Consider the following 56,886-nt stretch of genomic DNA (forward strand, 5'->3'; position numbering starts at 1 on the left):
CTCCCTCGCTTCCTTCCTCCCTTCCCTCCCCCCGCCATCCCCCGAGGAGTGTCGTGGTGCCCACCCCGCCCGAACCCCAGCCCTCCGCCTCGCCCGCGCCCGGACGCCCCACCCGCCGCGCCGGCCGCCGCCCCGCCCCCGTTCCGCTGCGCCTCGCCACCCCCGGCGCCGTCCCCACCGACGTGCCGACGGGCCGGACCCTGATGATCCAGCCGCCGTACGTGCACGACAACTACCTCGCCGAGGACACCGCGTTCGTCACCGACCGGCAGCCCTTCCTCCCCGTCGCGCCGCTGTACGCCGCCGAGCTGCTCCAGTCCCGGGGCGCGGCCGAGCCCGAGCTGTTCGACTGCCAGCTGCACGACCTGCGCGAGGTCCCCGACCTCGACGCGTACGACTCCTTCGGCATCAGCGTGATGGGCGCGCAGAACATCACCCCCGCCGTCCACGTCTTCCGCCACCTCGCCCGGCACGTCGACCCCGCCCGCGTCCACGTCGGCGGGCAGGGCGTCGAGCGCCTCTTACCCGAGGAGTTCCAACGCCTCTTCCCCGCTGCCCGCAAGACCGAGCGCCAAGCCCTGGCCGGCCTGCCCGGCGCCATGGACGCCACCCTCGACCGGCAGGTCGACCGCCTCACGGACGACGACCTGCGCGTCTACCTCAGCAACGAGCTGACCCTCCCCTTCAGCCAGGGCTGCCTCTTCGGATGCAGCTTCTGCGGCGCCCAGATCCAGCGCCGCGAGACGTTCTTCAACACCCGCGCCGTCCTCGACCTGTACTGCCGGCACGCGGTCCGGCTGGGCATCAGCTCCCTGGAGCTGTACTGCACCTCCCTCGACTTCTTCCAGCAGGCGCTGCCCGGCGGCGACCTCGCCCTCCTGACCCGCCACCTGGCCGACGTCGCCGACGTCTCCCGCGAGCACGGCGTCACCCTCACGCTCCACGCCCTCACCCGCGCCGACTCCTACAACGCCGCCATGGCCTCCGACCACGTGCGCGAGCTCGTCCAGGCCGCGGGCTTCAACCGCTTCGGCTTCGGCGCCGACGGCGCGGCCTCCGTCAGCCTGCTGCGCGCCATGCGCAAGCACGCCGACGGCCTGCGCTCGGACCTGCTGCGCGCGTTCCAGCACATGGAGGAGCACGCCATGGTCCCCGAGATCCTGTACGTCTTCGGCATCCCCGAGGACAACGAGGAGACGCTCGCGGAGACCCGCGAGCTGTGCGGCATGCTGCTGGAGACCTTCCCCCACTCCGAGTACCGGGGCTTCCCCGCGAAGAACGAGATCCCCGGCAACGCCAACTGGAACCGCCCGGGATGGCGCGGCTCGCCGGGTCACACGGCCCTGCTGGAGCGGCCCGACCTCTTCCTGAACCTCGGGTTCGAGACGCTGGCCAACGAGATCTCCCACGCCGACCCCGAACGGCGGAGGATGGTCAACCACTACGCCGTGGACATGAGCCACCACGCCCACCGCCTCGGCCGCGTCCGCAGCTACCTCACCGTCCCGCTGGCCGACGACTCGGCCGCGCTGATGGACGACGTCACCCTGGAGCGCTTCCGCGACATCGTCGGCCACTACGCCCCGCGGCTCGCGCCCGAGCTGCGCAGGGACAACCTCACCGCCTACCGGGCGCGCCTCAACTCCGCGATCCCGAAGGACAGCTGACGGCGCGCCCCGGCGGCGCCGCCGCGTCGGGGCGCCGGACCCGCACCCGGAGAGGTGGGAGCGGTTAGAGTCGTCACCATGCACTTCCTCCAGATCTACGGCTGACGCGGGCGGGGCGGTTCGCCTCGCCGCGTCCCGCACACCCCCCGCCGTGCGCCGCCACGACCGGGCGTTCCCGCCCGGGTGGCCGGCGCACCGGCTCGTCGTGCCCTGTTCGCCGTAGACCTGAAACGAGGGGTCCCCCATGTCCTCCCCCAGCACCTCCCCGTCCCCATCCCCGTCCGCGTCCGGGTCGCCCTCGCGCGCCACCCGCCGCCCCGCCCACGTCGCGATGGTCGGCATCCCCGCCGTCAGCCACGTCCTGCCGAGCCTGGAGGTCATCCGCGAGCTGGTGGCCCGGGGCCACCGGGTCACCTACGCCAACGACCCGGCGGTGGCCGAGCTGGTCGCCTCCACGGGCGCCGAGCTGGTGCCCTGCGCCTCCGGCCTGCCCGTCGCCGACAACGACTGGCCCGAGGACCCCATCGCCGCGATGAGTCTCTTCCTCGACGACGCCGTGCGCGCCCTCCCGCAGCTGCGCGCCGCCTACGACGGCGACCCCGCCGACCTCTACCTCTACGACATCGGCGCCTACGCCGCGCGCGCCCTCGCCGAGCGCCAGGGCCGCCCCGTCCTCCAGCTCTCCCCGACCTACGTGGCGTGGGACGGCTACCAGGAGGTGGCGGAGCAGCTGTGGCGGCTGCCGGGAGCCGACGCGTACCGCGCGACGTTCGCGCGGTGGCTCGCCGGCTGCGGCGCCACCACCACCGACGTCGACGCCTTCTCCGGCCACCCCGCGCGGGCGCTGGCGCTGATCCCCCGCGCCATGCAGCCACACGCCGACCAGGTCGACACCGACGCGGTGACGTTCGTCGGCCCCTGCCGGCCCGCGCCCGCGGACGACCGGGCCTGGACGCGCCCGGCCGACGCCGAACGGGTGCTCCTGGTCTCCCTCGGCTCGGCGTACACGCGCCAGCCGGAGTTCTACCGCCAGTGCGTGGCGGCCTTCGGCACGCTGCCCGGCTGGCACGTCGTGCTCCAGATCGGGAAGTACACCGAGCCGCGGGAGCTCGGCGAGATCCCGCCCTCCGTCGAGGTGCACTCCTGGGTGCCGCAGCTGGAGATCCTGGAGCAGGCCGACGCGTTCGTCACCCACGCGGGCATGGGCGGCTGCTCCGAGGGCCTGCTCACGGGGGTCCCGATGATCGCCGTGCCGCAGGGGGCCGAGCAGTTCGCCAACGCCGACCGGCTCGTCGAGCTGGGCGTGGCCCGCCGCGTCGACACGGCGGAGGCGACGGCGCGGACGCTGCGGGCCGCGCTGGAGGAGCTGCTCGCCGACCCCGAGGTGGCCGGCCGCCTCGCGCGCCTGCGCGCCGACGCCCGAGCCGAGGGCGGGACGCCCCGGGCCGCCGACCTCGTCGAGGCCATGCTGCCCTGACCGCGCGGGGCGGCGGCCGACCACCCGCCCCCGGCGCGCCGTTCCTCCGAGCGGACCGGGGGCGGGAGGGGAAGCCCGCCGTGTCCGGGCCGTCCGGCCGTGTCCCGGACGGTCCGGACGCCTTGCGGGCGGTTCTCGCGCCGCCACATGCTGGGGCAGACCGGACCGAGGGGGGCCGCGGGGCCGCGGGTCCGCGCACACCGGGGGTAGCCATGGTGGTGACCGAGTTCAGCACCGAGAGCGTGCCGGCGTCGGACCGGTTCGCCCTGTTCGAGGAACACGCCCGGCGTCTCCACATGCCGACGCTGCTCCGCAGCGACCAGGAGGACGACTTCCGCGCCGCGATGCGCGTGGCACGACTCGGGGAGATCCAGCTGTCCACCCACACCTTCCCGTGCCTGGACGTCGCGCGGACCCCGCGCCTCGTCAGGGAGTCCGACCCGGAGGTGTACCAGCTCAACCGCGTCCTCGCCGGCGGCGGGCACCTCGCGGTCGACGGCCGCGAGACGGCGTTCCGCGCCGGCGACGCCCTGCTCCTCGACAGCGGCTCGCCGTGGCGTGGACGGTCCGTCGCCGTCGTCGCCGCCGCCCACGGGATCTCCGTGCGCCAGCTGTACCGGCTGTTCGCGACGAGCGGCACGACCCCCGCGGCCTGGATCCGCGAGCGCCGCCTGGAGCACTGCCGCCGCGACCTGACCGACCCGCGCCTGCACGGGCGCTCCGTCCACAGCATCGCCCTGCGGTGGGGCTTCACGGACCCGTCGCGCTTCAGCCGGCTCTTCCGCATCACCTTCGGGATGTCGGCCAGGGACGACCGGCAGCGTGCCCTTCGGACGGGACGCGACGCGCCCGCGCGCGAGACGAGCCGTTCGCGGACCTCGGACGGCCCGCTCGTCAGACGCCCTTCAGAACACGGTCAAGTGCCGCCCGGCCCACGGGCCCCCAGTTCGGCTTGCCGCCGGGAAGGCCCCGGTCTCCGTTCTGCCCCATGAGCATCAGGAAGAGGCTCTTCATGGCGGCCAGCCCGCGGGCGCGCCGGACCGCCGCCTCGTCCGCGTGCGCGTACGTGTCGAAGAACCGTGCGGCCGTGCCCGCGGGCAGCAGCACCCACGCGGCGGCGAGGTCCCACGCCGGGTCGCCGGCGAACATGTCACCGAAGTCGACGACGCCCGAGAGCGTCCCGTCAGAGACGACGACGTTGGCGGGATGGAGGTCGCCGTGCACCCACACGGGTGGGCCCTCCCACGCGTCGGCCGCGACGGCGTCGTCCCAGACGGCCCGGACGTCGGCGGCGACGTCGTCCGCGGCGACGGCCCGGAGGAAGTCCTCGAAGCCGCCCGTGCAGTCCCGGGGATGGGCACCGCGGTCCGTGGCGATCGGCGCGTCGGCGGGCGCCTTCACATGGAGCGCCCGGAGGAAGCCCGCCAGCGTGTCGGCCGCGTGGACGCCGCGGCTGATCGAGCCGTGGTCCAGCGGCTCGCCGGGCACCCACGTCATCACGGTCCAGTGCCTGGGAAAGCGCTCGGACGGCTCGCCGAACCGCACCGGGGTCGGCACGGGGAGCGGCAGCCGCGGGGCCAGCACGGGGAGCCACCGCCGCTCCCTGAGCTGGTGCTCCGGGGTGGGGTCCATGCGCTGCATCCGCACGGCCAACTCGTCTCCGAGGCGCCACATCTGGTTGCCCCAGCCGCCCGCCACCTCGCGGATGGCCAGCCCCGCCAGGTCCGGATGCTGCTCCCGCAGCAGCTCGCGGACCAGGTCTGCGGTGATCTCGATCGCGGTGTCGGTCATGCGACGCCACAGTACCGAGGCGGCAGGCGCAACGGCTCCGGCCGCGAGGTCGTCCGCGTCGTGGCCCGCGCCCACGGCGGGGACGACCACGCCCGGCCACCGCCGGAGAGCGGCCTGGCGGTGACGTCGCCCTCCCCGTCCTGACCCGCCCGTGGTCTCACCCGGCCGACCAGCCCTGATCGGCGGCCACGGCGCGGGCTGTCGCGGCCAGGGCGGCCAGCGGGGAGGGAACCGACGGCGTGGCGGGGCGCTCGGCGGTCTCGGCGAGAACGAGTTCGAGGGTGACGGCCGGCAGGTCGTCGCTCAGGGACAGCACGCTGACCTCGGGCAGCGAGGCGGCGACGGAACGGGGCAGCAGCATGAACCCGCTGTCGTGCACCCCGAAGTCGTTGCGCAGGCCCGGCACCGGGTTCTCCCAGACGGGGAACGACTCCCCCGTGCTGCCGGCGGCCACGAGGACCGCCTCGTAGTAGTCCGGGGCGAGGTCACGGGCGAAGACGCGCAGCGACTCCCCGCGCAGTTCCCGCAGCGCGATCTCGCGGCGGTGGGCGAGCCGGTGCCGGGGGTGGACGGCGGCGACGTAGTCCTCCCGCCGCAGCGGCAGGACGGTGCAGCCGTCCGGTGCGGCGAGGTGGCGGCCGAGCGCCGCGTCCGTCTCGCCCGAGCGGAGGGAGGCGGTGAGCTCGGTGTCCCACAGCTCGCGCGCCTGCACCCGCACCAGCGGGTGGGCGTCGGCCATGGCGGCGATCAGCAGGGGCGTCTCGGTCGACGCCGTGGTGGGGCCGTACCCGAGGCGCACGGTGCCCTCCGCCCGGCGGGCGGCCTGGCGGGTGAGGGCGACGGTGCGTTCGGCCGCCTGGAGCGTCTCCCGGGCCGCCGCCACGAAGACCCGGCCGGCCGGGGTGAGGCGGGTGGGGCGGCGCAGGAACAGCGCGATGCCCAGCTCGCGTTCCAGCGCGGCGATCTGGCGGCTGAGCGGGGGCTGGGCCATGTGGAGCTGGGCGGCGGCGCGTTCGAATCCGCCGGTGTCCGCCACCGCGATCACGTAGCGCATCAGTCTTAAGTCAATCGACATACCTTGAGGATATATCAGCAGACCAGAACGGTGTGTGCATGAGGCGAGTGCCGAAGCTACGCTCACTTTCCGTAAGTGGAGGAAGGGAGAACCAGGTGTTCGACGACGAGCCCGCGACGGCACACGGCGTGACGCGACGACGCGTCCTTCGGGCCGGCGGCGGCCTGGCGGCCGCGGCCGCGGCGACGGCGGCGACGGACGGGAGAGCGACCGCGGCTCCGACGCCGGCTGCGCCTCCGGCCCCGGAGCGCGGGGACCTGATACGCAGACAGGTCCCGAAGACGGGCGAGTGGCTGCCCGCCATCGGCCTGGGCACGTTCATGACCTTCGACACACGCCAGGGCGCCGACACCGCCCACGTCACCGAGGTGGTACGCCGGTTCTGGGAGGAGGGCGGCCGGCTGATCGACACCTCGCCCCTGTACGGCACGTCCGAGGCGAACACCGGGACGGCCGTCGCGGGCCTGGGCATCCAGAACCAGGTCTTCCTCACCAACAAGATCTGGTCCACGGGTGACTACCTCTGGGACGACAGCCACGCCCTCGCCAGCCTCGAACGCTCCCTGGAACGCCTCGCCCGCGACCGGCCCGTCGACGTCCTCCAGTGCCACAACCTGGTCAACGTCGACTGCGTCATACCGCTGCTGCACGCCTGGAAGCAGGAGGGGCTGGTGCGTCACATCGGCCTCACCCACCACGAGCCCGCGTACTACGACATCATGGCCGACTGGGTGGAGCGCGCCGAACTGGACTTCATCCAGGTCCACTACTCCATCCGCACGCGCGAGGCCGAGGCCCGCCTGCTCCCGGCAGCCGCCGACAACGGCGTCGCGGTCATGGTGAACATGCCGCTGGAGAAGGGGCGGCTCCACCACGTCGTCGCGGACCGCGCCCTGCCGGGCCTCGCCGCCGAACTGGGCGTCCACACCTGGTCGCAGTACTTCCTGAAGTGGGTCCTCTCCCACCCCGCGGTGACCTGCGCGCTGCCCGCCACCTCCGACCCCGGGCACCTGCTGGAGAACGTCGCCGCCATGCGCGGCCCGCTGCCCGACGCGCACACCAGGCGCCGGATGGTCCGGCAGCTGACCGACCTGCCGGGCTTCGACGACATCCCCACCACGCCCTGGTACCCGGGCACGTCCTACCCCGGCCTGGTCAGCGACGCGGCCGCGCGACTGCGTCAGCGCAGCCCCTGGTGGCCACCCACGCCACCGACGTGAGCGCCCGGTCCCGCGTCACCGGCTCGCCGCCGTCGCGTTCCTCCCACCCCACGAGCCACCCTGGAGGCGGTTCCTCATGCGTTACCGCACGTTCGGCCCGAGCGGACTGCGGGTGTCCGAACTGATACTCGGCACCATGACCTTCGGCGAGGACTGGGGCTGGGGCGCCCCGGCCGAGGAGTGCCGCAGGCTGTTCACCGCGTACGCCGAGGCCGGCGGCAACATGCTCGACACCGCCAACGCCTACACCAACGGCTCCAGCGAACGCATCGTCGGCGACCTGCTCGCCGCCGACCGGGAAGGCTTCCTGCTCGCCACCAAGTACACCCTCTCGACGGACGGGAGGAACCCCAACGCGGGGGGCAACCACCGCCGCAACCTGGTCCGCTCGGTGGAGGCGAGCCTGAAGCGGCTGCGCACGGACTACATCGACCTGCTCTGGGTGCACATCTGGGACCCCAGCACGCCGCTGGAGGAGACCATGCGCGCCCTGGACGACCTGGTCAGGGCCGGGAAGGTGCTGTACATCGGCATCTCCGACGCCCCCGGCTGGGTGGTCTCCCGTGCCAACACCCTCGCCGCCTGGCGCGGCTGGAGCCCGTTCGTCGCCCTCCAGGTGCCCTACAGCCTGGCGCAGCGCGACATCGAACGCGACCTGCTGCCGATGACCGACGCGCTGGGTATGTCCGTCACCGCCTGGGGCCCGCTGGCCAGCGGGCTGCTGTCCGGAAAGTTCACGCGCGGGGCCGCGTTGCCGGAGGGGACGACGCGGCTCAACACCGCCGAGATCAGCGAGCGCGAGCTGGCGGTCGCCCGCGAGGTGGACGCCGTCGCCGACGAGCTGGGCGTCACCTCCGCCCAGGTGGCGCTGGCCTGGACGATGCACCACCGGGACAGCGTTCACCCCGTCCTCGGTGCCCGCCGTCTCGACCAGCTCACCGACAACCTCGCCGCCCTCGATCTGACGCTGCCCGAGGAGGCCGTGACGCGCCTGGAGGCGGCCACCGGCTTCGAACTCGGCTTCCCGATCGACTTCATCAACCAGGCCCGGGGCTTCGTCTACGGCGAGACGGCCGACCGCACCGAGCTGCGCTGGCCCCAGCGAAACCCGAGGGCGTGAGCACCCGGCCGAGACTCACCCAGGTCCGGGCCCGCGGGGACACCGTCCAGGTCCCGGTGCCGGCGGCGTCGCCCGGGACGAGGAGGCGGTGTGAGCGCCGGGCCGGGACGAACCCGGCGGGTCGGCCATGCGCCGGGAGGTCCGGGCCCGACGCGCGGAAGGATCGCGCGCCCCGGCTCGTGAGTCCGAGCCCAGACGCCAGAACGCCAAATGCCCAGGCCAGAAGATGATCTTCTGACCTGGGCAGTGGTGCGCCGCCAGGGACTCGAACCCCGGACCCGCTGATTAAGAGTCAGCTGCTCTAACCAACTGAGCTAGCGGCGCCTGGTCACGTCGTAGACCTTAGCACCCCGATCTGCCTGCGCAAAAATCGGTTACCGGGACCTCTCCGGACCCGGTCGTCACCCGTCGCCGGCCTCCTCGTCCGTCTCCTGGCGGCGGCGGAGCACGTCCCGTCCGTAGTCGATCATCTTCGTCGCGTAGTCCTCCGTCCAGCCCGCGCGGTCGGCGATCGCGGCGGGTGGGAGGCGGTCGAAACGGCCGGGGTCGGCCAGCTGGGCCGCCGCCACGGCCTGGTACTCCACGGCGCGGTCGGCGGCGGCCTGGAAGGCCACGGCGAGCTCCGTGGCCCGCCCCAGCAGCTCGGCGGGGTCGGTGAGCTTCTCCAGGTCGAAGAAGTGCTCGGGCTCCTCGTCCCGGCGGTCGGCGGGGTCGAAGAAGAGGGGGGCGGGGCGGCGGAAGCGCGGTGAGTCGGCGCGCGGCCGAGGGTCCTGGCCGGAACCGGACATCGTCAGTCAGCCTCCACGGTCGGGATCAGGGGGAGAACGCCACGGCGGCGGCGCCGAAAGCGGAGCGGGCGGGAGCGGGGGAGCGGGGAGGTGGGGACGTCGGCGGGCGCGGCGGCGCGGGGCTCACGTGCGCCGCGCCGCTCCATTGTCCCTCCCGTGCGCCCCCGCCGTCGGACGCCGTGCCCCCGGCACCCTCACCGCCGCCGTCCCCCCGGCCTTCCCGCTCTCCGAGGGGGCCGGCCGGCGGGGCCCGCCGATCGCGACGGGAAGGCTGTCGTGCTCCGTGCCGGGCGCCGGCGTGGCCAGGCCCCAGCGGGTGCGGAAGCGGTGCGACAGGCGCAGCAGCGGCCGGGCGGTCAGCAGGCCGACCGTCATCACCACCACGCCCGCCAGCGCGTCCAGGAAGTAGTGGTTGGCGGTGCCCATCACCACGATCGTGGTCCCCAGCGGGTACGCCAGCGCCACGCCACGGGTCAGCAGCGAGCGGCTGCCGTAGTGCCACAGGGCCACGCCGCACCACACCGACCAGCCCACGTGGAGGCTCGGCATGGCGGCGTACTGGTTGGTGAAGTCCCCCATGCCGCTCGGCGCGCTGGCGTCGTCGGTCCACCAGCCCCAGTGGCTGTACTGCGCCAGGCTGTCGACGAAGCCGTAGCTCGGGTCGAGCAGCCGGGGCGGGCTGGTGGGCATCAGGGTGAACCCGACCAGGCCCAGCAGGGTGGAGGTCAGCAGCCAGGTGCGCATCATCCGGTAGTGCAGGGGGCGGCGGCGGAAGAGCCACACCAGCACGATCGGGGTCACGATGTAGTGCAGCGAGGCGTAGACGAAGGACGAGGGGACGCCCAGCCAGGCCACCTGGGTGAACAGCTCGTTCAAGGGATGTTCGGCGTTCAACCACAGGGAGCGTTCGAAGTGGAGGATGGCGAGGCCGTTGTCTATCGCCGTGTCGACGTTCCCGCGCGCCAGCATCCGTGCGACGGTGTACGCCCCGTACACGACCACGATCAGCAGCAGCTCACTCCACCAGCGCGGCCGGTCTCGGGGCATGTTCTCGCTTCTCCAGGCTCACATCAGCATCTACCGCGGGCTGCGCCCGTCCATCAACCGTAAGGCGACGTCCTCCTTGGGGGACGCCAGGGGCGGTTGGTTCGGTTGCCTCCCTCCCTAGGCGATGATGTGCGATGGGTGCGAGATTGGTGAAGGCGTTTTCTCGGGGAGGCTTCAGATGGCACGGCGGATCCTGCTGGTCAGGCACGGCCAGACCGAGTGGTCCGTGTCCGGCCGCCACACCGGGCGGACGGACGTTCCGCTCGTGGAGGACGGTCGAACCCAGGCGAAGGCGCTGGGGGCGCGGCTGCACCGCTCCCCCTGGCACGGCCTGCGGGACTCCGACGTTCGCACCAGCCCGCTCTCCCGGGCCGCGGAGACCTGCGAGCTGGCGGGCTTCGGGGACCGGGCCACCGCCTGCGACGCGCTGATGGAGTGGGACTACGGCGACGTGGAGGGGATGACCGCCCACGAGGTGGTCGAGCGCCGTGGCGAGGACTGGCGGCTGTGGCGCGACGGCGTCACGGGCGGCGAGACCCTGGCGCAGCTCACCGGGCGCGCCGACGCGATGGTCGCCTGGGCCAACGCGGCGGAGCACGACATGCTGCTCTTCGGCCACGGGCACATCCTGCGCGCGCTGGGCGCGCGCTGGCTCGGGGAGGACGTGAGGTTCGCCGCACATCTCGCCCTGGCCCCGGCGTCGCTGAGCGTCCTCACGTTCGGCTCCTCGGGCGAGCGGGTCGTGGAGCGCTGGAACGACACCTCGCATCTGGAGGACCGCGGCTGAGGGCCGGCGACCGCCGGGGGCGCGGCCCCGTGACGTCACGCTGTGACGTCACGGAGGCGACGTCACGCCGCGGCCTCGCGGAAGGCCGCGACGGCCGGGTCGGAGGCGTGGGGCGACAGACGGTCGGCCGTCGCGGCGAGCAGGGCGCTGACGCGGCTGGAACGCACCCGCGTCAGCAGCTCCAGGGAGTGGTGGGCGACGGTCGCGGCCTCGGCGGGATCGCCGTGGCGGGCGAGGTGGCCGGCGAGTTCCGCGGTGAAGAGCGCGACGTTGCGCGTGAAGCGCGGCTCCTGGAGGTCGACGGCCCGCCGCGCCTGCGCGGAGGCCCTGCCGAACACCCGGAGCGTCGCCCAGCACTGCGCGGTCAGGCTGGCCATCTCCGCCTCACCGAAGAAGGTCATCCACTCGGGGTCCGCCGCCGACGGCCCCTGGCCGTACAGCTCGGCGGCGAGGCCGAGGGCCCGCTCGCAGCTGGCGCGCTCGTCCATGCCCGCCCAGCCGCCGGCCTCGCGCAGCGCGAGGAGCGACCGCAGGCGGGGGGAGCCGAGCCGGCGAGCGGCCCGCGCTCCGGCCTGGGCGGCGCGAACGGCCTCGCGGGGGCGGCCGGCGTCGCGCGCCAGGAAGGCCATGTTGCAGAAGGCGTGCGCCTCCAGGCCGGCGTCGCCGCCCATCCGGGCGGTGGCCAGGGCCTCGGCGTAGTGGGAGCGGGCCGCCGAGAAGCGGCCCGAGTCGTGGGCCAGCCAGCCGACCGAGACGGCCAGCTCGCCCGTGCCCCCGTGGAGCCCGTCGGCGACCGACTGCCGCCGGGTGCCGACGTCGAGCAGGGCGTGGGCGGCTCTGAGGGCCTCCTGGGCGGGCCGGTAGAGGGCGTCGGCGCCGTAGCGGTCGTCGAGCAACCGGATGTCGCGCACCGCCTGCCACACGGCGTCGACCTCCCGCGGTCCCGGCCGGGCCGTGGCGGGGGCGGGGCCCAGGGAGGTCAGTGTCGCGAGGGCGGCGGTGCCCCCGGTCACGAAGGAGCGACGCAGCACTTCGTCCTCCTCGGTATCGGTGAGGTCGGTCGGGTCGGTGGGGCTGGCGGGGCCGGCGAGGCCGGCGAGGTCCGCCGGCGTGGCGCGTCGGGCCGGGCGGCCGGCGTCGGGTGGGTCGCCGGGCGGGCCACACGGTCGTCGGTGGGTGCGGCCACGGACCAGCTGGCGAGGCTCGAAGCCCATGTCGGTCAGGCTGCGCCCAGGGAACATATGGATGAATACCCGCTCGTACGAGTAGTTAGGGCAGCGAATCTCGCCCGCCTCCACCCGTCCGACGTAGCGCGCGTCGCACGCGACGTTCTCGCCGATCTCGCGCGCCGCCCGGCGTACCGCCGCGGCGAACTCCGCGGGCGACAACGGGCCCCGCAGCTCCCGGAAGCGACGGTTGGGGGCGCGGTCGGGGCCACCTCGCCGGGACCGAGGCGCCGCTGGGGAGGTCGCCATGGGCGGACCGTACCGTGCGGCGGGAGTGTCGTTCTCCCGAATATCACAACAAAACGGGTCATCATTCCGGGTATCTGCCATGATCTGCCACCCTTTACGGCGGTCTTCGGCCGTAGCCGTTGACGGCGCTCCCGCGTTGTATCCACGACGTACCCACCTGACCGCGAACCGCGAGGAGGACACCGTCGTGGATGCGACGTCCGTCGACCTGGTCACCGTGCCCGCCCGTGAGGGGCTAGAGGCCGTCGACCTTCTGCGTCTGCGCGAGCGCGTCGGACCCGTGCTGCACGACAGGGAGGGTGACACCGTCGGCTTCGTCGTTCCGCCGGGCACCGCCGCGCGCTGGGACGTGCCCGGCAGCGCCTGCGCGCAGGCCGTCGGGCCCTTCGGCCCGACCCAGCCGCCGGTGTCCGGCAGCTGCTGGCTCGTCGCGCCCGACGGGGCCGTGGCCGAAGCGACGGAGCCGGAGGTGCTGCGCGACGCCCTCCGCGAGGCGGAGAGGCTGCTCGCCGTGGTCGACCGGAGCCGGTGAGCCGCTGCCCCGGAGCCGGCGAGCCGCTGGCTCGGGGCCCGGCCGCGGGGTGGCCGACCCGCCCCCGCGCCCGGCGCGGCCGACACGGCAGACTGGGGACGTGGCGAAGTGGAGAGGCAGGGGCCGTCGGGCCGCGGGGGAGGACCCCGTCGAGCACGGGGAGGCGAACGGCGGCCGCAGGCGGCGGGGACGCGCCGAGCTGAGTGAGGCCGTCGACGGCGGCGTCGCGCGGCTCGTGCCCGACCCGGACCGCGAGGGCGCCTGGGAGCTGCTGATCGGGGGCGCGGCCCAGTCCCACGTCGACCTCGCCGAGCCCCGCCGGCTGGTCTTCGAGTACCAGCGCCGGCTGGGGCACGTCGCCGACCTGCTGGCGCCCGCCGGGCGGCCCGTCACCGTGCTGCACCTGGGCGGCGGGGCCCTCACCATGGCCCGGTACGTCGCCGTCACGCGGCCACGCTCCGAGCAGCAGGTGGCGGAGCCGGACAGCCGGCTCACCGCCTTCGTCCGCCGTGAGCTGCCGCTGCCCCACGGCAGCCGGATACGGGTGAGGGCGCTGGACGCGCGCGTCGTGCTCGACCGGCTGCCCGAGGGGTGGGCGGACCTCGTCATCGTCGACGTCTTCGACGACGCGAGGACCCCGGCGCACTGCACCAGCGGGGAGTTCCTCGACGCGGTGCGGCGCGTGCTGGCGCCCGGCGGCTGGTACGCGGCCAACCTGACCGACGGCCCGCCCCTCGCCCACCTGCGCGGGCAGGTGGCCACGGCGCGCAGCCGCTTCCCGCACGCCTGCCTGATGGCGGAGCCGGCCGTGCTGCGCGGCAGGCGGTTCGGCAACGGGGTGCTGCTGGCCGCGGACCGCGAGCCGCCCGTCGCCGAGCTGACGCGGCGCTGCGCGGGCGATCCGTACCCGGCGCGGCTCCTCGCCGACGCGGAGCTCACGGACTTCGCGGCGGGCGCCGCCGTGGTCACCGACGCCACCGCCCTGCCCTCGCCCCGCCCGCCGGACAGCGTCTTCCGCTGACGGCGCCCGGCGTGGCCCGACGGCCGCATGCCGGAATCGCCACGTGCCGCGCCCCGGGGGTCGACTACCGTACGGGACGCGGGGGTCCGCCCAGGCCGGCCGCGTGTCCCGCCGCGTGCCGTCGTCCCCCGTCGTTCCGATCCCCGTCGTTCCCCCTCGTTTCCGCAGTGGAGCAGTGATGACATCCCCGACCGCCTCCCTCACGGCCGTCCTCGCCGAGGCCACCATCGCGCCCGAGGTCACGGCCCTGCGCCCCGACTACCGCGCGCTGCTCGTCGCCGTCGAGGGGCTCCACCCGGGGCCGAGCGACGCGGCCAGCGAGGAGGTGCTGGCGCGCGCCGAGAAGGAGGCCAGGGAGCGCTTCGCCGAGCAGCCGCCGGGCGAGAACCCCCACGTCCAGCAGTGGCACGAGGCGTTCCGCGCCGCCGGGATGAAGCCCAAGCGCACGCGGCCCAGCGTCGAGGCGCTGCTGCGCCGCGTCGACGCCGGCCTGCCGCGCATCGACCGCATCACCGACGTGTACAACGCGATCTCCGTCGCCCACGTCCTGCCGCTGGGCGGCGAGGACCTCGACCGGTACCAGGGCCCGCCGCGGCTGCTGCGCGCCACGGGCGAGGAGGGCTTCGAGACCACCGCGAACGGCGAGCCGGTGGTGGAGTCTCCCGAGCCGGGCGAGGTGGTGTGGGCCGACGACCTCGGCGTGACCTGCCGGCGTTGGAACTGGCGCCAGTGCACCCGCACCCGCATCACGGGCGAGACCACGCGGGCGGTGTTCGTCATGGACGCCCTCGGTGCCGTGGACGACGAGGAGCTGGGCCGCGCGGGCGAGGAGCTCGTGGCCGGCCTGGCTCGGCTCGGACCCGGCGTCGTGGCCGTGACGCGGCTGGTCACGGGCGCGTGACGGCGACCTGACGGGGTCGGCGGGACGGTTCTGACATGCCGGGGAGAGCGGCGCGGCGGGTGAGCGTGAGGAGGAGGACGCCATGATGATCCACCCGTGGGACGCGGCCGACGAGGCCGGCGAGTGGCGGGCGTGGCTGGCGGCCGGCCGGGACTTCGGGCAGCTCGTCGTGAACGGGCCGCCCGGCGGGCCGCCGTTGGTCCTGCCCACCCACTTCGTGCTCGACGAGAGGGGGGAGGGCGACGGCGAGGCCGGTCTCGCCGAGGTGGTGACGCACTTCGCCCGCCCCAACCCGGTGTGGCGGGCCCTGGCCCTCGCGCCGCGCGTGGCCCTCAGCGTCGTGGACGACTACGCGTACGTGCCCGCCGCCTGGCGCGCCCGCGACGACGAGCCGCCCGACCACGGGGTGCCGACCTCGTACTACGCGGCCGTGGTGCTGACCGGCCTGGCCGAGATCGTCGACGACCCCGAGGAGAAGGCCCGGCTGCTGCGCCGCCAACTCGCCCACCACGAGCCGGCCGGGGGCCACGCCGAGGTCACCGTCGACGGGCCGCCCTACGGCAGGCAGCTGTCCGGCATCCGCGGCCTGCGGATCCGGGTGACCGACGTGGCGGCGAAGTTCAAGTACGACGGCCACCGTCCCGAGGAGCAGCGGCGCGCCGTGGCGGCCCGTCTGGTCGAGCGCGGTGGCCGGCTCGACGCGGGCGCCGCGCGACAGCAGCTGCGCCGGCTCGGCGACGCCTGAGCCGCGGGCTCAGACGGGGACGCGGTCCGGCCGCGGGTCCGGGCCGCACGACGGGGCGGCGCCGGCCCGCGGCCGGAAACGAACAGGGGGTCCCGGTGCCGGTGCTGGGTGACTGGTGGCTGCACCGGCCCGGGACCCCTGGCATGCCCGGCGCGTCGGGCGGTGACGGGGTGCGCCGGGCATGCCCTTCCCCCCCTCACAGTGGTCCTCTTCGCCTACGCGGGCAGCTGCCCCGCGGCGATCACCTCCGAGTACCAGTGCGCGGACGCCTTCGGAGTGCGCTTGAGCGTCTCGAAGTCGACGTGCACCATGCCGAACCGCTTGCTGTAGCCGTAGGCCCACTCGAAGTTGTCCAGCAGCGACCACAGGAAGTAGCCGCGCACGTCCGCGCCCTGCTCGATCGCCGTGTGGACGGCGCCGAGGTGGCCGTGCAGGTACGCGATGCGGTCCGAGTCCTGGACCATGCCCGCCTCGTCGGCCTTGTCCTCGAACGCGCCGCCGTTCTCCGTGATGTAGAGCGGCAGGCCCGGGGCCTCGCGGCTGTAGCGCAGCAGCAGCTCGGTGAGGCCGGTTGGGTCGATGAGCCAGCCCATCTCGGTGCGCTCACCCGGCACGTTGTGGAAGCGGACCAGGTCGTGGGAGCCGACCCACGGCGAGTGCTCCGACTGGCCGTGGCCGTCGGCGCCCTCGGTCGGGTCGCCGTCCTGGGCGGCGGAGACGACGGCCGGGGTGTAGTAGTTGATGCCCACCCAGTCCAGCGGCTGGTGGATGGTGGCCTCGTCGCCGTCCTGGACGAAGGACCAGTCGCTGACCCGCGCGGTGTCCCGCTTGAGGTCCTCCGGGTAGGCGCCGTGCAGCACCGGGTCGGAGAAGATCCGGGTCTGGAGCGCGTCGATGCGACGCGCCGCGTCGGCGTCCTCGGGGCTGTCGGAGTACGGCCGAGCGACGACGGGGTTCCACGTGATGCCGATCTGCGCGCCGCGCGGCAGCACCGTGCGCAGGGCCTTGACGGCCAGGCCGTGGGAGAGGTTCAGGTGGTGGGCGGCCTTGAGTACGGACTCGGGCTCGGTGCGGCCGGGGGCGTGGACGCCCGAGCCGTACCCCAGGAAGGAGGCGCAGAACGGCTCGTTGTGGGTGGCCCACATGCCGACCCGGTCGCCGAGGGCCTCGCCGACGAGGAGCGCGTAGTCGGCGAACCGCTCCGCCGTCTCGCGGGCGGGCCAGCCGCCGGCGTCCTCCAGCTCCTGGGGGAGGTCCCAGTGGAAGAGGGTCAGGCAGGGGGCGATGCCCTTCTCCAGCAGGCCGTCGACGAGCTCGCGGTAGAAGTCCAGGCCGCGCTGGACGGCCGGGCCGCGGCCGGTGGGCTGGACCCGGGACCACGAGACGGAGAAGCGGTACGAGCGCAGGCCGAGCCCGTGCATCAGCTCGATGTCGTCGCGGAAGCGGTGGTAGTGGTCCACCGCGACGTCGCCGGTGTCGCCGCCGAGCACCTTGCCGGGGGTGTGGCTGAAGGTGTCCCAGATGGACGGCGTACGACCGTCCTCGCGGGCCGCTCCCTCGATCTGGTACGAGGAGGTGGCCGCGCCCCACAGGAAGTCCGCAGGAAACACCCGGGGTTGGATTTCAGTCATGGAAGCGCTCCCATTTCACGGTAGGAGAGGAGTGTCGGACCTCGGAGTGGGTGATCAGCCCTTGATCGCTCCGTGCATGATGCCGCCCACGATCTGCCGCCCGAACAACGCCAGTGCGACGAGCAGCGGGAGGGTGGCGAGCACCGCGCCGGCCATGATGGCGCCCTGGTTGGGGACGTAGCCCTGTCCGATGCCGGTCAGGGCGACCTGGACCGTGGGGTTGTTCTGGCTGAGCACGATGAGCGGCCAGAAGAACTCGTTCCACGCCATCACGAAGGTGAGCATGCCCAGCACGGCCATGGCGGGTCGGGCGGCGGGGAAGACCACGTGCCACACGATCCGCAGGCTGTGCGCGCCGTCCACCCGGGCGGCCTCGATCAGTTCGGTGGGCAGCGCCGCCACCAGGTACTGGCGCATGAAGAACACGCCGAAGGCGCTCACCAGCATCGGCAGGATCACTGCCTGGAGGTGGTCGGTCCATCCCAGGTCGGAGATGTACATGAACAGCGGGACCACGGTCAGCTGCGGGGGCACCATCATCGTGCCGATGACCAGCAGCATCAGCAGGTTCCGCGCCCGGAAGCGGAGCTTGGCGAAGGCGAAGCCCGCCAGGGTGCAGAAGAGCACCGTCGCCACCGTGATGGTGGAGGCCACGAACAGGGTGTTGATCATGGCGTGGCCGACGTTGCCGCGTTCCCAGGCCATCTCCCAGTTCTCGCCGAGGTGGCTGCCGAACCAGAACGGCGGGGTGGCCTCGGCCAGCCGCTTGTTGTCGTGGGAGGAGGCGATGAACGCCCAGGCCAGCGGCGCGACGGAACCCAGGGTGAAGATGGCCAGGACCGTGTACGTCAGCCAGCCGCCGTGCAGCTGCCGGCCGGCGCTGCCAGCCCTGCGGGCACGTCCACGGCGGGGCGGCGCGGGGGGTGGGGAGCCGGCGGAGCGCTCCGTGACCGGCAGGGCACCGGCCCGCGTGCTTGTGGTGGTCGCCATCACGCCTCCTCGCCGCTCGTGCCACTGCTGCGACCGATCAGGCGCGTGAGGGCCCAGTAGACCAGCCCGATGAGGATCAGCAGCAGGAACATGACCCAGGCGATGGCGGCTGCCCGGCCCATGTGCAGGTTGTACCAGCCCGTCTCGTACATGTAGAGGCCGAGCGTCTGGTAGTGGCCCTGTGCGCCACCGTCCGGCTGGCCCTCGCCGAAGAGGAGGGGTTCACCGAAGATCTGGGTGGCGCCGATCGTGGAGACCACGATCGTGAAGAGGATCGTCGGCCGGAGCGCGGGGATCGTCACGTGGCGGAACTGCTGCCAGCGGTTGGCGCCGTCCAGCGAGGCCGACTCGTACAGGTCGTTCGGCACGGCCTGCATGGCGGCGAGGTAGATCAGGGTGTTGTACCCGGTCCAGCGCCAGATCACGATCGCCGAGACCGCGAGCTTCGAGGTCCAGTCGCCGGACTCCCAGTCGATGGCGTCGACGCCGACGAAGCCGAGGGCCCAGTTGATCATGCCGTAGTCGCGCCCGAACAGCATGGCGAAGACCAGGGCGGCCGCCGCCACGGAGGTGGCGTACGGGGCGAGCATCGCGATGCGGAAGAACATGCTCCCGCGCAGCTTGTAGTTGAGCAGGTGGGCGAGGCCCAGGGCCATCGCCAGCTGCGGCACCGTCGAGATGATCCCGATGAGGAAGGTGTTCCGCAGCGCGTTCCAGAAGTACTCGTCCTCCCACAGCCGGGTGAAGTTGTCGAAGCCGACCCACTCCATCTCGGTGGGGGTGATCATCGACGACTGGTGGAGGGCGGCCCAGCCCGTGTAGAGCAGCGGGAAGAGGCCGAACGCGGCGAAGAGGAGGAAGAACGGCGCGATGAAGCCGTAGGGGCTGAACTTGATGTCCCAGCGGTAGCGCCGCGACCGCCAGCTGTCGCGTTCCTTGCCGGTCGAGGGGGTGGGGGAGGCCGGTGAGCCGGACGCCTTCGCGGGGGAGTCGGGCGTCACCAGCGTGGTGCCGGGGCGCGGGGCCGCGCCCCCCGGGGATCCGGGAGGCGCGGTCGCGTTGTGATCAGTCGTCATCAGCCTTTCCCGATCACTCCGCCAGGGCGTTCTCGAGCTGGCTCATGGTGTTGTCCCAGGCCTCGTCGGGCGAGACGCCCTGCTGCTCGATCTGGACCAGACCGTCGGTCAGGCCCTCCTGGATGGTCTGGTCACGCGGGCCGATCACGGCCGCGGGGATCTCACCGGCGGCGTCGGAGAAGATCTGGCCGGTCGGCGCGCCGTTGAAGTACTCGCTGGTGACCGAGACGACCTCGGAGTCCGCGGCGGCCTCCGCGGACGACGGGAAGACGTTGGTCCGCGTGAAGAGCTTGACCTGCTGCTCGGGCGCGGTCAGCCAGGCGGCGAGCTCCACGGCCTCGTCCACGTGCTCGGCGGAGGCCGGCACGCCGACGAAGGCGCCACCCCAGTTGGAGGCCTGCGGGGCGGCGGCGACGTCCCAGGTGCCGGCGCCCTCGGGGCCGGCCTTCTCCTCGATGTAGCTCAGCATCCAGGCCGGGCAGGCGATCGTGGCGAAGTCACCGTTGGCGAAGGCGCGGTCCCAGTCCTGGGTGAACTGGTCGAGGCGGGCGGTCATGCCCTCGGTGTTGGCGGCGCGGACGGAGATGTCCCAGGCGTCCTGGACGGCCTGGCTCTCCTCGTAGACCAGCTCGCCGGCGTCGTTGTAGAACCGCTCGTCGTAGCCGTAGACGACGGCGTTGAACACGCTGCCCGCGGAGTCCACGAAGGCCGCGTCGCTGGAGGTGCCGGCGAGGAAGTCGTCACCGACGTCCAGGTAGTTCTCCCAGCTGCCGTCCCACAGCTCGGCGAGCTCCTCGCGGTCCGTGGGGAGCCCGGCCTCCTCGAAGAGGTCGGTGCGGTAGCAGATGGCCATCGGGCCGATGTCGTAGCCGAGGCCGATGACCCGGCCCTCGGGGTCGGTGGCCTGGGCCACCTTCCACTCCTGGAAGTGGCTGAGGTCGACGTCGTACTCGTTGAAGTCGATCCAGCGGGGGCTGAGGTCGCCGGCCATCTCCGCGATGTTGCCGACCTCGATGGCCTGGATGTCCGCGAGACCGCTGTTCTGGGTGAGGCGGTTGCGGAGCTGGGTGATGTAGTCCTGGTTCTCCTGGACGGAGGTCTGCTCGATGTTGATGTTCGGGTGGAGCTCCTCGTACTCGGCGTAGAGCTCGGCTGCCTCGAACTGGATGCTCCCGAACAGACCGACGTTCAGGGTGATCTGCTCGTCGCCGCCGCCACCACCCTCGCCGTCGTCGTCGCTGCTGCAGGACGCGAGCAGGCCGGTGGCGAGGACGGCCGTCAGACCGACCGCGAGTGATCTGTGGACGTGGCGGCGCGGTGGGAACATACGGGTACGGGCATTACTACGCATGACGGGTCGTCCTCCTGGCTCACTGACGTTGCCTTCCCAGCCGGGTGGTGCGACGCGTGGGGGGCGGGGGGCCTGGGCTCGGAACGTACGGGTTCTGTAGGGTTTGGCATATGTAGGAGCGCTCCCAGATGTGATGAGTTGAAGGGTTCCGGAGCCATCGACGCGTGTCAAGACGTCGAGGCTCACGACTCGGTATCCGTGATGTAGTTGGATCCTGGGGCTGAAACTGGAGGATCGATGGCAGAGGCAGGACGCGGCACGGGCCGCGATGGCAGACCAACGCTCGAACAGGTCGCGGCCCGCGCGGGGGTGGGCCGGGGCACCGTGTCCCGCGTGATCAACGGCTCGCCCAGGGTGAGTGATCGCACACGTGCGGCGGTGCAACAGGCGATCGCCGACCTGGGATACGTCCCCCACCGCGCCGCCAGGGCGCTGGCGGCCAACCGCTCGGACGCGATCGCGCTCGTCGTGCCCGAGCCGGAGGAGCGGCTCTTCACCGAGCCCTTCTTCTCGGGCATCATCCGCGGCGTGAGCGCGGAACTCGCGGACACCGACATCCAGCTGCTGCTGACGCTCATCCGCACGCCCAGGGAGCGGGAGCGCTTCACGCAGTACGCGGCGAGCAACCGCCTGGACGGCGTGCTGATGATCTCGGTGCACGGCGACGACCCGCTGCCCGACCAGCTCGCCGACGCGGGCGTCCCCGCCGTGATGACCGGCCGCAGGTCGGCCGAGGAGCGGGTGCCGTACGTGGACTGCGACAACGGCGGTGGCGCCCAGCTGGCCGTGGAGCACCTGCTCGGTCGCGGCAGGAAGCAGGTGGCCACCATCGCGGGCCCCGCCGACATGTACGTCGCCCAGTGCCGCCTGGAGGGGTACCGGGAGGCGTTGAGCGCCGCGGGGCTGCCGGTGGACGAGGAGCTGGTCGCGCGCGGCGACTTCACCGAGGAGAGCGGACACGTCGCCATGCGGGAGCTGGTGCGGCGCCGGCCGGAGCTGGACGCGGTCTTCTGCGCGTCCGACCTGATGGCCGTCGGCGCCCGGCGCGCCCTGCGCGAGGTCGGGCGCTCGGTGCCGGACGACGTGGCCCTGGTGGGCTTCGAGGACTCGGCACTGGCCCGGCACATGGACCCGCCGCTGACCAGCGTCAACCAGCCCACGCAGGCGATGGGGCGGGCCATGACGCGGGCGCTGCTGGAGGAGATCGGGGACGGCGGACCCGAGCTGCCGCGCCTGGTGCTGCCGACGGAGCTCGTGCGACGCGCGTCGTCCTAGCCCTGGCGCCGGCAAGGGCGCCGGCCCTCGTCCGGCCCTTTCCCCCAGCGCCCGTCCCGGTCCCCGCCGCCTCGACCGCCGCGGCCACGGCGGGGGCGGCGACGGCGGCCACGAGGACGGCGGCGACGGCGGCGGTCCGTGGCGCGACCTCCGCCCCGCCCGTTCACACCTCGAACGCGCCGCGGCCGCGGCGGCCGGGACGACGGGGGTGAGGGCGCGGGATCGTGTCATCGACATCAAGCTCACCACAACGTCGGACGAAACAGTCCGAGGCGGCCGGCTTCGCGGCCCGAGGCGCCCGCGGGATCAGCCCCGGCGGGGCCGGACGGACGGCGCGGACGGCGGTGGGCGGGGGCACGGGACGTGGTGGGGGACGGGGTGCGGCGAACCGCTGACGTGTCCGGCGCCGCCCGGCGGACCGGCCCCGCGCACGGCTTCGACCCGGTCCCGGCACGGCTTCCGCACGTTCCGGCGCGTTCCGGCACGTTCCGGCGCGGCCCCGGGGAGTCTCGCGAGCACCCCGGGAGACGCCCGCCGGCGCGGCACGAGGACCCGCCCCCGGCGGGGGTGTGCGATCTCACATGGCCGGGGATCGCCCTCCTCCGTGGCCGGGGGTGCCGACCCCGCGTGTCCGTCGTGGGGCCGATCTCGGCCGCCCCGCGCGGTCCCCGCCCGCCCAACGCGCCCGCCCAACGCACCCGCCCCCGGTGCCTGGAGAACACCGGGGGCGGGGCGTGGGGGGAAGCGCGGCGGTCAGACCGCCGCTGTCAGAAGCCGGTGGTCACGCCGTCCGTCACAGGGGCGGGTAGGCGTTGTCCATCAGCTCCTGGAACTGAGCCTCGAACCAGTGGCCGGAGAGCGGCGCACCGCCCAGGGCACCCGACATGTTGTTCTGGTTGCGCGGGTTGCCCTCGTAGGTCGGGTCGCACATGCGGTCGAAGCCCTTGCCCTCGTCGTTCGGGATCTCCTCGCTGGAGCCGTCCGACTCACCCGGGGGCTTGATCCACACGAAGGCGTCGACACCCGAGACCGGGGAGGCGGTGGGCCGCTCGCCGAGGCCGGCGCCGGCCTGGTTGCACCAGTTGCCGGTGTGGATCCGGCGGTCGATGCGGCCACCGTCGACGTACTCGTCGACGCTGCTCTCCGCGCCCGGGCCGCTGGGACGGTCAGGTCCGCCCCAGCCGTTGCGGGAGGTGTCGATCAGCAGGCCGCCGCCGCCGTCGACCGCCGCGGCGAAGTCCAGACCGAAGTCCAGGTTGTTGGTGTACTGGTTCCAGTCCACCCACGAGGACTGCCGGACCGGGGTGCCCGCGATCGTCTGGTTCAGGTCGAAGTTCGGCTCCTCGATGGAGCCGTAGTTCGCGACGTTCACGGCCACACCGGCGACCTTGTCGGGGCTGGCGGGCGCCGTGTTGATGACCTCGTTGAAGAGGTCGGCGGAGGCGCCGAAGTTGTTCTCCCAGCCGATCCAGCCCCAGTGGCCGCCGTCGATGTAGTTGTAGACGTTCTCGTACTCGCCGAGGGTGCCGACGTTGTAGGAGACGCCCTCCTGGTAGTTGCCGTTGGCGAGCATCTCGTCGCACTCGGGCGTGGCCGTCTCGCGGTCGCCGACGTTGGTGACGAGGTTCGGCAGCGAGTCGATCTCGACGATGTTCACGATGCGGAGGTTGGGGTTGGCCGTGGCGTACTCGCCGACGATCTCCGCGATCGGGTCGATGAACTCGGTCTTGTACCGTTCGATCTCCTCCGGCCCGAGCTCGCCGTTGGAGGCGAGCGCCGAACAGTCACGGCCGGGCAGGTTGTAGGTGACCATCTGGAACACGAGCGGCTCGCCGCCGGCCTGCTCCACCGCGTTCTGGAGGTGCTCCTCCAGGCCGGTGCTGTTACCGGCGGAGCCGCCGGTGATCGCGGCGATCCGGTCCAGCCACACGGCGGTGGGCTGGTCGGCGATGGCCTGGCCGCCACTGGCGCTCGCGTTGGCGGACCAGTCCGGGTTGACGTAGACCTCGGCGCCCTCGTACGGGTTGTCCACCCGCTGGAAGGTCGACGGCTCGTCGGCGGAGGCGAAGCTGAAACCGCCGGCGGCGATGGCCGCGGCGCCCAGCAGTGCTCCGGCGGCGAGAACGGGGCGCCGCCGGCGCAGACGGTGTGTGGGGGAGTGTGGGGGGCTACTGCGGCTCATTACGGTCCTTCCTCCAGAAGGTTTTCTCCGGTGACTCCTGCTGCGGAGGTGACTTCCTGCTGTGTCCCGAAGCCGTTACGGCGTCGGGGGCGACGCGCCAGGTCGCCAGCCGAACGAATCGCTGGGCGCACCCCCCACGCCGCACCGCCTGTCGTTCGCCCGACCGACGGCATGGGTGCACACCGCTGCGGCTGGTGCAGCGGGTGGCCGGGTGGGTGAACGTGTGACGGAGGTGGGGGCGATGTGGGGAAACGTGGGGGGATGCATTCGGAGCGCTCCGTGTGTCATGGCGCGCCGTCCTCGGCGCCTGACAGATGGGACCGCTCCCACTGGTTGAAGGGGACCGTATGGCACAAGACCCCCTCCCGCCAAGGGGGCGTTCGAGAAATTACCGCTGACCTGCCGTTGAGCGGCCCGTTGTGTCAAGGGTCTTGACGCACGCACACGGTGCCCCAATGCTTGGGAGCGCTCCCACTGGTTTCCGTGTGCACGTCATGTCACGACGCGCACTGCCTCGTCCCCCACCGAGCCGCAGGAGGCCCCATGCGGATCCACCGTGGATCAGAAGAAGAGTCATCCACGCAGAGCACCAGCCACCGAAAGACCAACGTGAAGCGCCGGGCCGTCCTCGCGGGCACCGCCGCCGCCGTGTCCCTCCCGGTCACGGCGCGTCTGGCCACGGGCGCGACGGGCGGGTCGGGCTCGTCGTCGCAGGCCCCGCAGCTCCTCCAGGCCGAGCAGGACTTCCTCGCGCTCTACGAGAAGATCAAGGCGGGCCCGTACTTCTCGCCCGAGGGAATTCCGTACCACTCCGTCGAGACGCTGCTGGTGGAGGCGCCCGACCACGGCCACGAGACCACGTCCGAGGCGTACTCCTACCTCATCTGGCTGGAGGCGCTGTACGGGCGGATCACCGGCGAGTGGGGGCCGTTCAACGACGCGTGGGGCGTCATGGAGCAGTACATGATCCCCGCGTCCGACCAGCAGCCCACCAACAGCTTCTACGACCCGTCGTCGCCCGCCACCTACGCGCCCGAGCACGACGACCCCTCCGGCTACCCCTCCCAGCTGGACGGCGACGTGCCCGTCGGCGAGGACCCGCTCGCGGCGGAGCTGTCGTCCACCTACGGCACGGACGACGTCTACGGCATGCACTGGCTCCAGGACGTGGACAACGTCTACGGCTTCGGCGACGGCCCCACGTTCATCAACACCTACCAGCGTGGCCCGCAGGAGTCGGTCTTCGAGACCGTGCCGCACCCGTCGATCGAGGACTTCAGCTACGGCGGCGAGAACGGCTTCCTCGACCTGTTCACCGGTGACGCGTCCTACGCCCAGCAGTGGCGCTACACCAACGCCCCCGACGCGGACGCCCGCGCCATCCAGGCCGCGTACTGGGCCAAGGAGTGGGCCGCCGAGCAGGGCAACGAGTCGGCCGTCGCCGAGACCGTCGCCAAGGCGTCCATGATGGGCGACTACCTGCGCTACGCGATGTACGACAAGTACTTCAAGGTCATCGGCAACTGCACCGACCCCAACTCCTGCTCCCCGGCGCAGGGCAAGGACAGCTGCCACTACCTGCTGTCCTGGTACTACGCCTGGGGCGGCGCCCTGGACACCAGCGCGGGATGGGCCTGGCGCATCGGCTCCAGCCACTGCCACTTCGGCTACCAGAACCCGATGGCCGCCTACGCCCTGTCCGAGGGCGGCATGCCGCCGGAGAGCCCGACCGGCGCCGAGGACTGGGCCACCAGCCTCCAGCGTCAGCTGGAGTTCTACCGCTGGCTCCAGTCCTCCACCGGCGCCATCGCGGGCGGCGCCAGCAACAGCTTCGGCGGCGCCTACGGCGACCCGGGCAACCTGCCGACGTTCAACGGCATGGCCTACGACTGGCAGCCGGTCTACCACGACCCGCCGTCGAACAACTGGTTCGGCTTCCAGGCCTGGTCGATGCAGCGCGTGGCGGAGGTGTACTACGCCTCCGGCCACTACCTCGCCAAGGAGCTCCTCGACAAGTGGGTCCCCTGGGTGCTGAGCGAGATCACCACCGGTCCCGACTTCCAGATCCCCGCGACCCTGGAGTGGTCCGGCGAGCCGGACGAGTGGGACCCGGCCAACCCCGGTGACAACGCGGGCCTGACCTGCTCCGTCGCCAACTACAACCAGGACGTCGGCATCACCGGCTCGCTCGCCAACACCCTGTGCTGGTACGCGGCGGCCAGTGGCAACACCGAGGCCCAGGAGGCGGCGGCCGGCCTGATCGAGGGCATCCTGGCGCACTCCGACGACCTGGGCGTCTCGACGCCCGAGGTGAAGGACGCCTACGACCGCCTGGTCGACGAGGTGTACATCCCGTCCGGCTTCAGCGGGACCATGCCGAACGGCGACGTCATCGAGCCGGGCTCGACCTTCGACTCCATCCGCTCGTTCCTCCGGGACGACCCGGACTGGGGGAAGGTGCAGGCGTACCTCGACGGCGGCGAGGCGCCGACGTTCAACTACCACCGCTTCTGGGCGCAGGTGGACGCCGCGGTCGCGATCGCGACGTACTCCATCCTGTTCGGCGACAGCGCCGCCTGATCGGCGCTGCCTGGTCAGCGCTGCCTGACCGAGGGCGCGGCGCACGTCGCACCCGACCCCGAGGGCCCCGGCCACCGAGCGACAGCCGGGGCCCTCGGCCTGCGCGGGTTCGGGCGCGGCCCGGCGGGGCGGGGCCGCGCCCGGCCGTCGCCGCTCGTCGGTGTGGGCTCAGCCCGCCGAGGAGCCGACGGGCCCACCGAGGAGCCGACGGACGGCGGCGGTGAGGTCCGCGGGCGGACGTCCCGCCCGCGGACCCGCTCCCCCGGGAGCGTCTCGCCGCCGCGCCTGACCCCGGCGCCACCGGTTGGCAGTCCGCCGACGGGCGCCTCGCCAACAGAAGCCTCACCAACAGATGAAGAGGAAGCAGTCCTCGTCCTCTTCCGTCGGACTCGGCGAGGGTTCCTGGGTGGGCTCGCTCGGCGGCGGCTCGCTCGTGGGCGGATCGGGCGTGGTCGGGTCCGTGGTCGGGTCGGACGGGCTGGACTCGCCGGGCGTCGGCTCCGTGATCGAGCCGCCGCCCTCGGTCTCCTCCGGTCCCGAGCTCTCGTCGCCGGGTTCGTCGTCGCGGCCGCCCTCGCCCTCGCGGTCGCTGTCCTCCGACTCCTCGGGGGAGGAGCTGTCCTCCGGCGAGGAGGACGACGGGTCGCCCACGCCGGCTCCCGAGCCGTCGTCGCCGTCCTGGTTCTGGTCGCGGTCCTCGCCGTCGCCGTCGTCGGTGCTCTCGGGGGAGGAGGACAGGTCGCCGTCCGCCTCGGTCTGGCGGTCGGCGCCCGTGGGCTCGCCGCTCGGCATCACGACGTCCCCGACCTCGCCGATCGTGACGGCGACGAGGACGACGCCGAGCAGGCCACCCACGAGGTAGCGGCGGCGCCTCGGCTGACGGGCCGCGCGTCGTCCCCGGGACCTGCCGCCGCCACGGCCGCCACCGCCGCCGCCCGAGCGCGTGTCGGCGGCGGGCAGCGCGGCGGTGTGCGGGCCGTCCGGGTCGCCGTCGCCCTCGACGGTGCCGAGGGTCGGCAGTCCGGCCGCGCCCCCCGACCGACCGTCGGCGACGGCCGGCAGCGTCCGCGTCCCCGCCGCGTCCCCCGCCGGGCCCCGTCGGGTGCCCGGACGCGGCGACGCCGCCGGCGTGAGGTGGGTGGCCGTGGTGTTCGGGGTCTCCCGCTCGTCACGCCACAGCGGCCGGCCGTCGGAGAGCCCCGCGGCGCCGCCCGTCGTGGGGTACGCGTCCGTGCCCGTCGAGGCGGTGGCCCGGGAGGCGCCGCGCGGGCCGCTCGACCGCCTGGCCGACGAGGTGTCGGCCGCGACGTCGGCTGACGCGTCAGCGCGGGCCGCGCTCGTGCCCTCCGACTGGAACCAGTCCCGCTCGCCGCGGTCACGCCGGCCGCCGCGCCCGGCGCCCGCCGCGCCCGCGGTCGTGCCCGTGGCGGCGTCGGGGCGCGGGCCGCCCGCAGCGGTGTCCGTGGTCCGGCCGCTCAACGGGTCCACGGCCGGCGAGGGCCGTGCCCGCCTGCGGCGCGGCATGCCCGAGCCGCTCGCGTCGGGGCCGGTGGCTCCCGCGCCGGTGGCCTCTTGCCTCCCGGGCGTGGTGCCGGTCTCGTGGGCCCGTCGGGCACTGGCGGAGGGCACGCGCAGGCCGCCCATGCCGGGCGGCTCCGGCTCGTCGGGGCGCCAACCGGACACCGTCGGGTCCGGCAGCCGTGCCGCGCCGGGCGTCTCGCCGCGCGGGGTACGGCGCGGCGGGGGCGCCACGGCGTCGCCGCCCGCGCCGGTCGCCGCTGCGGACTCGTCCGCGGTCCATCGCCGGTACCGCTCCGACGCCGCCTCCCCGGTCGCCGCGTCGGCCGGTGTCCCCGACGCGTCAGGCGCCCCCGCCCGTGTCGCCGGGCCGCTCGAACGCGAGCCCGCGCGGCTGGAGCCGGCCGAGGGCCAGTTCGTGATCTCCCCGCAACCCGGGCACAGCAGCGCGCCGTTGAGGTGGCGGCGACAGGTTGTGCAGTAGTCCACGGCTGCCCGCTCTCTGTACGTAAATCATGGGAAGGGGCGTGCGATGGCGAACACCATAGCGTCGCAGACCTGTTCGAGATGACCGCCCGTCACCAGGGCGGCCGCCGCCTATGGGTTGCTTGGCCCTGTTCATTCCGTCCGTTCCGTTGGCCGCCAAGGTGGCGAGAGGTGTTGGTTTGCTCGGGGGAAGGTCGCGCGGAGACGTGAGAAGAGTGGGGGAGATGTGTGGGTGAGGTGTGCGCGGCGGCCGGTGGGGGGCGTGTGAATGGGAGCGCTCCCAAAGCTGTGACCAGCTGGCGCACACGTCAAGGCACTTGCTCGCAGATCATGGAGGGTGAGTGGCGAGGCGGGACGAACAAGGAGATGTCTCCACTGCTCCTTCATGAATTCCTGTACTTCTGCGACGGTTGGTCGCCGGTGCGAAGGCCGCTACGGCCCGTAGTCGGGGTGTCAGTGGGCGGCGGTAGGCTCGCCGGCATGTGCGGACGGTATGCGGCGAGCAGGTCACCCGAGGATCTCGTGGGGCTCTTCGACGTGCGGCACTGGGATCCCGAGGAGCCCCTCGCCGCCGACTGGAACGTGGCCCCCACCAAGGACGTGTACGCGGTCCTGGAGCGGCCGCTGAAGGAGGCGGGGGCCGGGCCCGAGCCGGTGCGCCAGCTGCGGGTGCTGCGCTGGGGCCTGGTGCCCTCCTGGTCCAAGTCCCCCGCGATGGGCGCCAAGATGATCAACGCGAGGGCCGAGACGGTGCACGAGAAGCCCGCGTACCGCCGGCCCTTCGCCGCCCGCCGCTGCCTCCTCCCCGCCGACGGGTACTACGAGTGGGTGACGGGCCGCGAGGAGCGCGTGGAGGAGGAGAAGGGGAAGCGCAAGCGCCCCCGCAAGCAGCCGTACTTCGTGACGCCCGCCGACGGCTCGGTGATGGCCATGGCCGGGCTGTACGAGTTCTGGCGGGACCAGACGCTCCCCGAGGACCACCCCCGTGCCTGGTGGGCGACGTGCACGGTGGTCACCACCGAGGCCGAGGCCACGCCGCTGGCGGGGGTCGGGGCAGACGCCGCCGCCGGCGCCGGTGAGGCGGGCGGTGAGGACCACACGGGTCCGCGCAGCCTGGCGGAGATCCACCCGAGGATGCCGCTGATGCTGCCGCCCGACCGCTGGGACGCCTGGCTCGACCCCCACCGCACCGACCCCGAGGAGATACGCGGGCTGCTCGACCCGCCGCCGCCCGGCAGCGTCCGGGCGTACCCGGTCACCACCGAGGTGAGCAGCGTTCGGAACAACGGGCCCGAGCTCGTCCGCGAGCTGCCCGCCCCGGAGGAGGAGACCCTCTTCTGACGGTCGCGCCCGAGGCGTCCCGGCCGCCTGCGCCGGGGCCGCTTCCGCCCGCCCGCTTCCGGCCGCCTGCCGACTCGGCCGCCTCCCCGCCGCCGGGCGGCGGCGGCCGGGAATGTGCGGGGGGTCGTCGGTGTTGTCCCCTGGCAGACACCGACCCGAGGGAGACCCCGCAGATGGCACCGACCGCCTGCCTGGCACCGAGCGTCACCACCGCGAAGCGGCCTGTTCAGCGCGCCGCGGAGATCGACTGGGCGACGTTGCGGCTGGCCGCCGAGCGCGCGTCCCGGCCAGCGGGCCGGGCGGATCGTCGTCTATCCTCCGAAGCGGGCGATCCCGACCTCGGGCTCGCCACGGCTCCGAAGGATTCCGAGGAGGTGGGTCCGGTCACCGCGAGGGACGACGACAGGCGCGAGCAGACCAACGGCACCCGCGTCGACGCCGCGAGCGAGACCGAGGCCGAGCGCAACGCCCGCTTCGAGCGGGACGCCCTCGGATACCTGGACCAGATGTACTCCGCCGCCCTGCGCATGACGCGCAACCCGGCGGACGCCGAGGACCTGGTGCAGGAGACCTACGCGAAGGCGTACGGCTCGTTCCACCAGTTCCGCCAGGGGACCAACCTCAAGGCATGGATGTACCGCATCCTGACCAACACCTTCATCAACTCCTACCGCAAGAAGCAGCGCGAGCCGCAGCGCAGCGCCGCCGAGGAGATCGAGGACTGGCAGCTGGCGCGCGCCGAGTCGCACATGTCGACGGGCCTGCGGTCCGCCGAGTCCCAGGCGCTGGACCACCTGCCGGACTCCGACGTCAAGCAGGCGCTCCAGGCGATCCCCGAGGAGTTCCGCATCGCCGTCTATCTCGCCGACGTCGAGGGCTTTGCCTACAAGGAGATCGCGGACATCATGGGTACACCCATCGGCACGGTGATGTCCCGGCTGCACCGCGGCCGTCGTCAGCTGCGCGACATGCTCGCCGACTACGCACGGGAACGCGGGCTGGTCCCAGCCGGGGCACGGGAGGACTCAGGATCATGAGCGGCGAGTCGCCACGCCCCACGGACTGCTCCGAGGTCCTCGACCACCTCTACGAGTACCTCGACCGTGAGATGCCGGACGTCGACTCGGCGAAGTTCCAGGAGCACATCGAGGAGTGCTCTCCGTGTCTGGAGAAGTACGGGCTGGAAGAGTCGGTGAAGAAGCTCGTCAAGCGCTGCTGCGGCCATGACGAGGTGCCGTCCGACCTGCGGGCCAAGGTCCTCGACCGCATCGACCTGATCCGCGCCGGCGAGGGCCGCGCCCCCGCCGAGCGCCCCACCTCCGCCGAGGGCTCCGCCCCCGCCGAGGGCGTCGCCGGGTCGGGCGAGCCCGCCCGGCCGGCACCGTCCGCCGAGTAGCACCCGCCCCGCTCGGCCTTCCGCTCCCACCTCGCCTCGCACCGGACGCCCCGCGCGCCGGTGCGGGCACCGAGGGTCAAGGTGCGGTCGCCCAGGGTCGTCTCCCGCCTCCCGTCCCGTCTCGCGTGCCGCCGAGCGCTGCCCCATCCTGTGAGCAGGGGCCGTGACAAGGGAGCTGCGCGCCCATGGTTGGATGCCGTCCGGGACGGACAGGAGAACCGTGAAGTGCAGACTACGAGGCGGGAATCAGGCGAGACATCGTGAGGATCTTCGGCAGGGTGAGGCAGCGGCCCTCCACGGACTGGCGGCTGGCCACCAACCGCGCGTTCTCCCTCATCGACGACGGTCGTTACGAGGACGCGGGTGAGCTGCTGACCCGGGCGGCCGACCTGGAGCCGTGGCTGGCCGAGTCCTGGTTCAACCTCGCCCTGCTGCACAAGTTCCGGCACGACTGGGAGGCGGCGCGCGCCGCCGGCCTGCGCGCCGTGGCGTTGCTGGAGAAGGACGCGGGCGCCCCGGACTGGTGGAACGTGGGCATCGCCGCCACCGCCCTACAGGACTGGCCGCTGGCCCGCCGCGCCTGGCAGGCGTACGGCCTGCGGGTCCCGGGCGTCGGCGGGCCGGCGGGCTCGGGAGAACCGCTCGACTGGCACCTGGGCGGCGCGGCCGTGCGCCTGTCGCCCGACGGCGAGGCCGAGGTGGTCTGGGGCCGCCGGCTGGATCCCGCCCGCATCGAGGTGCTGAACATCCCGCTGCCCTCCTCCGGCCGGCGTTGGGGCGAGGTCGTGCTGCACGACGGCGTGCCCCGTGGCGAGCGCACCACCACGGCGCCGGGCGGCGTGCCGGCCGCCGGTCGGCCGGCCGTGTATCCGGTCTTCGACGAGATCGAGCTGTGGGCGCCGTCGGCGGTCCCCACCTGGGTGGTGCTGATCGAGGCGGCCACGGAGTCGGACCGGGACGCGCTGGAGCGGCTCGCGGCCGACGCCGGGTACGCGGCGGAGGACTGGTCCTCGTCCGTCCGGCTGCTCTGCCGGGCCTGCTCAGAGAGCCGCATGCCCACCGAGGAGGGCGACGGCCTCGCGGTCCACGACCCGCACGACCACAGCGTGCCGGGGCACCCCGGCCCCCTCGGGCACACGGCGGCCGGTGGCCTGTGGTCGCCGGAGCGGGAGTGCGGGATCGCCGCACCGCGCTCCCTGGTGCGGGGCCTGCTCGACGGCTGGGTGGCCGACAGCCCCGACGCCCGCGACTGGCGCGACCTCGAAGAGGTCTGCTGAGCCATCGCACGCCACCGCAGCGCCACGGCGCAGCCACCACGTCGCCACCACGCCCACCGGCGCCCGCGCGATCCCGCCGCGGGCGCCGTCCGCCCCGCGCCCCCTCCCGGCCGCGCGGCCTCAGGGCGCCCGACCGGGGACCGGGCGCCCGGCATACGCCCCGCCGCCCGCGCCGTAAGCTGTACGAGTTACGGACAGGGTTATGGAAAGGCATACGGCGAACATGGCGCAGCAGGAGACCCACGAGCGCGTCAGCGACGTCGGCGACGAGTTCATCGACGACACCACGGACTGCGCGGAGCGGGAGCGGGCACACGCCGAGCGCGGCACCGCCCGGCCCATCACCGTCGTCGGTCACCCGATGCTGCACCGGGAGTGCCGGGAGGTCACCGAGTTCGACGACGGCCTGGCGACGTTGGTCGACGACCTCTTCGCCAGCCAGCGCGCGGCCGAGGGCGTCGGCATCGCCGCCAACCAGATCGGCGTGGACCTGAAGGTCTTCGTATACGACTGCCTCGACGACGACGGCGTCCGCCACGTCGGCGTGGTGTGCAACCCGGTGCTGGACGAGCTGCCCGCGGGCGAGCGGGTCCTCAACGACGACAACGAGGGCTGCCTGTCGGTGCCGACCGCCTGGGCCGAGCTGGCGCGCCCCGACGTCGCCGTGGTCCGCGGCCAGGACGCCACCGGCCAGCCGATCGCCGTCCGCGGCACCGGGCACTTCGCCCGCTGCCTCCAGCACGAGACGGACCACCTCTACGGGCGCCTGTACATCGACCGGCTCTCGAAGCGGGAGCGGAAGAAGGCCCTGAAGATGATGGCCGAGGGCACGCCGCGGTACGAGACCGTTCCCAACGACGTTACCCAGCCGTAGCTCGTCGTTCCTCGTCCACCCTCCGGGGTGGACGAGGATGACGGCGGCTCGGGGCGCACCGAGTGTGCGACGCGCGTTGACTCGATCAAGTCCCGGTGGGTTGACGCGCGTTGACTCCCTGGGACAAGCTCTTTTCCTGACCAGTGCTCCACCTCTCTCCCCACGGAGGAAGCATGTTCAGACGCGTGTTGCGCGTTGTGCTCACAATTGTCATGCTCGCTACAGCTAGCGTCGCCGTATCGATGACCACCGCCTCCACGGCACAGGCGGACGGCTGCTACACCTGGGGCCGCACGCTGAGCCAGGGGATGTCCGGCGAGGACGTACGCCAGCTCCAGATCCGCGTCGCCGGCTACCCCGGCTACAACTCGGTGCTCGCGATCGACGGCCAGTTCGGCCCGCACACCGCCTCCGCCGTGCGCCGCTTCCAGGAGGCCTACGGCCTGGCCGTCGACGGCGTGGCCGGCTCGCAGACCTTCAACAAGATCTACGCGCTGCAGGACAACGACTGCACCCCCATCCACTTCACCTACGCGGAGCTGAACCGCTGCAACTCCGACTACTCAGGAGGCGCCGTCAGCGCGGCCACGGCACGCTCCAACGCGCTGCGGGCCATGTGGAAGCTCGAGGCGCTGCGTCACGCCATGGGCGACGCCCCCATCAACGTCAGCAGTGGCTTCCGCTCCTACGCGTGCAACAACGCGGCCGGTGGCTCCTCGACCAGCCGCCACCTCTACGGTGACGGCGTGGACCTCGTCGGCAGCCACTCGCTGTGCGCCCTGGCCCGGCAGGCCCGCTACCACGGCTTCGGTGAGATCCTCGGCCCGGGCTACCCCGGCCACAACGATCACACCCACGTGGCGCACGACCCGAGCCCCTACTGGTCCGCCCCGAACTGCTTCTGAGGCCGGCCCCGTCCGGGGGAATCCCCCACCCCCACTCCGGCGCCCGTGACGCGTGACGTCACGGGCGCCGGAGCCCGTTCACGGCCCTTCGCGGGCGGGGGCGGAGCGGGGAGCGGGGCGGGGACGACCCGCTCAGAAGTCGTCGTCGAACGAGACGCTTCCCTCCACCGCCACCTGGTAGGCCGAGGCGCGGCGCTCGAAGAAGTTCGTGAGCTCCTGGACGTTCTGCAGCTCCATGAAGGAGAAGGGGTTCGCGGAGCCGAACACCGGCGACAGGCCGAGGCGGACGAGCCGCTGGTCGGCGACGCACTCCAGGTACGCCCGCATCGACTCGGTGTTCATGCCCGGCAGGCCGTCGCCGCACAGGTCGCGGGCGAACTGAAGCTCCGCCTCGACGGCCTCCCGCAGCATCGCGGTGATCTGCCGTCCCATCTCCTCGTCGAAGAGTTCGGGCTCCTCCTGCCGGACGGTGTCGACCACGTGGAACGCGAAGTCCATGTGGCAGCTCTCGTCGCGGAACACCCAGTTGGTGCCGGTGGCCAGGCCGTGCAACAGGCCCCGCGAGCGGAACCAGTAGACGTAGGCGAAGGCGCCGTAGAAGAAGAGGCCCTCGATGCAGGCCGCGAAGCAGACCAGGTTGAGCAGGAAGCGGCGGCGGTCCTCCCGCGAGTCCAGGCGCTGGATGTCCTCCACCGAGTCCATCCACCGGAAGCAGAACCGGGCCTTCTCGCGGATGGAGGGGATGTTCTCGATGGCGGCGAAGGCGTCGGCGCGCTCGTCGGGATCGGGGAGGTAGGTGTCCAGCAGCGTCAGGTAGAACTGGACGTGGACGGCCTCCTCGAAGAGCTGCCGGGAGAGGTAGAGGCGGGCCTCGGGCGAGTTGATGTGCCGGTAGAGCGTCAGCACCAGGTTGTTCGCCACGATCGAGTCGCCCGTGGCGAAGAAGGCCACGAGCCGGCCGATCAGGTGCTGCTCGCCGGGGGAGAGCTTCGCGAGGTCGGCGACGTCGGAGTGGAGGTCGACCTCCTCGACGGTCCAGGTGTTCCTGATGGCGTCGCGGTAGCGCTCGTAGAAGTCGGGGTAGCGCATCGGGCGCAGCGTCAGCTCGAATCCCGGGTCGAGCAGGTTCCTGGTGGTCTTCCGCGGCGTGCTGGTCGGGGGCGTGGTGGTCGTCACTGGCATGCCTCGCAGGACTCGGGGTTCTCCAGCGAGCAGGCGACGGCCTGCTCAGGGACGGGGACATCGGAGGAAACGGAAACGGAAACGGAGCCGGGAACGGGACCGGGAACGGCGGTGGGCGTGGGGACCGCGGCGCGGGCCGACTGGGCGATGCGCGTGGCCGGCCGGGAGCGCAGGTAGTACGTGGTCTTCAGCCCCTGCCGCCAGGCGTGGGCGTACATCGAGCTGAGCTTCCCGATGGTGGGCGCCGCCATGAAGAGGTTCAGCGACTGACTCTGGTCGAGGTACGGGGTGCGGGCGGCGGCCATGTCGATCAGCGCACGCTGCGGCAGCTCCCACGCCGTGCGGTAGAGCGTCCGCACCTCCTCGGGCAGCCCGGGCAGCTCGGCCACCGAGCCGCTCGCCTGCCGCAACGCCTCGCGGGTCTCCTCGTGCCACAGGCCCAGCCGCTTGAGCTCCGCCACGAGGTAGGTGTTGACCTGGAGGAACTCCCCGCTGAGCGTCTCGCGCTTGAAGAGGTTGGACACCTGGGGCTCGACGCACTCGTAGACCCCGGCGATGGAGGCGATCGTGGCGGTGGGGGCGATCGCCAGCAGCAGCGCGTTCCGCATGCCCGAGCGGGCGACGCGCGCGCGGAGCGCCGTCCACCGCTCGGGCCAGGCGGGGTGGGCGTCCGGGTAGTGGTCGGGGTGGAACACGCCCTGGGCGGTGCGGGTGGCCTGCCAGCCGGGGTGGGGGCCGAAGCGTTCGGCGAGCGCGGCGGAGGTCTCGTAGGCGGCGAGCATGACGCGCTCGGCGAGGCGGGTGGACAGCTCGCGCGCCTCGGGCGAGTCGAACGGCAGCCGCAGGCGGAAGAGGACGTCCTGCAGGCCCATCACGCCCAGGCCGACGGGGCGCCAGCGGGAGTTGGAGGTGGCGGCCTGGGGGGTGGGGTAGTAGTTGATGTCGACGACGCGGTCGAGGAAGGTGACGGCGGTGCGGACCGTCGCGTCCAGCCGCTCCCAGTCCACGGTCCAGCCGCCGGCGCCGTCCCGGTCGAGGTGGGCGGCGAGGTTGACGGACCCGAGGTTGCACACGGCCGTCTCGCCGTCGTCGGTGACCTCCAGGATCTCGGTGCAGAGGTTCGAGGAGTGGACGATGGTGCCGGGGCGCGCGGTCTGGTTGGCGGTGCGGTTGGAGGCGTCCTTGAAGGTCATCCAGCCGTTGCCGGTCTGGGCGAGGGTGCGCATCATCCTGGCGTAGAGCTGGCGGGCGGGCAGCGTCCGCACGGCGCGCCCCTCGGCCTCGGCTTGGCGGTAGGCGGCGTCGAACTCCTCGCCCCACATGTCGACGAGCGCGGGGACGTCGGAGGGGGAGAAGAGGGACCAGTCGGCGTCGGCCTCGACGCGCCGCATGAACTCGTCGGGGATCCAGTGCGCGATGTTGAGGTTGTGGGTGCGGCGGGCCTCCTCGCCGGTGTTGTCCCGCAGTTCGAGGAACTCCTCGATGTCGGCGTGCCAGGTCTCCAGGTAGACGCAGGCCGCGCCCTTGCGCCGGCCGCCCTGGTTCACGGCGGCGACGGAGGCGTCGAGGGTCCGCAGGAACGGCACGATGCCGTTGGAGGTGCCGTTGGTGCCGCGGATCAGTGAGCCGCGGGCGCGGATCCGCGAGTAGGACAGGCCGATCCCGCCGGCGTGCTTCGACAGGCGGGCGACCTGGTGGTACCGCTCGTAGATCGAGTCCAGCTCGTCCCTGGGGGAGTCCAGCAGGTAGCAGGAGGACATCTGCGGGTGGCGGGTGCCGGAGTTGAACAGCGTGGGGGAGGACGGCAGGTAGGCCAGGGTGCTGGTGAGCCGGTAGAACTCGGCGACGTCGGCGAGCGCGCGCTCGGAGTCGTCCTCGGCGAGGCCGCAGGCGACGCGCAGGAGGAAGTGCTGGGGCGTCTCGATCACCCGGCGGGTGGTGGGGTGGCGCAGCAGGTACCGGGAGGCGACGGTCCGCAGCCCGAAGTACTCCATCCGGTCGTCGGCTCGCTCGGCCACGGCCCGCTCCACCAGCGCGTCCAGGCGCGCGGCGTGACGGCGCACCAGGGCCGCCGTCGCGTCGCCGATCAGGCCCTCGCGGTGGCCGACGGCGATCGACGCGGAGAAGGAGACCGCGCCCTGGCCGGCGGCCTCCTCGCGGAGGGCGAGGGTCAGCAGGCGGGCGGCCAGCCGGGAGTACGCGGGCTCCTCGGCGATGAGGCCGGCGGCGGCGTCGATCGCGAGGGCGCGGGCGCCGGCCTCGTCGCCGCCCTCCGGGTGGCCGCGCAGCACGGCCGCCGCGATCTTCTCGGGGTCGGCGTCGGGCAGGTCGGCGGCGGCCTCGCGCAGCGCACGGAGCGCGGCGGCGACGGGGCCGCCGGGATCGACCGGATCGACCGGATCGACCGGATCGACCGGATCGACCGGATCGACGTCGCCGACCGTGGCGGCGGGATCAGGACGCGCGACGGCGGGCGTGGGGGGCGCGGCGACGGGTGCGGTGGTCACGGCAGTATCTCTCCCTCGTATCGCGGAGGGCGTGTCGTGGCCGGGGCGCGACGGGCGCGCCGCCACGGCCGTCCCTCCCGTGAAGGCACAGACCCGCGCCGCGTCCGTCGGCCCAGCCCACGAGGCCCGGACGTGTTCGACGCCGCCGGCAGGTACTCGGACTCGTGTGGGCGCACATCAGCTCATCACACACCGTTGCGGGACAGTTCCGGACTCGCACCGGATTCCCCTGCGTGGCAGCGAGGATGAGCATACATCTTGTGCCGCCGCTGTCGAGAGCCCCTATATGTTGTGGTCGTCGTCGCGGCCGGGGGAGAGTTCACATGCGAACACCTGGAGCGGGTCCAGCTCGGGCACCGGCTTCCAGTCCCGCTCGGGGGTTCGCACGAAGCCGAGCCGGTGGTAGAGCCGGTGTGCCGTGTGCATCTGCGACTGACTGGACAGCACGACACGCGCCCTGCCGGCCTCGCGGGCGCGTCGCAGGCACTCGCGGACGAGCGCCTCGCCCACCCCTCGGCCGCGGGCGCCGGGCGCGACGGCGAGCATGCGGAACTCGGCCTCGCCCTCACCCGAGACGTCCGCGAACGCACCGCCGGCGCCCACGTGGGTCACGGTGCCGACGACCTCACCGTCGGCGTCGACCGCCACCATCACCTGGGCGTGGGCGGCGCGGCGCCTGGCGTCGCGCAGCTCGGACAGGTACGGGTCCTCCTCGCCGTAGTCGAGCAGCCCGTCCGCCAGATACACCCGGGCGGTCAGCTCCCCGGCCGCGTCGAGCTCCGCCTCCGTCGCGTCCCTGATCACGAAGTCCATGGGGAGAACGTAGGCGGGCGCGGCGGGGCGGGCACGTCGTTTTCGTCGTCCGGGGCGTCACGCGCGCCGCAGGACGACGTATCCACTCTCCTGGGCGAGCACGGCGTAGTGGACGCCGTGGTAGAGCGCGCGGACGTACTCCGCGATGCTCTCGGGTGACCGCGCCGGGTCGTGGTACGCGACGTACTCCGGCGCCGGGTCCTCGGTGTGGCCTATCCAGAAGACCCGGCAGCGGCCCGTGAGGTGGGCGATCGGCCGGACGTTGGCCGCCACCTCGGCGTCGTCGGGGATCCGCCGCAGGACGTCGGCGGCGTCGGCGTCGGTGCCCGGCTGGTAGGTCTCGGAGTGGGTGAGGGCCGCCGTCGGCAGCGTGGTGGCCAGCGCCAGGGAGGCGGCGAGGACGGCGGTCGGCAGGTGGTGGGCGTAGGCGCGCAGCCACGGCCGGCCCCAGATCCGGCGGCCCGCCGGGGTTCTGGCGTTCGCGTCGGCGGGGTCGGCGGGTTCGGCGGGGTCGGTGACGTCGGCGGGATCGGTGACGTCGGCGTGGTGCCCGGGACCGGCCTCGGCGCGGGTGCGGGCGACGGCGTCGACGAGCGCGAGCGCGACGACGGGCATCAGCACGGCGCTGTAGTGCCAGTCGGTGCCCCAGTAGTGCGGCTCGGGAACGAGGAAACGCCAGGCCAGCGTCGGCAGCAGGACGAGCAGGAGGGGCGAGCGCAGCGCCAGCAGGCCGGTGGTGGGCAGCAGGATCCACAGCACCGTGCGGAGCTTGGTGTCGACCTCGGAGACGGCGGCCTCCAACGGGCCCTCGCCCTCGAGCTTGTCGAGGTAGTCGTACGCGCCCGCGGTGTTGAACGCGGGGATGACGGCCCCGACCGTCAGCAGCGCCGCGACGGCGCAGGCACCCGCGACCACGAGGGCGATCGTGGCGGCCCTCGCCTGCCCGCCCCGCCAGGCGCGGACCGCGACGACCACGGCGATGGCGGCGGCGGTCAGGCCCAGGTCCTCCTTGACCAGCAGCAGCGGCGCCGCCCACCACAACGCCGCCCGCCAGCGCCGTCGCAGCACCGCCTCCAGCGAGAACGCGATCAGCGGCACGGCGAAGCAGATCTCGTGGAAGTCGAACTCCACGGCCCGCTGGACGCCCCAGGACAGTCCGAAGGCCACTCCGACGGCGAAGCCGCCCGCCCGCCCCAGCAGCGCGGCGGCGCCGCGGGTGACCGGCACCACGGCGAGCGCGAACAGCGCGGCCTGCGCCACCAGCAGCGTCACCGGACTGGGGAAGGCGCGGTAGAAGGGGGCGAGGAGCGCGGTGACCGGGCTGAAGTGGTCACCGAGGATGACGAAGTCACGGCCCTTCAGGTCGGCGACCGGGGCCTGGAGGTGGGCGTAGGAACGGACGGCCTGCTCGAAGATGCCGAGGTCCCAGGAGCGCGCGCCGTGCCGCAGGAAGCGACTCACGGAGAGCGTGGCGTAGACGGCGAAGAACGCGACGGCCAGCAGGAGGGGGTCCCACCGTCCACGTCGCGCCGGCCGTGCGTCGAGCCGTCGCCAGGGCCACCGGCTGCCCCGTTCGCCGCACCGGGTGCGGTCGGTCGGGGGAGGCGGCGCGGGAGACGCGGAGGAGGTGGTCGTGGCAGTCGTCATCGGGCTTCTCGCCCTGAGACGCCACGACCACCTCCAAGGTTCCCGGCATACCGGACTACTTCTCGTCCGACGGCCGGTGACGCGAGGTCAGCAGCAGCCCCGGTAGTACTTCTTCGCCGGGTCGCCGCCGCCGTAGCGCTCCTCGGTCCGCCAGCGTTCGAACTCGCGGCGGGTGGGCACGGGCGCGGCCGGGTCCTCGCGGCGCAGCCGTTCGGTGTACCGCTCGTAGGCCGTCTCGCCGGTGAACTCGCGGACGTACCACCACAGCCGGGCGACGGGGTTGCCGCTCGGCCCGCTCGGCCCGCTCGTGGCCGCGCAGGCGGGCCCGCCCACCGGACCGCTCGCCGGCAGCGCCGCCGACCCGTCCGCCGATCCGCTCGTCGACCTCCTCCGGATGACCCTCACTCACGTACCTCCTCTCGTTCGTCACGCTCGTCGTCCTCTCCCACGGTGCGCGTGGCCGTCGCCGACCGCGAGCTCGCGACAGAGGTCGCGGCCGAGGTCGCGGCCGAGCCCGCGCCGGGGGCCTCGCCCGGGATGCCCCCGCCGGGGCCGAGCCCCGCGGCGACGAGTTCCTCGCGTTCCTCCCTGGTCGGGATGAGCCCGGCCGGGGCGATCGTGCGCGACGGCACGTGGGGATGCTCGGCGAGCTTCGCCGAGGCGGGGTTGCGGATCGTCCGCACGCAGACCCGCATCGCGTCGGCGATGATCACGACGACCAGCAGCGCCAGCACGGCCGTGAGGATCGCGTCCACCATGGAGTTGTTGGCGATGGTCCGCATGTCGTCCATGTCCTGGGCCGGTGGCAGCACCTGCCCCGCGTCGACGCCCTCCTGGTACCGGTCGTACTGGCTCAGGAAGCCGACGCGCGGGTCGCCCGAGAAGACCTTCTGCCAGCTGGCGGTGAGGGTCACGACGGCGATCCAGGCCATGGGGATGGCGGTGACCCAGGCGTATCTGACGCGGCCGGCCTTGACCAGCAGCACGGTGCTGATGGCGAGGGCGACGGCGGCGAGCAGCTGGTTGGAGATGCCGAAGATCGGGAAGAGGGTGTTGATCCCGCCGAGTGGGTCGTTGACCCCGACCCACAGCAGGTATCCCCAGAGGCCGACGACGACGGCGCTGGTGATCCACACCCCTGGTAGCCACGTCGTGGAACGCAGCCTCGCGAGCTTCGGGTGGGCGTCGGCGAGGCCGTCCTGGAGGATGAAGCGGCCCACGCGCGTGCCGGCGTCCACGGCGGTGAGGATGAACAGCGCCTCGAACATGATGGCGAAGTGGTACCAGAAGCTCATCATGCTCTCGCCGCCGATGAAGTCGGCGAGGATGCCGGCCAGGCCGAGGGCGAGCGTCGGCGCGCCGCCCGTGCGCGACAGGATCGACTCCTCCTCCACCGCCTCCGCGGCCTGCGCGAGTTGGTCGGGTGTGAGGGTGAAGCCCCAGGAGGTGATGGTCTCCGAGGCCGACTGGAGGGTGTCCCCGATCATGGCCGGTGGGGCGTTCATCGCGAAGTAGATGCCGGGGTCCAGCACGCAGGCCGCGGTCATCGCCATGATCGCCACCGAGGACTCCATCAGCATCGCGCCGTAGCCGATGGTGCGGACCTGCGTCTCCTTCTGGATCATCTTCGGCGTGGTGCCCGAGGAGATCAGGGCGTGGAAGCCGGAGACCGCGCCACAGGCGATGGTGATGAAGACGAACGGGAAGAGGGAGCCGGCGAAGACGGGTCCGTCACCGCGTGAGGCGAAGTCGGTGACGGCGTCCATCTGCATCGAGGGCAGCACCACGACCAGGGCGACGGCCAGCAGCGCGATCGTCCCGATCTTCATGAACGTCGACAGGTAGTCGCGCGGGACCAGCAGCATCCACACCGGCAGGACCGAGGCGGCGAAGCCGTAGACCACCAGGCAGATGACCAGGGCGTTCGGGTCGAGCGTGAAGGTGTCGGCCAGGCCGGAGTTGGCGACCCAGCGGCCGGAGACGATCGCCAGCATCAGCAGCGCGACGCCGATGACGGTGACCTCGGCGACCCTGCCGGGCCGCAGGTACCGCAGGTAGAAGCCCATGAAGAGGGCGATGGGGATGGTGAGCCCCACGGAGAAGGTGCCCCAGGGCGACTCGGCGAGCGCGTTGACGACCACGAGCGCCAGCACGCCGAGCAGGATGATCATGATCACGAAGATCGCGATGATCGCGGCGACGCCGCCGATCGGTCCGATCTCCTCGCGGGCGATCTGGCCCAGGGACTTGCCGTCGCGCCGGGTGGAGAAGAAGAGCACCACCATGTCCTGGACGGCGCCCGCGAAGATCACGCCGGCGACGATCCATATCGTGCCCGGCAGGTATCCCATCTGCGCCGCGAGCACCGGGCCGACCAGCGGGCCGGCGCCGGAGATGCCGGCGAAGTGGTGGCCGAGCAGCACCCGTCGGTCGGTGGGGTGGTAGTCGAGTCCGTCGTTGAGCCGCTCCGCGGGAGTGGCGCGGGTCGCGTCGACCCGCAGCACGCGCGTGACGATGAAGCGGGCGTAGAAGCGGTACGCGATGGCGTACGAGCCGAGTGCCGCGGCCAGCATCCACGCGGCGGAGACGTTCTCGCCGCGCGCCAGCGCCAGCACGGCCCAGCCCGTCGCGCCGACCAGCGCCACCGCGGTCCAGATGGCGACGGAGCGCGGACCGAGCCGCATCAGGGCTCCCGGCTGCCGTGTTTGACCTCGTTGTCCTGCCATGGCGTCCTTCCTACCCCGTCCTGTCAGCTTCCTTGCCGACGTCACGGCCCCAGTCGACGTCAGCCGGAATGTAGGGCGTCACGGCGCGGCTGACCAGACGTCCGGCACCAGGAGAGGTGTGCGGAGGGGAAGGGACGGCCGGGACGGCAGGGTCCGGGGTGACGGGGGAGCGCCCGCGGGGCCCCGGCGCGGGGCGTGGGTGGGGACGCCCGGTGACGCGTCCGGGCACGGCGGGCCCGCGCCGCGCGGCACACGCGGCGGCGCCGCGGTCCGGCCGACCACGAGGACGGTGGCGGGCGGTGGCGGAGGGCCCTAACGAAAGGGGGTGGGCCGCTCCAGGTTCGCCACGAACTTGTACCGGTCGCCCCGGTAGACCGAGCGCACCCACTCCACCGGCTCGCCCGCGGCGTCCCGGGAGTGGCGGGAGAGCATCAGCATCGGCAGGCCCACGTCGGTGCCGAGCAGGCCGGCCTCCCGCGGGCTGGCCAGGGCGGTCTCGATCGTCTCCTCCGCGCTCGCCAGGTGCACGCCGTAGACCTCGGCGAGCGCGGCGTACAGCGAGGCGTACCGCACCAGGCTGCGGCGGAGGGCGGGGAAGCGCTCCTGGGAGAGGTGGGTGGCCTCTATCGCCATCGGCTCGCCGTTCGCCAGGCGCAGCCGCTCGATGCGCAGCACCCGGCCGCCGGGCCGCAGGTCGAGCAGCCGGGCCAGGCGCTCGTTGGCGGTGATGTAGCCGATCTCCAGGAGCTGGGAGGCGGGCTCCATGCCCTGGGCGCGCATGTCCTCGGTGTAGGAGGTCAGCTGGAGGGCCTGGGAGACCTTGGGCTTGGCGACGAAGGTGCCCTTGCCCTGGATGCGCTCCAGACGGCCCTCGACGACCAGCTCCGACAGCGCCTGGCGCACGGTCGTGCGGGAGGTGTCGAACTCGGAGGCCAGCGAGCGTTCGGGCGGCACCGGGGTGCCGGGCGGCATGGTCTCGGTCATCTGCTGGAGGTGCCGCTTGAGGCGGTAGTACTTCGGGACGCGGGCGGTGCGGGCGCGGTCGGCGGCGTCTGCCGCCCCTCCCGGGCCGGAGACGCCGGTGGTCGTGTCTCCCTCTCGCGCCACCTGCGGAACCTCCCACCTCGTGTGAACATCGCGGCTCACATCGTGGCACGCGGGTGAGGCACGGTGCTCCCCCGCGCAGATGTCGGAACGGTAACGGAGACGCGTGAGCCCCTCGCGCGCCCTTGACGCCCTCAGTGGTCTAGGCCAAGGGTCTAGCCCAGAGGGTTCCGTGCCCGGATTCCGGACCCGGGAGCGGGGGCCACGCGGGACCGTGCGGGGCCCGCGCGCCCGGCACGGGCCGGCCCGCCCGTTCTGATCCGGCACCGCGAAGGGACAGCCACCATGAGTCACGCCGTGCCCGGGAGCGACACCCTGACGAGGGACGCCCTGGCCGTCCTCCATCCCACCTTCGCCGGCACGACGACCGCTCCCGCCTGGCTGCTCGCCCAGCTGGAGAACGGCATGACGGGCGTCGGCGTCTTCGGCCGCAACGTCGTCTCGGACGAGCAGCTCGCCTCGCTCACCGCCCAGCTGCGCTCGGCGCGGCCCGAGGTGCTGGTCGCCATCGACGAGGAGGGCGGCGACGTCACCCGGCTCGACGCGCTCACCGGCTCGGCCTTCCCCGGCAACCACGCCCTGGGCGGCATCGACGACCCCGAGCTCACCCGCGCGGTGGCGGCCGCCATCGGACGGCGCCTGGCGGCGTGCGGCGTCACCGTGAACTGGGCGCCCTCGGCCGACGTCAACTCCGACCCGGACAACCCCGTGATCGGGGTCCGTTCCTTCGGCGACGACCCGCAGCTGGTCGCCCGCCACACCGCCGCCTACGTGACGGGCCTCCAGGAGGCCGGCGTGGCGGCCTGCGCCAAGCACTTCCCCGGGCACGGCGACACCCGCGTCGACTCCCACCTGGCGCTGCCCCGCATCGACGTGGACGTCGACACCCTCCAAGCCCGCGAGCTGGTCCCGTTCCGCGCGGCCGTGGCGGCGGGCACCCGCTGCGTGATGTCCGCGCACATCCTGCTGCCCGCCCTCGACGCCGAGCGCCCCGGCACCCTCAGCCCCGCCGTGCTCGCCGGGCTGCTGCGCGGTCCGGTCGCCGAGGGCGGCCTCGGCTTCGACGGGGTCGTCTACACCGACGCCATGGAGATGCGGGCGATCACCGGCACCTACGGCCTGGCGCGGGGCAGCGTGCTGGCGATCGCTGCCGGCGCCGACGCGATCTGCGTGGGCGGCACTCCCTCCGACGAGGCGGAGGTGCTCCACCTGCGCGACGCCCTCGTCCAGGCCGTCCGCGACGGCGAGCTGCCGGAGGAGCGGCTCCACGACGCCGCCGAACGCCTCCGCGCGCTCGGCCGCTGGACCGCCTCCGCCCGCGCGGCGGCCGGTGGGGCCGGCCCCGCGGGGCCGGCCGCCGACGCGGCGGACGTCGGCCTGGCCGCTGCCCGCCGCGCCCTCCGGATCACCGGACCCGACGGGAAGCCGCCGGCCCTGCCCCTGACCGCGCCGCCCTACGTCGCCACCTTCACGCCCACGGCCAGCATCGCCGTCGGCCGACGGACCCCCTGGGGCCTGGCACCCGAACTGGAGCGGCTGCTGCCGGGCACCCGCTCCGGCGAGCACACCCGGGAGGCGGCCGAGCGGCTCCCGCCCGAGGAGACGGCCGCGGCCGTCCTGCGCGCCGCGGGGGAGAGCCCCGTCGTCGCCGTGGTCCGCGACGCGCACCGCCACCGCTGGATGGCGGACGCGTTGCGGGCCCTGCTGGCCGCCCGGCCCGAGACGATCGTCGTCGAGATGGGCGTGCCCCACACGACCCCGGCCGGCTCGTCCCACCTGGCCACGCACGGTGCGGCGCGCGTGCTCGCCCGCGCCGCCGCCGAGGCCCTCACCGGACGCACCAGCTGACGTCCGAGGCACACCCTCAGCCACGGATCGCACGGAGGAGTCCCATGCCCCACAGCCCTCACGACAGCGCACGGCCCGGCCAGCTGATGGCCGGCGAGATGGCGGAGCAGCCCCGCGTGCTGCGCCGCCTCCTCGACCAGGGCGCCACCCCCATCCGCGAGGTGGCCCGGAGGATCGCGGCCCGCCAGCCCCGCTTCGCGCTGCTGGCCGGGCGCGGCACCTCGGACAACGCCGCGCTCTACGCGAAGTACCTGCTGGAGATCCGGCTGGGCCTGCCCTGCGGCCTGGCATCCATGTCCACCACCACCGCCTACGGAGCGCGCCCCGACCTCACCGACTGCCTGGTCATCGCGGTCAGCCAGTCGGGCGGCTCCCCGGACCTGGTGGCCTCCACCGCCGCCGCACGCCGCTCCGGCGCGGTGACCCTCGCGGTGACCAACAACGCCGACTCACCACTGGCCGCGACCAGCGAGTACCACATCGACGTGCTGGCCGGCCCCGAGCGGGCCCTGCCGGCCACCAAGACCTACACCGCCGAGCTGCTGGCGCTCTACCTGCTGGTGGAGGGCCTGCGGGCGGCCCGCGGCGCCGGCGACGCCGCCGGCTCCAACGGCGCGGGCCCCGGCGGCGCCGGCCACGAGGGAGCCGCCGCACCGCTGCCCGAGCTGGCCGCCGCGGTCCTGGACCGGGCCGACGAGGTGCGTGCCCTCGCCGCCCGCTACCGCTTCGCCGAGCGCATGGTCATCACCTCCCGGGGCTACGGCTACCCGACCGCCAAGGAGGCGGCGCTCAAACTCATGGAGACCAGCTACATCCCCGCCCTCTCCTACTCGGGAGCGGACCTGCTGCACGGCCCGCTGGCCATGGTGGACAACGTCTCCCCGGTGATCGCGATCGTGCCGGACGGCCGGGCCGGTCAGGCGCTGCGGCCGGTCCTCGACCGGCTCCGCGACCGCGGCGCGGACCTCGTCGTGATCGGGCCCGGGAGCGAGGTCGAGGCGGCCTCGGCCGGGTTCGCCCTGCCCAGCGGCGGCATGCCCGAGGAACTCCAGCCCATCCTGGAGATCCTGCCGCTGCAACGGCTCGCCCACGAGGTCACCCTCGCCCGGGGCCAGGACCCCGACGCCCCCCGGGCCCTGGCCAAGGTGACCCGGACCCGCTGAAACCGAGGGCCCGCCCTCCTCCGCGGGCGCCGCGGAGCCCGGCGCGCGCGGAGGAGGGCCGGGCACCAGGGCTGCCGAAAGCGACGCGGAGCAGAGCCGCGGCGGGACAGGGAGAGGGAGGCCCCCTACACCTGCGGGCCGCTACAGCAGCGAGCCGCCGGTGACGTCCAGCCAGTGCCCCGTGACCCAGCGGGCGTCGTCCGAGGCGACGAACCCGACCACGTCGGCTATGTCCCCGGGATCTCCCACCCTCCCGAGCGCGGCGGCCGCCGCGCCCTGCCGCCGTCCCTCCTCGCTCGCCCGCAGCCAGCCGGCGTTCATGTCCGTGTCGACGACGCCGGGCGCCACGGCGTTGACCGTGATGCCGCGGGGCGCCAGCTCCTTGGCGAGGACGGTGGTGAACACGTCCAGCGCGGCCTTGGTCATCGAGTACGCGACGAGGCCGGGCATGTTCGCGGGCCGGCGCGCCAGGCCCGAGGAGACCGCGATGATCCTCCCCCCGTCCCGCAGCCGGTCCAGGCCCTGCTGGGTGAGGAAGAACGGCGCCCTGACATTGGTGGCGAAGACCCGGTCGAAGTCCTCCCACGTGGTCGCGGCGACGCCGGCTGGCGGTACGACGACGCCCGCGTTGTGCACCAGGACGTCCAGCCCGTCGGCCTGCGCGTCGAACGCGGCCCACAGCGCCTCGGCGTCGCCCGGCTCACCCAGCCTCGCCTGGACCGCGAAGGCGCTGCCGCCCGCCGCCTCGATCGCCGCCACCGTCTCCTTGGCCGCAGCCTCGCGCTCGTTGTAGTGCACCCCGACCCGTGCGCCGTCGCGGCCCAGCCGCTCCGCGATGGCGCGCCCGATGCCCCGGCTGCCGCCCGTGACCAGCGCCGTCCTGCCCGTGAGTGTGCCCATGACGGGTCCCCGTTCGTCTCAATGTTTCTCTAGCGGTCGCTACAGAAAGGACCCTAGCACCCTCCTCCGACATTGTGTAGGAGACGCTACAGAAAACCGGGTGCGGCAATCCTAGAATCGACTCCATGACGCCCAGACCGCGCGGCCGGCCCCGCTCGTTCGACCGCCAGCAGGCCCTGGAGCGTGCCACCCGCCTGTTCTGGGAGCGGGGCTACGACGCCACCTCCATCGCCGACCTCACCCGCGTCATGGGCATCGGAGCGCCCAGCCTCTACGCCGCCTTCGGCGACAAGAAGACCCTCTTCGAGGAGGTCCTGGAGGACTACGTCCGGCGGTACGGCAACGTCGTCCAGCGCCCCCTGGACGAGGAGCCGACCGCCCGCGAGGCCATCTCCCGCATGCTGCGCGAGGCCGCCGTCGGCTACACCCACCCGGACCACCCGCCGGGCTGCATGGTGATCACGGCCTCCGCCAGCTTCGGGACCTCGCCGGAGGTCGCGGCCGCGATGCGCCGACGGCGTGAGGGAAACGTCACGCTGCTGGAACGGCGCCTCCGCGCCGACGTCGCCGCGGGAACGCTCCCGCCAGGGACCGACACCGCCGGCCTCGCCCGCTTCTACGGAGCGGTCGTGCAGGGCATGAGCCAGCAGGCACGGGACGGCGCCAGCCGGGCGGACCTGGAGGCCGTGGCCGAGGCGGCGATGCGGGCGTGGCCCGCCTGACGGCCGGGCGCGGCCGGTCGGCCGCCCGCGGGGGAGGGGCCCCGCACGCGCGGCCCACCTCGGAAAACCCCGGGCGGAGTGCCGCGCGCCCCCGAAAAACACCCACGGGCCGCGGCGCCGGGGAGGGACCCTCAACCCTCGCGGCACCGCAGCCCGGAGCGATGCGAGCCCGGGGCGCCGTCAGGGCAGAAAGCGCCTGGGTCTCGCTCTGCCCTCCTGTGCGGGGAGGACAGAAGCCGTCGCGTTGTCCGTTCGCCATTCTGGACTTCACCCCGTGCGCGTGTCCATGCTCTGAGCCGACTTCGTGCGCTCACCGTGCGCGCACGGCGCCGGCACCCGTCGTCTCCGGTCGCACCCCTCGCGCACACCGCGCGCCGGGCTCGCGCCCCTCGCGCCGGTAAGCTCGCCACCGTGCCCTCCATGAACGACCTCGTGCGCCAGCACACCGACCTCGAGGAACGCGACCTCGAGTGGCTCCACCTGCTGGTCTCCGAGTGGCAGCTCCTGGCGGACCTCTCGTTCGCCGACCTGGTCCTGTGGCTGCCCACCTCCGACGGCACGCGGTACGTCTCCGTCGCCCAGATGCGGCCGAACACCGGCCCCACCTCGTACCAGGACGACATGGTCGGCCACCACGTCCCCCGGGGCCGGCGCCCCCTGCTGGACATGGCCCTGGACGAGGGCAGGATCGTGCGCGAGGGCGACCCGGAGTGGCGCGAGGAGGTGCCCGTGCGCATCGAGTCGATCCCGGTCCGCCGCGGGGACCGGGTGCTCGGCGTCATCGCCAGGAACACCAACCTCCTGACCGTCCGCACCCCGAGCCGTCTGGAGCTCACCTATCTCCAGAGCGCTTCCGACCTCGCCCAGATGATCGCCGGCGGCGCCTTCCCGTTCCCCGGCCAGCAGGTGGGCATGGACCGCGCTCCGCGCGTGGGCGACGGCTTCATCAGGCTCGACGCCGACGGCGTCGTCCAGTACGCGAGCCCCAACGCCCTGTCCGCCTACCACCGCCTGGGCCTGGCCACCGACCTGGTGGGGCTGCCGCTCGGCCCGACCACCGCGGAGCTCGCCCCCACCCGCGGCCCGGTCGACGAGTCGCTCGTCAAGCTCGCCAGCGGCTGGGCGCCCCGCGAGGCCGAGATCGAGGGCGACGACTGCGTCGTGCAGCTGCGCGCGATCCCCCTCAAGCCCAAGGGCGAGCGCATCGGCTCCCTGATCCTCCTCCGCGACGTCACCGAACTACGCCGCCGCGAGCGGGAGTTGATGACGAAGGACGCCACCATCCGGGAGATCCACCACCGGGTGAAGAACAACCTCCAGACCGTCGCCGCGCTGCTGCGCCTACAGTCCCGACGCATCGGCGCCAGCGGGGACGACCGCGCCCGCGCCGCCCTCGACGAGGCGGTGCGACGCGTCGGCTCCATCGCCATCGTCCACGAGACGCTCTCCCAGAACCTCGACGAACGCGTCGAGTTCGACGAGATCGCCGACCGGGTGATCGCCATGGTGGCCGAGCTCTCTCCCGACGGGCGCGTGACCGGCCACCGGCAGGGCCACTTCGGCATACTCGACGCCGAGACGGCGACCCCGTTGTCCATGGTCCTCACCGAGCTGATGCAGAACGCCCTGGAGCACGCCTTCGGTCCGGGCCAACGGGGCACCGTCGAGGTCCACGCGACGCGTTCCGAGCCCCGGCGCGCCCAGCCGGGCCGCCTGTTGGTCACCGTGCGGGACAACGGCTGCGGCCTGCCGGAGACCTTCGACCCGCGCAACCACGGCAATCTCGGACTCCAGATCGTCCGCACCCTCGTGGAGGGCGAGCTGGGGGGCGGGTTCGACATGGTGCACGCCGCGGAGGGCGGCACACGCGTCGTCCTCGACCTTCCCCTCAACCCCAGCAAACGATGATTCCGTGAACCCTCGTGAATCAGCCTGGGCCGTCGTGACCTGCCGTCGCCCGTCGTGAAGCCCCGTGCACGTTCGTGACCGTCCCGCACCCGACGCGGCGGACTCGCGAACGTCGACGCACACCACCGCACACCATCACCCACCAGATGACGCCCCCGTGGGCGCACAACACAGAGCCCCACTCCGGGGCTACAGGCTCTCCGGGGCGGGGCTCGTGCGGTTCACGTGATGTTCGTGCTCTTTCGCGTGTGCACCGAGGCGGTGCTGCGCGCTGCGGCTCGGGGCAGCTGGGTGGCGGTGATGGCGGGTGGGCGAGCCCGCCGGGCGTGTCCCTAGGCGCTGGCCTTGCGCGCCCGGTTCCTGGCGGCGCGGCGCTTCATCGCGCGGCGCTCGTCCTCGCTCATCCCGCCCCATACGCCGGAGTCCTGGCCGGACTCCAGAGCCCACTGCAGACACTGCTCCATGACGGGGCAGCGGCGGCAGACGGCCTTGGCTTCCTCGATCTGCAGCAGCGCAGGACCAGTGTTGCCGATAGGGAAGAAGAGCTCGGGGTCCTCTTCGCGGCAAACGGCGCTGTGACGCCAGTCCATGTCTGCTCCATCTCCTGCGGGTTGCAGTCTCGTTGCTTGTGAATGTGAACGCTTTCACGAATCCTCCCCGAAGAAACGAGCCGGTGCTCAGCTTCGGGGGAGGGGGGTTCGGGCTCTCAAGGGGGTCGAGGTCGGCTCGGCCGTCCCGATCGCCATGAAGAGGTTCGCAAACCTCGGCGACGGATACAACCCCTTCCGGAAAGTTTTTTTTGATTCCTTGGTGTCGACTTGCTCACAGCCGTACTTCGCCTGGGTGGAGTCTGGGCTAAACGTTCGACTGGAAGGACTTTCCGGCGTTCCGCTCACACAATCACACGCAGTGCACGCGAGACGCCCGTGAAACTAACGCTCGTGCGCAGGCCGAGATGGTCTCCGTCCAGCTGGAACGGGAGGGACGCCTGCGATCGCAAGGTCACCTCCGGCTCGTCGTGCAGGGCCACCACGTGCCGCCCCTCGGGCCCCCGCTCGGGCGTCGAACGCAGCAGTTGCGTGCCGTACCGGGTGACGGCGGCGGCGGAGAGTTTCGTCAGCCCGAGCACGTCGAGACCGGTGTCGAAGGACGCCCGGGGGGCGGCGTAGATCGGACGGTTTCCCAGAAAGGTCCAGGGCGCGGTGTTGCAGACTATCGACAGGGCCAGTCCTTCGACCGGCTCGTGCCCGGGACGCGCCAGCGTGATCGTGCCGTGCGTGCGCCGCTGGTGGTCGCCGAGGAACTGCCGTATCGCCTGCCGCACGTAGAGCGCGTGGGTGGAGCGCCGCCCGCGCTCGCGCTGTGACTCCACCCGGCCGACCACTCCGGCGTCGAAGCCGAAACCGGCGGTGAACGTGAACCAGCGCGCCGGAACCTCGGCGTCGGCCGTGCCCGGCGTGCCGCTCGCGAGGCCCAGACCGATGGGGCGTTCGCGCCCGGCGCGCATCGCGTCGAGCAGCGCGCCGGTGGCCTCCACCGGATCGTTCGGCAGGCCGAGGGCGCGGGCGAAGACGTTCGTCGAGCCGCCCGGCACGACCGCCAGGCGCGGCACCCGCCGTGCGCCGCCGTCCCCGCCGCCGCCCTCCCCACCCCCGGCTCCGGCTCCGTCCCCTGCCCCCGCTGCGGGGTCGGCCTCCCGCTCGGGCCCGTCGTGCAGCAGGCCGTTGACCACCTCGTTGACGGTGCCGTCGCCGCCGAGCGCGATCACCACGTCGGCCGACGCCCGCTGCGCCGCCTCGCGCGCCAACTCCCGGGCGTGCCCCCGGTGCTCGGTGGCCGCCACCTCCAGCTTCACCTCGCTGGACAGGGCCCGGCACAGAACGTCACGGGTCCGCGCGCTGGTGGTGGTGGCGACGGGGTTGACCACGAGAAGAGCGCGCATGATGTGCAGCGTACTTAAACGAGCTCGGGTGCGAGGTCGCGGGGGACGGGCGGGCTATACCCTGGCGGGGTGAGCAGGACAGCATCACCGCGGGACGAATCGGCGGGCCGGGCGGAGACGGCCGGCGAGGACACGCTCTCCGAGCGGCGCCCTCGCCGCGTGAGCGCCGCGGCGTTGCTCTGCGGCGTCCAGGGGGTGGTCGTCGCCGCGCTCGGCGGCGTCATGCTGCTCCTTCTCGCCTTCGGCGACCCCGACGACGTGACCCAGGCCGCGACCGGCGCCGTCATGGTGCTGCTGCTGGCCGCGCTGCCCCTGGCCGCCGGGCACGGGCTGTGGCGGCTGCGTCGCTGGAGCCGCGGGCCCGCCGTGATCACGCAGCTGCTGGCGCTGCCCACCGCCGGGCCGATGGCCGGAGCCGGCGGGCTGTGGCCGCTGGGCGCCGCCGCGCTCGCGCTCACGGCCCTCGCCGTGCTCGGCTGCCTGGTCAACCCCACGGCGTCCGAGGCGCTGGGCGTCGGCGCCCGCGAGGGTGTGCCGCCGGCCCGCGGCGGCAGCGGCCGGTGACGGGCCGCCGCCTGCCGCCTACTCCTCCACCAACAGCTTCTCGCGCAGCTGCGCGAGCGTGCGGGCCAACAGCCGGGAGACGTGCATCTGGGAGATGCCCACCTCCTGGGCGATCTGCGACTGCGTCATGTTCCCGAAGAAGCGCAGCAGCAGGATCTTCTTCTCCCGGGGCGGCAGCTCCTCCAGCAGCGGCTTGAGTGACTCGCGGTACTCGACGCCCTCCAGCGCGTCGTCCTCGGCGCCGAGCGTGTCGGCCACGGCGGGCGACTCGTCGTCGGTGTCCGGGACGTCGAGGGAGAGCGTGCTGTACGCGTTGGCCGACTCGAGGCCCTCCAGCACGTCCTCCTCGGAGATGTTCAGCCGCTGCGCCAGCTCGTGAACCGTCGGCGCCCGGCCGTGCTGCTGGGAGAGCTCGGCCGTGGCCGTGCTCAACGACAGCCGCAGCTCCTGGAGACGGCGCGGCACCCGCACCGCCCAGCCCTTGTCGCGGAAGTGCCGCTTGATCTCGCCGACGACGGTGGGGGTGGCGTAGGTGGAGAACTCCACGCCCCGCTCGGGGTCGAAGCGGTCGACCGACTTGATCAGGCCGATGGTGGCGACCTGGGTCAGGTCGTCCAACGGCTCGCCGCGGTTGCGGAAGCGCCGCGCCAGGTGCTCGACGAGCGGGAGGTGCATGCGGACCAGGCTGTCGCGCAGCGCGGCCCGCTCGGCCGAGCCCTCCGGCAGCGTCCGCAGCTCGACGAAGAGGTCACGCGCGGTGCTGCGGTCGTGCGCGTCGGACAGCGACCGCCGCCCGGCGCGGGCCGTGCCCACCGGGCGCGCGGGGCGGGCCGGGGGCGCCAGCTCCACCGTGCCGATCGGCTCGTGGCCGTCGGCCGGGCGCACCTGGGCCCCGTCGGGGACGGCCTCGGGGACGACCTCGACCTGCGGCGCGTGCTCCGCGGAGCCCACCGGCTGACCCGGAATCTCCGGCGTGGCCGCGCCCTGGGGCTGCGGCAGCCGTTCCGGACGGGCGGCCCTGGCCGCCTGTTTCACCTCGTTCACCTCGGCCCCCTCGTCCCGTGGCGGCCCCTGCACGCCGGTCACGGCGCACCGGGGGCGGCGCCGCGCTTCTTGTGCAGGCTGATGCTGACCGTCCTGTCCTCCGCCACGGTGGACTCGACCTCCCCCGCGAGCGCCGTCAGTACCGTCCAGGCGAAGGTGTCCCGCTCGGGCGCGTGCCCCTCCGTGGTGGGTGCCGAGACCGTGACCCGCAGCGCGTCGCCGACGAGCGTGAACACGCAGTCCAGCACGCTGCCCGGCCGCGCCTGTTGCAGCAGGATCGCGCACGCCTCGTCCACGGCGATGCGCAGGTCCTCGATCTCGTCCAGGGTGAAGTCGAGCCGGGCGGCGAGGCCGGCCGTGGCCGTCCGCAGCACCGACAGATAAGCACCCGCCGCCGGCAGCCGGACCTCGACGAAGTCCTGCGAACCGGGCTCACCTCGGATGTGGGACACCCTCACCTCCACAGTGGCTGACACTGACTGAGCGCACACGGGCACTGCCGGGGCGCCCCTGCGACGCTACCGCGATCCGCGGCCTGGTGTCGCCCGTGGTCGCGGGGAGAGGGGCGGCCACCGTGGCCTGCGACAGGACGGCATCACTCATGGTAATGCACCCGATGCTGTTGGTGTCTGGTTCTGTCTGGTCAAATCCTGCCGAGGGGTGGGGACTTCCCGGGGCGGACGGCCGGGGTCGGCGCCCGTCTCCCGGGCACGCGCGCCGGGCGCCGGACACCCCCGCGAGCCGCGCGGATTCGCATGTCCGAGGGCCGGAAACAAAAATCCCGCCGAATTGTCGCGGCGGGACGATAAACTCGATATATTTCATTCTTCGTCTGTGCTTGACCAAGCATCAGATGTGAAATTCGACTAAGCGAATTCTAGCGAATTGAGGATCCGAGTGTCAAGCGAAGAGAGCGAGCAGTCCCACGTCACACGGCTCTACGAACGGCTCGACTCGATGCGCCAGGAGACCAGGAGCCGGCTGGAGGAGGTGCTGGGACGTGCCGGGACCGGCCACCAGCAACTGGCCGAACGGGACGTCGCGGCAGGCGAGTTGGCGGGTCGGCTCGCCCGTCTCGACGCGGTGGAGAACGGCCTGTGTTTCGGCCGGATCGACCTTCGGGACGGAGCCGTCCGCCATATCGGCCGGATCGGAATTCTCGACGACGGGGCCGGGCCCGGAGACGGCCGCGCGGGCGCACGGTCCGGCGCGCCCACCGACGACGAGCCGCTCCAGATCGACTGGCGCACTCCCGCGGCCCGGCCGTTCTACACGGCCACCGCCGTTTCGCCGCAGAACCTCAGACGCCGCCGCCACATCAGCAGTCGAGGCCGAACCGTGACCGCCGTGAGGGACGAGGAATTCGACGGAGCAGCGGACGTCGCCGGCGACACCGCCCTGCTCGACGCCCTGACCGCGCCGAGGAGCGGTCGGATGTCGGACATCGTCGCCACCATCCAGGCCGAGCAGGACGCGGTCATCCGCTCCCCCCACACCGGCGTCCTCGTCGTGCAGGGCGGCCCCGGCACGGGGAAGACCGCCGTCGCGCTGCACCGGGCCGCCTACCTCCTCTACACCCAGCGGGAACGGCTGGCCCGCAGCGTGGTGCTGGTCGTCGGCCCCACGCCGACGTTCCTGCGCTACGTCGAGGAGGTGTTGCCCTCCCTCGGCGAGACCGGGGTGCTGCTGGCCACCGTCGACGAGCTGTACCCGGGCGTGCGCGCGCGGCGGCCCGAGACGCCCCGGGTCGCCGAGATCAAGGGACGGCCCGCGATGGCCGAGGTCGTCGCCGCCGCCGTCCGCGACCGCCAGCACGTGCCGTCCGAGCCGGTCGAGATCGAGCACGAGAACGTGGTCCTCACCCTCGACCCCGCCGAGATCTCCCGCGCCCGCGACCGTGCCCGCGCCGCGCGGCTGCCGCACAACGAGGCCCAGCCGATCGTCCACCGCCTGCTCGTCGACGTCCTCACGCCCCGTCTCGCCGAGCGGTACGGCACCGACGTGTTCGACGGTGGACTCCTCGTCGGGGCGGAGGAGTTCGAGGAGCTGCGCGAGGAGCTGCGCGGGAGCCCGGCCGTGCGCGAGGCCGTCGAGCGGCTGTGGCCGGCGCTCACCCCGGAACGGCTCCTCGCCGAACTCCTCGCCTCGCCGGCCCGGCTGGCCGCCGCCGCGCCCGGCCTCACCGAGGAGGAGCGGGCCGCGCTGCTGCGACCCGCCGACGCGTCGGGCTGGTCGGCGGCGGACGTGCCGCTGCTGGACGAGGCCGCCGAGCTGCTGGGCACCGAGCC

46 protein-coding genes, 1 tRNA gene, 1 pseudogene and 1 riboswitch (1 of these 49 only partly in view) are annotated in these 56,886 nt (G+C 73.2%); of the genes and pseudogenes, 24 read left to right on the forward strand and 24 right to left on the reverse strand.

The genetic code is table 11. The features are described from left to right. The first annotated feature begins 56 nt into the window (after positions 1-56). From ACTWP5_RS26790 to ACTWP5_RS26800, 3 genes are all read left to right on the forward strand, one after another. A complete protein-coding gene (locus ACTWP5_RS26790; RefSeq protein WP_443223708.1) occupies positions 57-1,667 on the forward strand; it encodes a hypothetical protein in 1,611 nt (536 codons plus the stop codon). A gap of 244 nt (positions 1,668-1,911) precedes the next feature. Continuing rightward, the gene (locus ACTWP5_RS26795; RefSeq protein WP_443223709.1) at positions 1,912-3,144 is read left to right on the forward strand and encodes a macrolide family glycosyltransferase; all 1,233 of its coding nucleotides are present in this window, start codon (positions 1,912-1,914) and stop codon (positions 3,142-3,144) included. A 212-nt stretch (positions 3,145-3,356) separates the two neighbouring features. Next, on the forward strand, positions 3,357-4,136 hold the full coding sequence (locus ACTWP5_RS26800) for an AraC family transcriptional regulator (protein ID WP_443223710.1): 780 nt from the start codon (positions 3,357-3,359) through the stop codon (positions 4,134-4,136). Here ACTWP5_RS26800 and ACTWP5_RS26805 read toward each other — a convergent pair. Together ACTWP5_RS26805 and ACTWP5_RS26810 are read right to left on the reverse strand one after the other, a co-directional pair. Next, complete coding sequence (locus tag ACTWP5_RS26805; protein ID WP_443223711.1) at positions 4,039-4,935, reverse strand: aminoglycoside phosphotransferase family protein; 897 nt, start codon at positions 4,933-4,935, stop codon at positions 4,039-4,041. The two genes, ACTWP5_RS26800 and ACTWP5_RS26805, sit on opposite strands and share 98 nt — an antisense overlap. Positions 4,936-5,092: 157 nt before the next feature. After that, positions 5,093-6,010, reverse strand: coding sequence for a LysR family transcriptional regulator (locus ACTWP5_RS26810; RefSeq protein ID WP_443223712.1), 918 nt, complete (start codon positions 6,008-6,010; stop codon positions 5,093-5,095). A gap of 95 nt (positions 6,011-6,105) precedes the next feature. Between ACTWP5_RS26810 and ACTWP5_RS26815 the strand changes: the two genes are divergently transcribed. Both ACTWP5_RS26815 and ACTWP5_RS26820 read left to right on the forward strand, forming a co-directional pair. Beyond that, the gene (locus tag ACTWP5_RS26815) at positions 6,106-7,230 is read left to right on the forward strand and encodes an aldo/keto reductase (RefSeq protein ID WP_443223713.1); all 1,125 of its coding nucleotides are present in this window, start codon (positions 6,106-6,108) and stop codon (positions 7,228-7,230) included. A 76-nt stretch (positions 7,231-7,306) separates the two neighbouring features. Beyond that, entirely contained in the window at positions 7,307-8,350 is a 1,044-nt protein-coding gene (locus ACTWP5_RS26820; protein ID WP_443223714.1) for an aldo/keto reductase, read from the forward strand. 247 nt (positions 8,351-8,597) lie between these two features. On the opposite strand, the gene ACTWP5_RS26825 is transcribed toward ACTWP5_RS26820, so the two are convergent. From ACTWP5_RS26825 to ACTWP5_RS26835, 3 genes are all read right to left on the reverse strand, one after another. Then, positions 8,598-8,674: transfer RNA gene (locus ACTWP5_RS26825), tRNA-Lys, on the reverse strand. Positions 8,675-8,751: 77 nt separating this feature from the next. Beyond that, positions 8,752-9,138: a hypothetical protein gene (locus tag ACTWP5_RS26830; protein ID WP_443223715.1), complete on the reverse strand. Its 387-nt coding sequence runs from the start codon at positions 9,136-9,138 to the stop codon at positions 8,752-8,754. Positions 9,139-9,261: 123 nt separating this feature from the next. Beyond that, on the reverse strand, positions 9,262-10,185 hold the full coding sequence (locus ACTWP5_RS26835; RefSeq protein ID WP_443223716.1) for a phosphatase PAP2 family protein: 924 nt from the start codon (positions 10,183-10,185) through the stop codon (positions 9,262-9,264). Positions 10,186-10,363: 178 nt separating this feature from the next. Between ACTWP5_RS26835 and ACTWP5_RS26840 the strand changes: the two genes are divergently transcribed. Next, positions 10,364-10,972: a histidine phosphatase family protein gene (locus ACTWP5_RS26840; RefSeq protein WP_443223717.1), complete on the forward strand. Its 609-nt coding sequence runs from the start codon at positions 10,364-10,366 to the stop codon at positions 10,970-10,972. Positions 10,973-11,034: 62 nt separating this feature from the next. On the opposite strand, the gene ACTWP5_RS26845 is transcribed toward ACTWP5_RS26840, so the two are convergent. Further along, on the reverse strand, positions 11,035-12,447 hold the full coding sequence (locus tag ACTWP5_RS26845; RefSeq protein ID WP_443223718.1) for a hypothetical protein: 1,413 nt from the start codon (positions 12,445-12,447) through the stop codon (positions 11,035-11,037). A 187-nt stretch (positions 12,448-12,634) separates the two neighbouring features. On the opposite strand from ACTWP5_RS26845, the gene ACTWP5_RS26850 reads away from it, so the two are divergent. The 4 genes from ACTWP5_RS26850 to ACTWP5_RS26865 all read left to right on the forward strand — a co-directional run bounded on the left by ACTWP5_RS26850 (position 12,635) and on the right by ACTWP5_RS26865 (position 15,646). Next, positions 12,635-12,979, forward strand: a complete 345-nt coding sequence (locus ACTWP5_RS26850; protein WP_443223719.1) for a hypothetical protein — start codon at positions 12,635-12,637, stop codon at positions 12,977-12,979. Positions 12,980-13,178: 199 nt separating this feature from the next. Next, positions 13,179-14,000: a spermidine synthase gene (locus tag ACTWP5_RS26855; RefSeq protein ID WP_443223754.1), complete on the forward strand. Its 822-nt coding sequence runs from the start codon at positions 13,179-13,181 to the stop codon at positions 13,998-14,000. Between the two features lie 178 nt (positions 14,001-14,178). After that, entirely contained in the window at positions 14,179-14,901 is a 723-nt protein-coding gene (locus ACTWP5_RS26860; RefSeq protein WP_443223720.1) for a B3/B4 domain-containing protein, read from the forward strand. Positions 14,902-14,983: 82 nt separating this feature from the next. Beyond that, positions 14,984-15,646, forward strand: a complete 663-nt coding sequence (locus ACTWP5_RS26865) for an FMN-binding negative transcriptional regulator (protein ID WP_443223721.1) — start codon at positions 14,984-14,986, stop codon at positions 15,644-15,646. Positions 15,647-15,861: 215 nt separating this feature from the next. Here ACTWP5_RS26865 and ACTWP5_RS26870 read toward each other — a convergent pair whose 3' ends face one another. Genes ACTWP5_RS26870 through ACTWP5_RS26885 form a run of 4 tightly spaced genes read right to left on the reverse strand, consistent with a single transcriptional unit; the run spans position 15,862 to position 20,694 of the window. Further along, positions 15,862-17,277, reverse strand: a complete 1,416-nt coding sequence (locus tag ACTWP5_RS26870; RefSeq protein ID WP_443223722.1) for a GH1 family beta-glucosidase — start codon at positions 17,275-17,277, stop codon at positions 15,862-15,864. Between the two features lie 54 nt (positions 17,278-17,331). After that, on the reverse strand, positions 17,332-18,267 hold the full coding sequence (locus tag ACTWP5_RS26875; protein ID WP_443223723.1) for a carbohydrate ABC transporter permease: 936 nt from the start codon (positions 18,265-18,267) through the stop codon (positions 17,332-17,334). Continuing rightward, a complete protein-coding gene (locus ACTWP5_RS26880) occupies positions 18,267-19,343 on the reverse strand; it encodes a carbohydrate ABC transporter permease (protein ID WP_443223724.1) in 1,077 nt (358 codons plus the stop codon). Before ACTWP5_RS26880 ends, ACTWP5_RS26875 begins: the two co-directional genes overlap by 1 nt. 13 nt (positions 19,344-19,356) lie before the next feature. Further along, positions 19,357-20,694: an ABC transporter substrate-binding protein gene (locus ACTWP5_RS26885; RefSeq protein WP_443223725.1), complete on the reverse strand. Its 1,338-nt coding sequence runs from the start codon at positions 20,692-20,694 to the stop codon at positions 19,357-19,359. Positions 20,695-20,931: 237 nt separating this feature from the next. Here ACTWP5_RS26885 and ACTWP5_RS26890 point away from each other — a divergent pair, with 237 nt between their 5' ends. Further along, positions 20,932-21,969 (forward strand): LacI family DNA-binding transcriptional regulator, encoded by a 1,038-nt coding sequence (locus ACTWP5_RS26890; RefSeq protein WP_443223726.1) that lies wholly within the window; start codon positions 20,932-20,934, stop codon positions 21,967-21,969. A gap of 793 nt (positions 21,970-22,762) precedes the next feature. Here the strand turns inward: ACTWP5_RS26890 and ACTWP5_RS26895 are convergent. Then, entirely contained in the window at positions 22,763-24,151 is a 1,389-nt protein-coding gene (locus ACTWP5_RS26895; protein ID WP_443223727.1) for a glycoside hydrolase family 6 protein, read from the reverse strand. Between the two features lie 606 nt (positions 24,152-24,757). Here ACTWP5_RS26895 and ACTWP5_RS26900 point away from each other — a divergent pair. Further along, positions 24,758-26,731: pseudogene (locus ACTWP5_RS26900) on the forward strand (glycoside hydrolase family 48 protein); the annotation flags it as partial. A gap of 342 nt (positions 26,732-27,073) precedes the next feature. Here ACTWP5_RS26900 and ACTWP5_RS26905 read toward each other — a convergent pair. Next, positions 27,074-28,738 carry a hypothetical protein gene (locus ACTWP5_RS26905; protein ID WP_443223728.1) on the reverse strand — a complete coding sequence of 555 codons (1,665 nt, stop codon included), beginning with the start codon at positions 28,736-28,738 and terminating at the stop codon, positions 27,074-27,076. A 477-nt stretch (positions 28,739-29,215) separates the two neighbouring features. On the opposite strand from ACTWP5_RS26905, the gene ACTWP5_RS26910 reads away from it, so the two are divergent. The 6 genes from ACTWP5_RS26910 to ACTWP5_RS26935 all read left to right on the forward strand — a co-directional run bounded on the left by ACTWP5_RS26910 (position 29,216) and on the right by ACTWP5_RS26935 (position 34,528). Then, complete coding sequence (locus ACTWP5_RS26910) at positions 29,216-30,076, forward strand: SOS response-associated peptidase (RefSeq protein ID WP_443223729.1); 861 nt, start codon at positions 29,216-29,218, stop codon at positions 30,074-30,076. Between the two features lie 374 nt (positions 30,077-30,450). Further along, positions 30,451-31,113: a sigma-70 family RNA polymerase sigma factor gene (locus tag ACTWP5_RS26915; protein ID WP_443223755.1), complete on the forward strand. Its 663-nt coding sequence runs from the start codon at positions 30,451-30,453 to the stop codon at positions 31,111-31,113. Then, a complete protein-coding gene (gene rsrA, locus ACTWP5_RS26920) occupies positions 31,110-31,472 on the forward strand; it encodes a mycothiol system anti-sigma-R factor (protein ID WP_443223730.1) in 363 nt (120 codons plus the stop codon). Before ACTWP5_RS26915 ends, rsrA begins: the two co-directional genes overlap by 4 nt. A gap of 260 nt (positions 31,473-31,732) precedes the next feature. Further along, positions 31,733-32,749, forward strand: coding sequence for a tetratricopeptide repeat protein (locus ACTWP5_RS26925; RefSeq protein WP_443223731.1), 1,017 nt, complete (start codon positions 31,733-31,735; stop codon positions 32,747-32,749). A gap of 223 nt (positions 32,750-32,972) precedes the next feature. Next, positions 32,973-33,623 (forward strand): peptide deformylase, encoded by a 651-nt coding sequence (def, locus tag ACTWP5_RS26930; RefSeq protein ID WP_443223756.1) that lies wholly within the window; start codon positions 32,973-32,975, stop codon positions 33,621-33,623. A 173-nt stretch (positions 33,624-33,796) separates the two neighbouring features. Next, entirely contained in the window at positions 33,797-34,528 is a 732-nt protein-coding gene (locus ACTWP5_RS26935; protein ID WP_443223732.1) for a D-Ala-D-Ala carboxypeptidase family metallohydrolase, read from the forward strand. 132 nt (positions 34,529-34,660) lie between these two features. Here the strand turns inward: ACTWP5_RS26935 and ACTWP5_RS26940 are convergent, their stop codons facing one another. The 7 genes from ACTWP5_RS26940 to ACTWP5_RS26970 form a co-directional block, all read right to left on the reverse strand. Then, positions 34,661-35,710: a ribonucleotide-diphosphate reductase subunit beta gene (locus tag ACTWP5_RS26940; protein ID WP_443223733.1), complete on the reverse strand. Its 1,050-nt coding sequence runs from the start codon at positions 35,708-35,710 to the stop codon at positions 34,661-34,663. Then, complete coding sequence (locus ACTWP5_RS26945) at positions 35,701-38,217, reverse strand: ribonucleoside-diphosphate reductase subunit alpha (protein WP_443223734.1); 2,517 nt, start codon at positions 38,215-38,217, stop codon at positions 35,701-35,703. The genes ACTWP5_RS26940 and ACTWP5_RS26945 overlap by 10 nt, the downstream gene beginning before the upstream one ends. Positions 38,218-38,347: 130 nt before the next feature. Beyond that, a riboswitch (cobalamin riboswitch) is annotated at positions 38,348-38,500 on the reverse strand. Beyond that, positions 38,500-39,030, reverse strand: coding sequence for a GNAT family N-acetyltransferase (locus tag ACTWP5_RS26950; RefSeq protein ID WP_443223735.1), 531 nt, complete (start codon positions 39,028-39,030; stop codon positions 38,500-38,502). It overlaps the preceding riboswitch by 1 nt. Positions 39,031-39,087: 57 nt before the next feature. After that, complete coding sequence (locus ACTWP5_RS26955) at positions 39,088-40,677, reverse strand: DUF2079 domain-containing protein (protein ID WP_443223736.1); 1,590 nt, start codon at positions 40,675-40,677, stop codon at positions 39,088-39,090. 87 nt (positions 40,678-40,764) lie between these two features. After that, a complete protein-coding gene (locus ACTWP5_RS26960) occupies positions 40,765-41,082 on the reverse strand; it encodes a YbdD/YjiX family protein (protein ID WP_443223737.1) in 318 nt (105 codons plus the stop codon). Further along, the gene (locus tag ACTWP5_RS26965; protein WP_443223738.1) at positions 41,079-43,361 is read right to left on the reverse strand and encodes a carbon starvation CstA family protein; all 2,283 of its coding nucleotides are present in this window, start codon (positions 43,359-43,361) and stop codon (positions 41,079-41,081) included. The genes ACTWP5_RS26960 and ACTWP5_RS26965 overlap by 4 nt, the downstream gene beginning before the upstream one ends. A 354-nt stretch (positions 43,362-43,715) precedes the next feature. Further along, positions 43,716-44,510, reverse strand: a complete 795-nt coding sequence (locus tag ACTWP5_RS26970) for a GntR family transcriptional regulator (protein WP_443223739.1) — start codon at positions 44,508-44,510, stop codon at positions 43,716-43,718. Positions 44,511-44,792: 282 nt separating this feature from the next. Between ACTWP5_RS26970 and ACTWP5_RS26975 the strand changes: the two genes are divergently transcribed. Further along, positions 44,793-46,355, forward strand: a complete 1,563-nt coding sequence (locus ACTWP5_RS26975) for a glycoside hydrolase family 3 protein (RefSeq protein WP_443223740.1) — start codon at positions 44,793-44,795, stop codon at positions 46,353-46,355. A 44-nt stretch (positions 46,356-46,399) separates the two neighbouring features. Next, on the forward strand, positions 46,400-47,518 hold the full coding sequence (locus tag ACTWP5_RS26980) for an SIS domain-containing protein (protein ID WP_443223741.1): 1,119 nt from the start codon (positions 46,400-46,402) through the stop codon (positions 47,516-47,518). Between the two features lie 141 nt (positions 47,519-47,659). Here the strand turns inward: ACTWP5_RS26980 and ACTWP5_RS26985 are convergent, their stop codons facing one another. Next, positions 47,660-48,418, reverse strand: coding sequence for an SDR family oxidoreductase (locus tag ACTWP5_RS26985; protein ID WP_443223742.1), 759 nt, complete (start codon positions 48,416-48,418; stop codon positions 47,660-47,662). 125 nt (positions 48,419-48,543) lie between these two features. Here ACTWP5_RS26985 and ACTWP5_RS26990 point away from each other — a divergent pair, with 125 nt between their 5' ends. Both ACTWP5_RS26990 and ACTWP5_RS26995 read left to right on the forward strand, forming a co-directional pair. After that, positions 48,544-49,140, forward strand: coding sequence for a TetR/AcrR family transcriptional regulator (locus tag ACTWP5_RS26990; RefSeq protein ID WP_443223743.1), 597 nt, complete (start codon positions 48,544-48,546; stop codon positions 49,138-49,140). Positions 49,141-49,560: 420 nt separating this feature from the next. Continuing rightward, entirely contained in the window at positions 49,561-51,048 is a 1,488-nt protein-coding gene (locus tag ACTWP5_RS26995; RefSeq protein ID WP_443223744.1) for a sensor histidine kinase, read from the forward strand. A 332-nt stretch (positions 51,049-51,380) separates the two neighbouring features. Here ACTWP5_RS26995 and ACTWP5_RS27000 read toward each other — a convergent pair whose 3' ends face one another. Both ACTWP5_RS27000 and ACTWP5_RS27005 read right to left on the reverse strand, forming a co-directional pair. Then, positions 51,381-51,638, reverse strand: coding sequence for a WhiB family transcriptional regulator (locus ACTWP5_RS27000; RefSeq protein ID WP_059012246.1), 258 nt, complete (start codon positions 51,636-51,638; stop codon positions 51,381-51,383). Between the two features lie 302 nt (positions 51,639-51,940). Then, entirely contained in the window at positions 51,941-52,990 is a 1,050-nt protein-coding gene (locus tag ACTWP5_RS27005) for a diacylglycerol/lipid kinase family protein (protein ID WP_443223745.1), read from the reverse strand. A 69-nt stretch (positions 52,991-53,059) separates the two neighbouring features. Between ACTWP5_RS27005 and ACTWP5_RS27010 the strand changes: the two genes are divergently transcribed. Then, positions 53,060-53,554, forward strand: coding sequence for a hypothetical protein (locus tag ACTWP5_RS27010; protein WP_443223746.1), 495 nt, complete (start codon positions 53,060-53,062; stop codon positions 53,552-53,554). Between the two features lie 18 nt (positions 53,555-53,572). On the opposite strand, the gene ACTWP5_RS27015 is transcribed toward ACTWP5_RS27010, so the two are convergent. After that, on the reverse strand, positions 53,573-54,598 hold the full coding sequence (locus tag ACTWP5_RS27015; RefSeq protein ID WP_443223747.1) for a SigB/SigF/SigG family RNA polymerase sigma factor: 1,026 nt from the start codon (positions 54,596-54,598) through the stop codon (positions 53,573-53,575). A gap of 38 nt (positions 54,599-54,636) precedes the next feature. Continuing rightward, a complete protein-coding gene (locus ACTWP5_RS27020; RefSeq protein WP_443223748.1) occupies positions 54,637-55,050 on the reverse strand; it encodes an anti-sigma regulatory factor in 414 nt (137 codons plus the stop codon). A 505-nt stretch (positions 55,051-55,555) separates the two neighbouring features. Here ACTWP5_RS27020 and ACTWP5_RS27025 point away from each other — a divergent pair. Then, a protein-coding gene (locus ACTWP5_RS27025) for a HelD family protein (RefSeq protein ID WP_443223757.1) crosses the window boundary here: on the forward strand, positions 55,556-56,886 show its 5' portion. 970 nt of this gene lie beyond the right edge of the window; 1,331 of the gene's 2,301 nt are visible here — the first part of the coding sequence; it begins with the start codon at positions 55,556-55,558; the stop codon falls past the right edge of the window.

It is taken from the genome of Streptomyces sp. 4N509B (assembly GCF_052245655.1).
In the GTDB taxonomy this organism is placed as follows: Bacteria; Actinomycetota; Actinomycetes; order Streptomycetales; family Streptomycetaceae; genus Streptomyces.

What these genes read in the sequence shown, in the direction of transcription:
- ACTWP5_RS26795 (WP_443223709.1), top strand. Translation starts at nt 1,912, where the DNA reads ATGTCCTCCCCCAGCACCTCCCCGTCCCCATCCCCGTCCGCGTCCGGG.
- ACTWP5_RS26800 (WP_443223710.1), top strand. Translation starts at nt 3,357, where the DNA reads ATGGTGGTGACCGAGTTCAGCACCGAGAGCGTGCCGGCGTCGGACCGG.
- ACTWP5_RS26805 (WP_443223711.1), bottom strand. Translation starts at nt 4,935, where the DNA reads ATGACCGACACCGCGATCGAGATCACCGCAGACCTGGTCCGCGAGCTG.
- ACTWP5_RS26810 (WP_443223712.1), bottom strand. Translation starts at nt 6,010, where the DNA reads ATGTCGATTGACTTAAGACTGATGCGCTACGTGATCGCGGTGGCGGAC.
- ACTWP5_RS26820 (WP_443223714.1), top strand. Translation starts at nt 7,307, where the DNA reads ATGCGTTACCGCACGTTCGGCCCGAGCGGACTGCGGGTGTCCGAACTG.
- ACTWP5_RS26830 (WP_443223715.1), bottom strand. Translation starts at nt 9,138, where the DNA reads ATGTCCGGTTCCGGCCAGGACCCTCGGCCGCGCGCCGACTCACCGCGC.
- ACTWP5_RS26835 (WP_443223716.1), bottom strand. Translation starts at nt 10,185, where the DNA reads ATGCCCCGAGACCGGCCGCGCTGGTGGAGTGAGCTGCTGCTGATCGTG.
- ACTWP5_RS26840 (WP_443223717.1), top strand. Translation starts at nt 10,364, where the DNA reads ATGGCACGGCGGATCCTGCTGGTCAGGCACGGCCAGACCGAGTGGTCC.
- ACTWP5_RS26845 (WP_443223718.1), bottom strand. Translation starts at nt 12,447, where the DNA reads ATGGCGACCTCCCCAGCGGCGCCTCGGTCCCGGCGAGGTGGCCCCGAC.
- ACTWP5_RS26860 (WP_443223720.1), top strand. Translation starts at nt 14,179, where the DNA reads ATGACATCCCCGACCGCCTCCCTCACGGCCGTCCTCGCCGAGGCCACC.
- ACTWP5_RS26865 (WP_443223721.1), top strand. Translation starts at nt 14,984, where the DNA reads ATGATGATCCACCCGTGGGACGCGGCCGACGAGGCCGGCGAGTGGCGG.
- ACTWP5_RS26870 (WP_443223722.1), bottom strand. Translation starts at nt 17,277, where the DNA reads ATGACTGAAATCCAACCCCGGGTGTTTCCTGCGGACTTCCTGTGGGGC.
- ACTWP5_RS26875 (WP_443223723.1), bottom strand. Translation starts at nt 18,267, where the DNA reads ATGGCGACCACCACAAGCACGCGGGCCGGTGCCCTGCCGGTCACGGAG.
- ACTWP5_RS26880 (WP_443223724.1), bottom strand. Translation starts at nt 19,343, where the DNA reads ATGACGACTGATCACAACGCGACCGCGCCTCCCGGATCCCCGGGGGGC.
- ACTWP5_RS26885 (WP_443223725.1), bottom strand. Translation starts at nt 20,694, where the DNA reads ATGCGTAGTAATGCCCGTACCCGTATGTTCCCACCGCGCCGCCACGTC.
- ACTWP5_RS26890 (WP_443223726.1), top strand. Translation starts at nt 20,932, where the DNA reads ATGGCAGAGGCAGGACGCGGCACGGGCCGCGATGGCAGACCAACGCTC.
- ACTWP5_RS26895 (WP_443223727.1), bottom strand. Translation starts at nt 24,151, where the DNA reads ATGAGCCGCAGTAGCCCCCCACACTCCCCCACACACCGTCTGCGCCGG.
- ACTWP5_RS26910 (WP_443223729.1), top strand. Translation starts at nt 29,216, where the DNA reads ATGTGCGGACGGTATGCGGCGAGCAGGTCACCCGAGGATCTCGTGGGG.
- rsrA (WP_443223730.1), top strand. Translation starts at nt 31,110, where the DNA reads ATGAGCGGCGAGTCGCCACGCCCCACGGACTGCTCCGAGGTCCTCGAC.
- def (WP_443223756.1), top strand. Translation starts at nt 32,973, where the DNA reads ATGGCGCAGCAGGAGACCCACGAGCGCGTCAGCGACGTCGGCGACGAG.
- ACTWP5_RS26935 (WP_443223732.1), top strand. Translation starts at nt 33,797, where the DNA reads ATGTTCAGACGCGTGTTGCGCGTTGTGCTCACAATTGTCATGCTCGCT.
- ACTWP5_RS26940 (WP_443223733.1), bottom strand. Translation starts at nt 35,710, where the DNA reads ATGCCAGTGACGACCACCACGCCCCCGACCAGCACGCCGCGGAAGACC.
- ACTWP5_RS26950 (WP_443223735.1), bottom strand. Translation starts at nt 39,030, where the DNA reads ATGGACTTCGTGATCAGGGACGCGACGGAGGCGGAGCTCGACGCGGCC.
- ACTWP5_RS26955 (WP_443223736.1), bottom strand. Translation starts at nt 40,677, where the DNA reads ATGACGACTGCCACGACCACCTCCTCCGCGTCTCCCGCGCCGCCTCCC.
- ACTWP5_RS26965 (WP_443223738.1), bottom strand. Translation starts at nt 43,361, where the DNA reads ATGCGGCTCGGTCCGCGCTCCGTCGCCATCTGGACCGCGGTGGCGCTG.
- ACTWP5_RS26975 (WP_443223740.1), top strand. Translation starts at nt 44,793, where the DNA reads ATGAGTCACGCCGTGCCCGGGAGCGACACCCTGACGAGGGACGCCCTG.
- ACTWP5_RS26980 (WP_443223741.1), top strand. Translation starts at nt 46,400, where the DNA reads ATGCCCCACAGCCCTCACGACAGCGCACGGCCCGGCCAGCTGATGGCC.
- ACTWP5_RS26985 (WP_443223742.1), bottom strand. Translation starts at nt 48,418, where the DNA reads ATGGGCACACTCACGGGCAGGACGGCGCTGGTCACGGGCGGCAGCCGG.
- ACTWP5_RS26990 (WP_443223743.1), top strand. Translation starts at nt 48,544, where the DNA reads ATGACGCCCAGACCGCGCGGCCGGCCCCGCTCGTTCGACCGCCAGCAG.
- ACTWP5_RS26995 (WP_443223744.1), top strand. Translation starts at nt 49,561, where the DNA reads ATGAACGACCTCGTGCGCCAGCACACCGACCTCGAGGAACGCGACCTC.
- ACTWP5_RS27000 (WP_059012246.1), bottom strand. Translation starts at nt 51,638, where the DNA reads ATGGACTGGCGTCACAGCGCCGTTTGCCGCGAAGAGGACCCCGAGCTC.
- ACTWP5_RS27005 (WP_443223745.1), bottom strand. Translation starts at nt 52,990, where the DNA reads ATGCGCGCTCTTCTCGTGGTCAACCCCGTCGCCACCACCACCAGCGCG.